Annotated in this window: 55 protein-coding genes, 1 tRNA gene and 1 pseudogene (1 of these 57 running past the window's edge); 29 read left to right on the top strand and 28 right to left on the bottom strand. The window is 63.0% G+C overall.

Going from position 1 to position 54965, the window contains the following annotated elements; translation table 11 throughout:
• Positions 1-719: the 3' portion of a dihydroorotase gene (gene pyrC / locus LQK84_RS16030; RefSeq protein WP_230829734.1), read on the top strand. The gene continues 322 nt to the left of window position 1, outside the view; only the last 719 of its 1041 coding nucleotides appear in the window; the start codon falls outside the window, past its left edge; its stop codon occupies positions 717-719.
• Positions 720-816: 97 nt separating this feature from the next.
• On the opposite strand, the gene LQK84_RS16025 is transcribed toward pyrC, so the two are convergent.
• Positions 817-1374 (bottom strand): c-type cytochrome, encoded by a 558-nt coding sequence (locus LQK84_RS16025; RefSeq protein ID WP_230829733.1) that lies wholly within the window; start codon positions 1372-1374, stop codon positions 817-819.
• 158 nt (positions 1375-1532) lie between these two features.
• Between LQK84_RS16025 and LQK84_RS16020 the strand changes: the two genes are divergently transcribed.
• Together LQK84_RS16020 and LQK84_RS16015 are read left to right on the top strand one after the other, a co-directional pair.
• Positions 1533-2288 carry a 3-deoxy-manno-octulosonate cytidylyltransferase gene (locus LQK84_RS16020; protein WP_230829732.1) on the top strand — a complete coding sequence of 252 codons (756 nt, stop codon included), beginning with the start codon at positions 1533-1535 and terminating at the stop codon, positions 2286-2288.
• Positions 2289-2297: 9 nt separating this feature from the next.
• Complete coding sequence (locus tag LQK84_RS16015; RefSeq protein ID WP_230829731.1) at positions 2298-3152, top strand: prephenate dehydratase; 855 nt, start codon at positions 2298-2300, stop codon at positions 3150-3152.
• A 69-nt stretch (positions 3153-3221) separates the two neighbouring features.
• Here LQK84_RS16015 and LQK84_RS16010 read toward each other — a convergent pair whose 3' ends face one another.
• On the bottom strand, positions 3222-5066 hold the full coding sequence (locus tag LQK84_RS16010) for a hypothetical protein (protein ID WP_230829730.1): 1845 nt from the start codon (positions 5064-5066) through the stop codon (positions 3222-3224).
• A gap of 176 nt (positions 5067-5242) precedes the next feature.
• Here LQK84_RS16010 and LQK84_RS16005 point away from each other — a divergent pair, with 176 nt between their 5' ends.
• The 3 genes from LQK84_RS16005 (at position 5243) to LQK84_RS15995 (ending at position 7857) form a co-directional block, all read left to right on the top strand.
• Positions 5243-6277, top strand: coding sequence for a glycosyltransferase (locus tag LQK84_RS16005; protein WP_230829729.1), 1035 nt, complete (start codon positions 5243-5245; stop codon positions 6275-6277).
• On the top strand, positions 6274-6648 hold the full coding sequence (locus tag LQK84_RS16000; protein WP_230829728.1) for a GtrA family protein: 375 nt from the start codon (positions 6274-6276) through the stop codon (positions 6646-6648). Before LQK84_RS16005 ends, LQK84_RS16000 begins: the two co-directional genes overlap by 4 nt.
• Positions 6649-6777: 129 nt before the next feature.
• The gene (locus LQK84_RS15995; protein ID WP_230829727.1) at positions 6778-7857 is read left to right on the top strand and encodes an OmpA family protein; all 1080 of its coding nucleotides are present in this window, start codon (positions 6778-6780) and stop codon (positions 7855-7857) included.
• A gap of 87 nt (positions 7858-7944) precedes the next feature.
• Here LQK84_RS15995 and LQK84_RS15990 read toward each other — a convergent pair whose 3' ends face one another.
• Genes LQK84_RS15990 through LQK84_RS15980 form a run of 3 tightly spaced genes read right to left on the bottom strand, consistent with a single transcriptional unit; the run spans position 7945 to position 9785 of the window.
• Positions 7945-8463: a GNAT family N-acetyltransferase gene (locus tag LQK84_RS15990; protein WP_230829726.1), complete on the bottom strand. Its 519-nt coding sequence runs from the start codon at positions 8461-8463 to the stop codon at positions 7945-7947.
• Positions 8456-8791: a type II toxin-antitoxin system TacA family antitoxin gene (locus LQK84_RS15985; RefSeq protein WP_230829879.1), complete on the bottom strand. Its 336-nt coding sequence runs from the start codon at positions 8789-8791 to the stop codon at positions 8456-8458. The genes LQK84_RS15990 and LQK84_RS15985 overlap by 8 nt, the downstream gene beginning before the upstream one ends.
• A gap of 7 nt (positions 8792-8798) precedes the next feature.
• A complete protein-coding gene (locus LQK84_RS15980; RefSeq protein ID WP_230829725.1) occupies positions 8799-9785 on the bottom strand; it encodes a Gfo/Idh/MocA family protein in 987 nt (328 codons plus the stop codon).
• Between the two features lie 177 nt (positions 9786-9962).
• Here LQK84_RS15980 and LQK84_RS15975 point away from each other — a divergent pair, with 177 nt between their 5' ends.
• Entirely contained in the window at positions 9963-10913 is a 951-nt protein-coding gene (locus LQK84_RS15975; protein ID WP_230829724.1) for an aldo/keto reductase, read from the top strand.
• Between the two features lie 6 nt (positions 10914-10919).
• Here LQK84_RS15975 and LQK84_RS15970 read toward each other — a convergent pair whose 3' ends face one another.
• Positions 10920-11912 (bottom strand): transporter, encoded by a 993-nt coding sequence (locus LQK84_RS15970; RefSeq protein WP_230829723.1) that lies wholly within the window; start codon positions 11910-11912, stop codon positions 10920-10922.
• Between the two features lie 224 nt (positions 11913-12136).
• Here LQK84_RS15970 and LQK84_RS15965 point away from each other — a divergent pair, with 224 nt between their 5' ends.
• From LQK84_RS15965 to LQK84_RS15950, 4 genes are all read left to right on the top strand, one after another.
• Entirely contained in the window at positions 12137-12703 is a 567-nt protein-coding gene (locus tag LQK84_RS15965) for an isochorismatase family protein (RefSeq protein WP_230829722.1), read from the top strand.
• Positions 12703-13701 (top strand): GlxA family transcriptional regulator, encoded by a 999-nt coding sequence (locus LQK84_RS15960; RefSeq protein ID WP_230829721.1) that lies wholly within the window; start codon positions 12703-12705, stop codon positions 13699-13701. Before LQK84_RS15965 ends, LQK84_RS15960 begins: the two co-directional genes overlap by 1 nt.
• Before the next feature lie 105 nt (positions 13702-13806).
• Positions 13807-15132, top strand: coding sequence for a vanadium-dependent haloperoxidase (locus LQK84_RS15955; RefSeq protein ID WP_230829720.1), 1326 nt, complete (start codon positions 13807-13809; stop codon positions 15130-15132).
• Positions 15133-15140: 8 nt separating this feature from the next.
• Positions 15141-16760 carry a CRTAC1 family protein gene (locus tag LQK84_RS15950; protein ID WP_230829719.1) on the top strand — a complete coding sequence of 540 codons (1620 nt, stop codon included), beginning with the start codon at positions 15141-15143 and terminating at the stop codon, positions 16758-16760.
• Between the two features lie 7 nt (positions 16761-16767).
• Here the strand turns inward: LQK84_RS15950 and LQK84_RS15945 are convergent, their stop codons facing one another.
• From LQK84_RS15945 to LQK84_RS15930, 4 genes are all read right to left on the bottom strand, one after another.
• The gene (locus LQK84_RS15945; protein ID WP_230829718.1) at positions 16768-17730 is read right to left on the bottom strand and encodes an alpha/beta hydrolase family esterase; all 963 of its coding nucleotides are present in this window, start codon (positions 17728-17730) and stop codon (positions 16768-16770) included.
• A 216-nt stretch (positions 17731-17946) separates the two neighbouring features.
• Positions 17947-18023, bottom strand: a tRNA-Arg gene (locus tag LQK84_RS15940).
• A gap of 105 nt (positions 18024-18128) precedes the next feature.
• Positions 18129-19688: a sensor histidine kinase gene (locus LQK84_RS15935; RefSeq protein ID WP_442966970.1), complete on the bottom strand. Its 1560-nt coding sequence runs from the start codon at positions 19686-19688 to the stop codon at positions 18129-18131.
• A gap of 90 nt (positions 19689-19778) precedes the next feature.
• Entirely contained in the window at positions 19779-21791 is a 2013-nt protein-coding gene (locus LQK84_RS15930) for a HAMP domain-containing methyl-accepting chemotaxis protein (protein WP_230829716.1), read from the bottom strand.
• Positions 21792-22118: 327 nt separating this feature from the next.
• Here LQK84_RS15930 and rpmH point away from each other — a divergent pair, with 327 nt between their 5' ends.
• Genes rpmH through yidC form a run of 3 tightly spaced genes read left to right on the top strand, consistent with a single transcriptional unit; the run spans position 22119 to position 24526 of the window.
• Positions 22119-22259, top strand: a complete 141-nt coding sequence (gene rpmH, locus LQK84_RS15925; protein WP_230829715.1) for a 50S ribosomal protein L34 — start codon at positions 22119-22121, stop codon at positions 22257-22259.
• Positions 22260-22275: 16 nt separating this feature from the next.
• Complete coding sequence (gene rnpA / locus LQK84_RS15920) at positions 22276-22692, top strand: ribonuclease P protein component (RefSeq protein ID WP_230829714.1); 417 nt, start codon at positions 22276-22278, stop codon at positions 22690-22692.
• Positions 22682-24526 (top strand): membrane protein insertase YidC, encoded by a 1845-nt coding sequence (gene yidC / locus LQK84_RS15915; protein WP_230829713.1) that lies wholly within the window; start codon positions 22682-22684, stop codon positions 24524-24526. Before rnpA ends, yidC begins: the two co-directional genes overlap by 11 nt.
• A gap of 64 nt (positions 24527-24590) precedes the next feature.
• Here yidC and LQK84_RS15910 read toward each other — a convergent pair whose 3' ends face one another.
• Together LQK84_RS15910 and LQK84_RS15905 are read right to left on the bottom strand one after the other, a co-directional pair.
• Positions 24591-26312, bottom strand: coding sequence for an O-linked N-acetylglucosamine transferase, SPINDLY family protein (locus LQK84_RS15910; RefSeq protein ID WP_230829712.1), 1722 nt, complete (start codon positions 26310-26312; stop codon positions 24591-24593).
• Between the two features lie 197 nt (positions 26313-26509).
• Entirely contained in the window at positions 26510-27400 is an 891-nt protein-coding gene (locus LQK84_RS15905) for an SDR family oxidoreductase (protein WP_230829711.1), read from the bottom strand.
• 180 nt (positions 27401-27580) lie between these two features.
• Between LQK84_RS15905 and LQK84_RS15900 the strand changes: the two genes are divergently transcribed.
• Both LQK84_RS15900 and tal read left to right on the top strand, forming a co-directional pair.
• Positions 27581-27976: a winged helix-turn-helix transcriptional regulator gene (locus LQK84_RS15900; RefSeq protein ID WP_230829710.1), complete on the top strand. Its 396-nt coding sequence runs from the start codon at positions 27581-27583 to the stop codon at positions 27974-27976.
• A gap of 139 nt (positions 27977-28115) precedes the next feature.
• Positions 28116-29069 carry a transaldolase gene (tal, locus tag LQK84_RS15895; protein ID WP_230829709.1) on the top strand — a complete coding sequence of 318 codons (954 nt, stop codon included), beginning with the start codon at positions 28116-28118 and terminating at the stop codon, positions 29067-29069.
• Positions 29070-29160: 91 nt separating this feature from the next.
• Here tal and LQK84_RS15890 read toward each other — a convergent pair whose 3' ends face one another.
• A complete protein-coding gene (locus tag LQK84_RS15890; RefSeq protein ID WP_230829708.1) occupies positions 29161-31656 on the bottom strand; it encodes an EAL domain-containing protein in 2496 nt (831 codons plus the stop codon).
• 200 nt (positions 31657-31856) lie between these two features.
• Between LQK84_RS15890 and yihA the strand changes: the two genes are divergently transcribed.
• Positions 31857-32510, top strand: a complete 654-nt coding sequence (gene yihA / locus LQK84_RS15885) for a ribosome biogenesis GTP-binding protein YihA/YsxC (protein ID WP_230829707.1) — start codon at positions 31857-31859, stop codon at positions 32508-32510.
• A 96-nt stretch (positions 32511-32606) separates the two neighbouring features.
• Here the strand turns inward: yihA and LQK84_RS15880 are convergent, their stop codons facing one another.
• The 3 genes from LQK84_RS15880 to LQK84_RS15870 all read right to left on the bottom strand — a co-directional run bounded on the left by LQK84_RS15880 (position 32607) and on the right by LQK84_RS15870 (position 34738).
• Entirely contained in the window at positions 32607-33158 is a 552-nt protein-coding gene (locus tag LQK84_RS15880; RefSeq protein WP_230829706.1) for a fasciclin domain-containing protein, read from the bottom strand.
• Between the two features lie 312 nt (positions 33159-33470).
• Positions 33471-34184 (bottom strand): anti-sigma factor, encoded by a 714-nt coding sequence (locus tag LQK84_RS15875; protein ID WP_230829705.1) that lies wholly within the window; start codon positions 34182-34184, stop codon positions 33471-33473.
• Positions 34181-34738: a sigma-70 family RNA polymerase sigma factor gene (locus LQK84_RS15870; protein WP_230829704.1), complete on the bottom strand. Its 558-nt coding sequence runs from the start codon at positions 34736-34738 to the stop codon at positions 34181-34183. Before LQK84_RS15870 ends, LQK84_RS15875 begins: the two co-directional genes overlap by 4 nt.
• A 103-nt stretch (positions 34739-34841) precedes the next feature.
• Between LQK84_RS15870 and argB the strand changes: the two genes are divergently transcribed.
• Positions 34842-35729 carry an acetylglutamate kinase gene (gene argB / locus LQK84_RS15865; RefSeq protein WP_230829703.1) on the top strand — a complete coding sequence of 296 codons (888 nt, stop codon included), beginning with the start codon at positions 34842-34844 and terminating at the stop codon, positions 35727-35729.
• 14 nt (positions 35730-35743) lie between these two features.
• Here the strand turns inward: argB and LQK84_RS15860 are convergent, their stop codons facing one another.
• The 4 genes from LQK84_RS15860 to LQK84_RS15845 all read right to left on the bottom strand — a co-directional run bounded on the left by LQK84_RS15860 (position 35744) and on the right by LQK84_RS15845 (position 38681).
• Positions 35744-36241 carry a hypothetical protein gene (locus LQK84_RS15860; RefSeq protein WP_230829702.1) on the bottom strand — a complete coding sequence of 166 codons (498 nt, stop codon included), beginning with the start codon at positions 36239-36241 and terminating at the stop codon, positions 35744-35746.
• A 5-nt stretch (positions 36242-36246) separates the two neighbouring features.
• Positions 36247-36420 carry a hypothetical protein gene (locus LQK84_RS15855; protein WP_230829701.1) on the bottom strand — a complete coding sequence of 58 codons (174 nt, stop codon included), beginning with the start codon at positions 36418-36420 and terminating at the stop codon, positions 36247-36249.
• A 140-nt stretch (positions 36421-36560) separates the two neighbouring features.
• Positions 36561-38054 (bottom strand): MFS transporter, encoded by a 1494-nt coding sequence (locus LQK84_RS15850; protein WP_230829700.1) that lies wholly within the window; start codon positions 38052-38054, stop codon positions 36561-36563.
• A gap of 33 nt (positions 38055-38087) precedes the next feature.
• Positions 38088-38681, bottom strand: a complete 594-nt coding sequence (locus tag LQK84_RS15845) for a TetR/AcrR family transcriptional regulator (RefSeq protein ID WP_230829699.1) — start codon at positions 38679-38681, stop codon at positions 38088-38090.
• A gap of 137 nt (positions 38682-38818) precedes the next feature.
• On the opposite strand from LQK84_RS15845, the gene LQK84_RS15840 reads away from it, so the two are divergent.
• Together LQK84_RS15840 and LQK84_RS15835 are read left to right on the top strand one after the other, a co-directional pair.
• Entirely contained in the window at positions 38819-39232 is a 414-nt protein-coding gene (locus tag LQK84_RS15840) for a MerR family transcriptional regulator (protein ID WP_230829698.1), read from the top strand.
• Positions 39229-39639 carry a carboxymuconolactone decarboxylase family protein gene (locus LQK84_RS15835; RefSeq protein ID WP_230829697.1) on the top strand — a complete coding sequence of 137 codons (411 nt, stop codon included), beginning with the start codon at positions 39229-39231 and terminating at the stop codon, positions 39637-39639. The genes LQK84_RS15840 and LQK84_RS15835 overlap by 4 nt, the downstream gene beginning before the upstream one ends.
• 68 nt (positions 39640-39707) lie before the next feature.
• Here the strand turns inward: LQK84_RS15835 and LQK84_RS15830 are convergent, their stop codons facing one another.
• The gene (locus LQK84_RS15830; RefSeq protein WP_230829696.1) at positions 39708-40115 is read right to left on the bottom strand and encodes a DUF2000 family protein; all 408 of its coding nucleotides are present in this window, start codon (positions 40113-40115) and stop codon (positions 39708-39710) included.
• A 42-nt stretch (positions 40116-40157) separates the two neighbouring features.
• Here LQK84_RS15830 and LQK84_RS15825 point away from each other — a divergent pair, with 42 nt between their 5' ends.
• Complete coding sequence (locus LQK84_RS15825) at positions 40158-41027, top strand: AraC family transcriptional regulator (RefSeq protein WP_230829695.1); 870 nt, start codon at positions 40158-40160, stop codon at positions 41025-41027.
• A gap of 41 nt (positions 41028-41068) precedes the next feature.
• Here the strand turns inward: LQK84_RS15825 and LQK84_RS15820 are convergent, their stop codons facing one another.
• Positions 41069-41977, bottom strand: coding sequence for a LysR family transcriptional regulator (locus LQK84_RS15820; RefSeq protein WP_230829878.1), 909 nt, complete (start codon positions 41975-41977; stop codon positions 41069-41071).
• A gap of 158 nt (positions 41978-42135) precedes the next feature.
• On the opposite strand from LQK84_RS15820, the gene LQK84_RS15815 reads away from it, so the two are divergent.
• From LQK84_RS15815 to LQK84_RS15805, 3 genes are all read left to right on the top strand, one after another.
• Positions 42136-42759 carry an FMN-dependent NADH-azoreductase gene (locus LQK84_RS15815; protein ID WP_230829694.1) on the top strand — a complete coding sequence of 208 codons (624 nt, stop codon included), beginning with the start codon at positions 42136-42138 and terminating at the stop codon, positions 42757-42759.
• The gene (locus LQK84_RS15810) at positions 42759-43631 is read left to right on the top strand and encodes an NAD(P)-dependent oxidoreductase (protein WP_230829693.1); all 873 of its coding nucleotides are present in this window, start codon (positions 42759-42761) and stop codon (positions 43629-43631) included. The genes LQK84_RS15815 and LQK84_RS15810 overlap by 1 nt, the downstream gene beginning before the upstream one ends.
• A gap of 219 nt (positions 43632-43850) precedes the next feature.
• The gene (locus tag LQK84_RS15805) at positions 43851-44564 is read left to right on the top strand and encodes a pyrimidine 5'-nucleotidase (RefSeq protein WP_230829692.1); all 714 of its coding nucleotides are present in this window, start codon (positions 43851-43853) and stop codon (positions 44562-44564) included.
• Positions 44565-44567: 3 nt separating this feature from the next.
• On the opposite strand, the gene LQK84_RS15800 is transcribed toward LQK84_RS15805, so the two are convergent.
• The gene (locus tag LQK84_RS15800; RefSeq protein WP_230829877.1) at positions 44568-45443 is read right to left on the bottom strand and encodes an LOG family protein; all 876 of its coding nucleotides are present in this window, start codon (positions 45441-45443) and stop codon (positions 44568-44570) included.
• Between the two features lie 112 nt (positions 45444-45555).
• On the opposite strand from LQK84_RS15800, the gene dapD reads away from it, so the two are divergent.
• Positions 45556-46413: a 2,3,4,5-tetrahydropyridine-2,6-dicarboxylate N-succinyltransferase gene (dapD, locus tag LQK84_RS15795; protein ID WP_230829691.1), complete on the top strand. Its 858-nt coding sequence runs from the start codon at positions 45556-45558 to the stop codon at positions 46411-46413.
• Between the two features lie 209 nt (positions 46414-46622).
• Here dapD and LQK84_RS15790 read toward each other — a convergent pair whose 3' ends face one another.
• Together LQK84_RS15790 and LQK84_RS15785 are read right to left on the bottom strand one after the other, a co-directional pair.
• The gene (locus LQK84_RS15790) at positions 46623-47516 is read right to left on the bottom strand and encodes a ribokinase (protein ID WP_230829690.1); all 894 of its coding nucleotides are present in this window, start codon (positions 47514-47516) and stop codon (positions 46623-46625) included.
• Between the two features lie 45 nt (positions 47517-47561).
• Complete coding sequence (locus LQK84_RS15785; RefSeq protein ID WP_230829689.1) at positions 47562-48803, bottom strand: DNA recombination protein RmuC; 1242 nt, start codon at positions 48801-48803, stop codon at positions 47562-47564.
• Between the two features lie 205 nt (positions 48804-49008).
• Between LQK84_RS15785 and LQK84_RS15780 the strand changes: the two genes are divergently transcribed.
• From LQK84_RS15780 to truA, 4 genes are read left to right on the top strand one after another with little or no spacing between them, the layout of a single operon-like run.
• A complete protein-coding gene (locus tag LQK84_RS15780) occupies positions 49009-50517 on the top strand; it encodes a methyl-accepting chemotaxis protein (protein ID WP_230829688.1) in 1509 nt (502 codons plus the stop codon).
• Positions 50518-50571: 54 nt separating this feature from the next.
• Positions 50572-51096, top strand: coding sequence for a peptide deformylase (def, locus tag LQK84_RS15775; protein ID WP_230829687.1), 525 nt, complete (start codon positions 50572-50574; stop codon positions 51094-51096).
• A 32-nt stretch (positions 51097-51128) separates the two neighbouring features.
• Positions 51129-52064, top strand: a complete 936-nt coding sequence (fmt, locus tag LQK84_RS15770; protein WP_230829686.1) for a methionyl-tRNA formyltransferase — start codon at positions 51129-51131, stop codon at positions 52062-52064.
• Entirely contained in the window at positions 52064-52843 is a 780-nt protein-coding gene (gene truA, locus LQK84_RS15765; RefSeq protein ID WP_230829685.1) for a tRNA pseudouridine(38-40) synthase TruA, read from the top strand. The genes fmt and truA overlap by 1 nt, the downstream gene beginning before the upstream one ends.
• 141 nt (positions 52844-52984) lie before the next feature.
• On the opposite strand, the gene LQK84_RS15760 is transcribed toward truA, so the two are convergent.
• The 3 genes and pseudogenes from LQK84_RS15760 to LQK84_RS15750 all read right to left on the bottom strand — a co-directional run.
• Complete coding sequence (locus LQK84_RS15760; protein WP_230829684.1) at positions 52985-53578, bottom strand: hypothetical protein; 594 nt, start codon at positions 53576-53578, stop codon at positions 52985-52987.
• Positions 53565-54767 carry a succinyl-diaminopimelate desuccinylase gene (gene dapE, locus LQK84_RS15755; protein WP_230829876.1) on the bottom strand — a complete coding sequence of 401 codons (1203 nt, stop codon included), beginning with the start codon at positions 54765-54767 and terminating at the stop codon, positions 53565-53567. The genes LQK84_RS15760 and dapE overlap by 14 nt, the downstream gene beginning before the upstream one ends.
• A gap of 93 nt (positions 54768-54860) precedes the next feature.
• Positions 54861-54965, bottom strand: a pseudogene (locus tag LQK84_RS15750) (IS110 family transposase); the annotation flags it as partial.

Genomic DNA, 54965 nt, shown 5'->3' with positions numbered 1-54965 from the left:
ATTCGCATGGCGGCGTGCGCAATCTCGACAAGGTCATGCCGGTTCTGGAGCGGATGGCTCAGATCGGGCTGCCGCTTTGCGTCCATGGCGAGGTGACGACGCCGGAGGTCGATATCTTCGACCGCGAGGCCGTCTTCATCGAAACCGTGCTCGATCCGCTGCGCAAGCGGCTGCCGGAGCTGAAGGTGACGATGGAACACGTCACCACGTCTGACGGCATCAACTATATCAAGAGCGCCGCGAAGAACCTCGCCGGCTCGATCACCACGCATCACCTGATTATCAACCGCAATGCGATTCTCGTCGGCGGGATCAGGCCGCATTACTATTGCCTGCCGGTCGCCAAGCGCGAGAGCCATCGCGTGGCCCTCGTCGAGGCCGCCACCTCCGGCGACCGCCGCTTCTTCCTCGGCACCGATTCCGCCCCGCATGTGGATCCGCTGAAGGAATGCGCCTGCGGCTGCGCCGGCTGCTTCACCGCCACCAACACGATGAGCTGCCTTGCCCATGTCTTCGAAAATGCCGGCGCGCTCGACCAGCTCGAAGCCTTCGCCTCGCTGAATGGTCCCGCCTGTTACGGGTTGCCGGCGAATGAGGAGACGATCACGCTGGTCAAGCGCGACACGCCTGTCACGTATCCGTCGAAGATTGAGACGGGGGCCGGGCCGGTCACGGTGTTCGATCCCATGTTCCCGCTGCACTGGGCGGTCGAGGACTGATCCGTCCGCCGTGCTTGCTGCGCCAATCGCATTCCAGACAACAAAAAACCGGACCTGTTGAACAGGCCCGGTTTTTTTCATGTTCGATGCGCCTGACTTACTGAGCCGGCGGGAAAGGAACCTTGGTGTCGGCAAGCGACTGGAGATAGGCCAGAAGGTCGGCGCGCTCGTCTTCCTTGGGAAGACCGGCAAAGCCCATGGCCGTGCCCTTCACGTAATCCTTCGGCTTCTTCAGGAAGTGGTAGAGGTGGTCATAGGTCCACTTTTCCGAACCGCCCTTGGAGAATTCCTTCATGCCGGCCGAATAAGAGAAGCCTTCGTGGCTGGCGACCGGGCGATCAACGATACCAAAGAGGTTCGGGCCAACCTTGTTGGCGCCGCCCTTGTCCCCGGTGTGACAGGCTTCGCATTTCTTGAAAACGGCGGCGCCCTTGGCAGCATCGGCCTTGGCGAGCACGACGCCAACCGGCGTATCGGCCTTAGCAGCTTCAGCCGGCGCGCCACCAGCAGCTTCGCCTTCGGCGGCTGCGATTGCGTAACCAGGCTTCTCGGGCGCTTCCGACTTGAAGATGCCTTCCGACAGGATCGACACCGACATCAGAACGAACACGGTCCCCAAAAGAGCACCTACGCCCATGTTCACATGTGAATTCATCTGCTAACGCTCCCCTTAGCGATGTCCGGGTGATCAGTGCCGGCGCATCTTGAAATCGGGCGGAACGTATGTCTTTTAGCGCGCGAGCGCAACAGTTCTTGTTCCTCCCAGACTGAGACCTTTTGCCACTTTTCACACGCGAAATGAAGGCCCCCTTGATGCAGATCAACCGTTTTGATCAGTCGCTGGTCCTGATCCCCGCCCGCATGGCCTCGACGCGCCTTCCCGGCAAGCCGATGGCCGACATCTGCGGCGCGCCGATGATCGTGCAGGTCGTGCGCCGCGCTGTCGAAGCGAATGTCGGTCGCGTGGTGGCTGCCGTCGATCATCAGGAGACCTTCGACGCGGTGACGGCTGCCGGTTTCGAGGCCGTGATGACCCGCGAGGATCACCAGTCCGGTTCCGACCGCATCTTCGAGGCACTCGAAAAAGCCGATCCGCAGAGCCGCGCGCGCTATGTCATCAACGTTCAGGGCGACCTGCCGACCATCGAGCCCGAAACAGTGCGCGCCGCCCTGGCACCGCTCGAAGACGAGGCCGTCGACATCGCGACGCTGACCGTCGAGATCACCGACGAGGAAGAAAAGACGGCCCCGAGCGTCGTCAAGGTCATCGGCTCGCCGGTCTCAGAAACCCGCCTTCGCGCGCTCTATTTCACGCGGGCAACCGCGCCCTGGGGCGACGGACCGCTCTACCATCACATCGGCCTCTACGCCTATCGCCGCGAATCGCTGAAGCGTTTCGTGTCGCTGACACCCTCCGTCCTTGAAATGCGCGAGAAGCTCGAACAGCTGCGCGCACTGGAAGCCGGCATGCGGATCGACGCGGAAATCGTCAAGGCCATACCGCTGGGCGTCGACACGCCAGCCGATCTCGAAAAGGCGCGCCGCGTTCTTGCCGCGCGCATGAAGTGAGCAGAGACCATGATCGCAAGAACCAACCGCATCTCCTTCCAGGGCGACTTCGGCGCCAATTCAGACATGGCCGCCCGCGACATGTTTCCGGACATGTCACCGCTGCCCTGCCAGACGTTTGAAGACGCGTTCAATGCGGTGGAAAGCGGCGATGCGGATCTCGCCATGATCCCGATCGAGAACACGCTGGCCGGCCGCGTTGCCGACATCCACTACCTGATGCCGCAGTCACGGCTTTACATCGTCGGCGAATATTTCATGCCGATCCGCTTCCAGCTCATGGTCCTGCCGGGCGTTGCGAAGAGCGAGATCAAGACCGTTCACAGCCACATCCATGCGCTCGGCCAGTGCCGCAAGATCGTCCGCTCCAATGGCTGGAAGGCGGTTGTGGCGGGCGACACGGCAGGGGCGGCCAAGCTCGTCTCGGAAACCGGCGACCGCTCGATGGCCGCGCTCGCGCCGCGCCTGGCGGCCGATCTCTACGGCCTTGAGATCCTTGAAGAGAATGTCGAGGATTCGGAGAACAACATCACCCGCTTCGTCGTGCTCTCGCCGAACGAGAAGCATGCCACGCGTGACAGCGCCGATGAGACCATCATCACCACCTTCGTCTTCAATGTCCGCAACATTCCGGCAGCGCTCTACAAGGCGCTCGGCGGCTTTGCGACGAACGGCATCAACATGACGAAGCTCGAAAGCTACCAGATCGGCGGCAAGTTCGTCGCCACGCAGTTCTTCGCCGATATCGAAGGCCATCCGGATGACGAGAACGTCAAGCGGGCGCTCGACGAGCTGAAGTTCTTCTCCGAGAAGGTCCGCATCCTCGGCGTCTACAAGGCGCATCCGATGCGCAAGCAGTTCTGAGACGGCATTTCCGGGCAGGCGCCACGCGGCTCTCCCGGAAATCCATCAGCAGAAGGTCCTGCGCGGTCTTCAGCGAACCAGGCGATAGATCTTGAGGTTCGTCGCGTCTGACGGCGTGACGTCCTTGAGGAAGGCCGGCGGGCGGTCCTTCAGCAAGGCCGCGGCCAGCCCGTCGGGCGCGCGCTGGGCCAATTCCTTCAGCTCCCCATCGCCGGGGCAGAAGACGACATAGTCGGTTCCCACATCGCCAAGGATCGCTTCCGCCTTTTCGGGCGTGGCCAGTCCCGCATGCAAGACGACGAGCATGCCGTTGGGATTGCGGTGATAGGGCGCTGCGAGCACACTGTGACCGGTGAAGCGAAGGATCGGCGAGCCCATGTTGGAGGGCGCTGCAATCATGCCCTTCGGCAGGCGATTGAGGAGATTCAGGTTCGTCTCCTTGACGCAGATCGAGACCTTCTCGCCGGCTGCAGCGGCCTTGTCGGATTTTTCGCTGCCGGTTGCTTCCGAGGCCAGGAAACCGACGACGAACCAGAAGGCCGGGATGCTGGCAAGCGTCATGATCGCAAACGGCAGGCCGGCAATGACCGAGTCCGGGTCGCGGCGGGCAATGGCATGCAGTTCGGCCACCAGAACAGCGAGCGGCAGGATCGACAACATCTGCGGGAAAGTCGTGCCACGCACCTGAATGAGCGAGATGGCCCAGGCGCCACTCAAGAGAACGAAGAGCACGAGGTGCACGGCGGCGCGGTCGCCCATTTTCACCCGCCAGGCGGAAACGACCATGGCGATGAAGCCGACGAAATAGAAGCCCCCCACGGTTTCAGGCCGCAGCTTCGCCTGCATGAAGACCGATTGCGCCTCCGTGACGCGATCGAGCCATATTTCCTTCAGGAGTGGATCAAGGCTTGCAAGCGGGTTTTGCAGGCATTGCGGCATCACGGCAAGCGTCACGCCGGCCGCACCGACGCCTATGCAGGCGAGAATGGCAAGGCGGACCGACATCGGCGCGCGACTGGCAAGGCTGGCCGCCCCGAACAGGGCTGCACCGCCAAAGACCGTCAGCACAAGGAAGCCATAGGAGAGATTGTCGCAGGTCACCGTCGTATAGAGCGCGCGGGGAACCGTCGCGACATAGGCTGCGGCGGTCAGCACGGCAAACGAGAGGCCGAAGCTGCGCGCAGCCGCAGCATAGGGCTGACCGAGGAATGCCCAGCGCAAGGCGATGATCACCGCCGCAACGCCGATCAACGGTGTCGTCTCGGCGCCGACAGCCAGCGCAATTGCCGCGGCAAGCCCGGACAGGGCATAGCTTGACGCCCGGTGAAGCGGGTCGACGAGCCCCGCCGCGACAATGGCGATGAGTGCCATCTGCACATTGTGGTGATCGATGCCGCCCGGCTCGAAGCGATGGACCTGAAGCAGGAACAGCACCGCCATGGGGACCGCGGCAAACATCGCCCGTTCGCCACCGATGCGGCGAGCGCCGAGGCCGATGAAATAAAGAACCGGCAGGGCAAGCGAGACCGGCCAGACGAAGAGTGCCGTCGCCTCCGCCATGCGCGGCGACAGGAACAGACCGAAGAAGGAAATGAGGGCCGCAATGGGCAGATCGACAAAGCGCGACCAGTGCATCAATGTCCCGGGCGCGGGACCCAGGCGATACTGCATCAGATCGAACCAGCCCTGACCGCCCAGAAAATCACGCACCTCGACGAGCCGCATCGCGTCGTCATTGTCGGGCCCGACATAGTCCGTGTAGCTGGTTGCCAGGTTAACGAGATGGAAGAGCAGGATGATGACGAAGGCGATCAGCACGGCTAGGCCGAGGCGGCTCTTGCCGGAGCTGAGCGGGCCTGCGCGCTCGCCCCGCTTTGATTGAGAGAGCGCAGCGGTCGATTCGATACTGGCCATGACCGATCCCGGAATAGCGCATGGTCTGCCAACTCGTGTCTGTTGGCCAAACTTGCGTGGGGTGGATATTTCGCGGCGGAGACGCCCGGAATTCAAGCTAACTTAACCTTCTCAAGAAATAGTAAAGCCAAGGACAACGCGCGCCCGCGAAGGCGCAAACCGCAAGGAACCGGGTCATGGCGGCGCATGGGGCAACGGACGGCATTCTGGACGATCTGGACATCGCCGTGCTGCTGCCGTGCTACAACGAGGCGGCAACGATTGCCGATGTCGTGGCGGGTTTCAAGGCGGCACTGCCGGGCGCGCGCATCCATGTCTACGACAACAATTCGACCGACGGCACGGCGCTGAAGGCAGCCCTTGCCGGTGCGACGGTCACCCGCGAGCGGCGGCAGGGCAAGGGCCATGTCGTGCGCCGCATGTTCTCCGACATCGACGCCGACATCTACATCATGGCCGATGGCGACGGCACCTATGATCCGGAAGAGGCGCAGGACCTGATCCGCACGCTGCTTTCGGAAGGCTCCGACATGGTGGTCGGCACGCGGCGCGGCGTGACGGAAGATGCCGGCCGGCAGGGTCATGCCTTCGGCAACGCGATCTTCAACAGGCTCTACCGGATGATCTTCGGTACCGGCTTTTCGGATATCTTCTCCGGCTACCGCGCCTTCTCGCGCCGCTTTGCCAAGAGCTTCCCGGCCGTTTCCGGCGGGTTCGAGATCGAGACGGAGATGTCCGTCCATGCCTCGCGCCTGAAAATGCCGGTGAGCGAACTGGAGCTTTCCTATGGTCGCCGGCCGGAGGGCTCGCATTCCAAGCTTTCGACCTACAAGGATGGGGCGAAGATCCTCTGGATGTTTGCCATGCTGATGAAGGAGACGCGGCCCTTCGCCTTCTTCGGCCTGATCAGCGGCGGCGTCCTTGCCATGAGCCTCGGCTTCATGACGCCGGTTCTGGCCGAATATATCGCGACCGGCCTCGTGCCGAAGCTGCCGACCTGGGTGCTCTCGATGGCGCTGATGATGATCTCCTTCATGACCTTCACGGCCGGGCTGATCCTCGACAGCGTGGCACGGGCACGCGCCGAGCAGCTGCGCATCCACTATCTGACGCTTTCGTCCGTGCACCAGTCGCGCCATCAGGTGACGCTCGCCCGTGGCGAGGCCGTGAGCCAGACGACAGGCCGTTCGGGCAAGCGCCGCGCCGCATGAAGAAGCTTCTCTGGTTTGCCTTTGCCGGCGGCACCGGCTTTCTCGTCGATGCCGGTTCGCTGTCGCTGATCCTCTGGCTGACGCCGGCCGGGCCCTATATCGCCCGCGTGCTCTCGATCGCCATTGCCATGGCCTATACCTGGACGATCAACCGCACCTTCACCTTCGGCAGTTCGGGCCGCAATGTCGCCTCCGAAGGCGCGCGCTATGGCCTTGTCGGCATTCTCGCCGCCCTGGTGAACTACGGAACCTATTCGCTCTGCCTGATGATCTGGCCGCCGCTCTGGCCCGTGGTGGCCGCGGCCATCGGCTCGGGCGTTGCGATGGTGTTTTCCTATCTCGGCTATTCCCGCTTCGTCTTCGGCAGATAGCACGCGAGGGACGTCTTCCTGTTACCCGGGAAACTGCGCGCCCAGCCCTCGCCATGGAATGTAGCCCCCATTCGTGTCATCGTCTGCGCGGGCGCGATAGCGCCGGGCAGCACAGAATTGGGGGTTCCTATGCTGAAGAAACTGATCCTTATTGCCGGCATGCTCGTCGTTGCCGGCGCATCGTCCGCCATGGCGGACGCCACGATCCCGCAGAAGGACGAAAAGGGCACGAAGGACAACAGGCTTCTGCCACGCTACGAGGGCTCGCTGCTGCTCAGTGCCAAGCAGCAGGCCTATGCCGAGCTGACCCTGCCGCTGTCGCCGCTGGAAAAGAACGACAAGTTGGATTCCGACAACAACACCATCTATGCGCCGAAGCAGTCAAAGACACTCGAGGGGCCTCTCACCCGCCTCGTCTATCTGGAGCCCGACGGTCGCTCGCCACTGGAAATCCTGCGGAATTACCAGGAGGTCGTCACCGCTGCCGGCGGCGAAACCCTGTTCGAATGCAAGGACGAGGCCTGTGGTGGCTCCGCGACACGCGCGGCCTATGGCGGCGGCGGCGACCAGAGCCTGACGATGCAGTTCGTCCGCGAGAAGGATATTGCCGAGCCGGACTTCTCGAACGGCAAATGCGCGCTGACATCCGACATCACCGATCAGCACTATTTCACAGGCCGGCTTCCCGTCGATGGCGGTGACGCCTTCGTTGCGATCCAGACCTTCACGATTGCCGACGGCGGCAACTACTGCAACGCCTTCAACGGCCGCACCATTGCCCTCGTCAACGTGGTCGAGCCAAAGGCGCGCGAACAGAAGATGGTCGTCGTGAAGGCCGCCGACATGGCGAAATCGATCGACGCGTCAGGCAAGATCGCGCTCTACGGGATCTTCTTCGATACCGACAAGGCCGATCTCAAGGCTGAGTCCGACCCGACGCTGCAGGAAATCGCCACGCTGCTCAAGTCGAAGCCCGAGCTCAAGATCGTCGTGGTTGGCCATACCGACAATCAGGGCGGGTTCGACCACAACATGGACCTGTCAAAGCGCCGCGCTGCTTCAGTACAGGCAGCCCTCGTCAAGCGCTTCCAGGTGGATGCCGCAAGGCTCAAAAGCGCCGGCGTCGGCATGGTCGCCCCGGCTGCGTCAAACGAGAGCGAAGACGGCCGCGCCAAGAACCGGCGGGTGGAAATCGTCAATCTGAATTGACGCTCGACGCTGGAAGAAGCCGTTGCAGCCCGCCTCGGGCGCTGTGACGGCTTTTCCCGCTTGAGCGATTCGATGATGCCTCTGACATCAGCCCCCGACCTCACCAGCAAACTTGACGAGATCGAGCGCATAAGTCGGCGTTTCCACCGGGAGCCGAACAAAGCCATGGCGGCGATAGAAGGCTTCCGCTGCCGGCGAGATGGCGTGGACGACGATCAGTCGGGCCGACACCTCATTGATGGCCCTGAGCGAGCGGAGAACGGCATCCTTCAACAAAGCGGTGCCAAGACCGTGACCCTGAAATCGCAGGTCAACGGCAAGCCGTCCGAGTATCACTGCGGGAATGTGTTGCGGCATATTCCGCCGCATCGCGCCGGTGGCATCCCGGTTCAGCACCTGCCCCATCGACAGGGCATAATATCCGGCCACGACAGTTGCACCGCTTGAGAGGCAGACAAAGGTCCGGCTCGCGCCGAGGGCTGCATTCGCGCGGGCGCGCTTGATCAGCCATTCATCCAGGACCGGCTCGCCGGATTGAAAACCATCGAGCATATGAGCTGCCGTCAGCGGCTCGGGGGAACGGAACTGCGCCTGCCGCTCAGTCACGCGACCACGGCAGCTCGGCGGCAAGCAGCCGCTTCATCCCTGCCCTTTCCTCCGCAGACTGTGGTGCATCCAGCCATTCCAGCGTCCGACGGAAGCCAGCGTCATCGACAAGGATCGATGTCTGGTCGAGAAGCACGGCCTTGGCCTCCTTGATCGCGGAGGAGAGCATGAACTGCGACCGGTTCGCACCCACGAGTTCGGCCGCGCTGTCGATCAGCGCGCGGTCTTCTGCGCGGGCGCGCAGGTGGATGTTCACTTCGGCGATGTTGGCGTTTCGGGTCATACGAGAAAGATAGTGCCCTGTGTTGACATCGTCAACACAGGGCATGTTCACCTCACACCGTCTCCCAGCCATCCTTCTCGCTTGCCCGGTAGATCGCATCGATGAAGAGCTGGTTCTTCTTGGAGCTTTCCAGCGTCACGACTTCCGCCTCCTCGCCGCGCGCGGCACGCGCGAAGGCTTCGGCTTCCAGGCGATACTGGCGGGCGTCCTGGAAGCGGTAGTGGCGGGATTCGGCGTGGTTGACGTTGGTCACCTCGATCTCCTCCGCGCCATAACGGTCGGCATTGAAGGGCGACTTCACCTCGATGAAGCCGTCCGTGCCGTGGAAGACCATGATCTGGCGGGCGGCGAGCTGGGTGGAGATGTAGAAGCTGAGTTCGAAATCACCGAAATCGGCGCGCACCGATGAATAGATGTCGGTGCCGAACTGCGGATCGCGCTCGGTGGTCGCCTGCACGCGGATCGGCTCCTTGCCGGTCGAGAAGCGCGTGGAGATGGCCGGATAGACGCCGATGTCGGGCAGGCCGCCGCCGCCGAGTTCCGGGATGTTGCGCATGTTGCCCGGATCGCGGTTGAAGTAGGTGAAGGCGCCCTGCACATGGCGCAGCCGCCCGATCGCGCCTTCGGCGATCAGCATGCGCACGCGCCGCCAGACCGGCGAATAGGTGACCATATAGGCTTCGGAGACGAGAACATTGTTGCGGTCGCGCGCGGCAATGATGGCGTCGATCTCGGCGGCCTTCAGCGCGATCGGCTTTTCGCAGAGCACATGCTTGCCGGCATCCGCCGCCTTGATCGCCCATTCGGCATGCTGCGAGGTCGGCAGCGGAATGTAGACCGCGTCGATGAGGTCGGAGGCCAGCATTTCCTCATGTGAATCGTAGACATGCGGGATCGAGAAGCGGGCGGCCAGTGCCTCGGCCTTCTCCTTGTCGCGGCTCGAAATGCCGGCGACGACGCAGTTTTCCGCATCCTGGATCGCGGGGATGACGAGTTCGCGGCCGATCTTGGCGGTCGATATGATTCCGAAGCGCAGCATGGGGTCTCTCCTCCATTCGTTTTGTCGATTGGTAGAAAATTGAGGCACGTTGCGCAATCGCTTTCATCGGGCGCCATCTGATCGAGACCGCCTTGATCGCGCCGCATGCGGCGTTAAGGTCTCACCCCGATGGAGGCGGATTCGAAAGCGGCCCGCCGAACTGAAAGGACCCATGACATGCAGATGCGCGCCCTCGGCCGGACCGGCCTGACGATTTCTCCCGTTGTCTTCGGCGGCAACGTGTTCGGCTGGACCGTCGACGAGAAGACGTCGTTTGCGCTGCTCGACGCCTGGCTGGACGCCGGCCTCACCACGATCGACACGGCAGACGTCTATTCGTCCTGGGCTCCCGGCAATTCGGGCGGCGAATCGGAGACGATCATCGGCAAATGGCTGAAGCAGAGCGGCCGCAAGCGCGAGGATGTCGTGATCGTCACCAAGGTCGGCTCCGACATGGGCAATGGCCACAAGGGGCTGAAGGCGGGCTGGATCAACCAGGCCGTAGAGGATTCGCTGCGGCGGCTGCAGACGGATTACATCGACCTCTACCTCTCCCACTGGCCGGACCCGGAGACCCCTTACGAGGAAACGCTCGCTGCTTTCGACGCGCTGAAGAAGGCCGGCAAGATCCGGGCGATCGGCTGCTCCAATCTCGATGCCGCGCAACTCGGCCAGTCGCTCAAGGTGGCCAGGGACAAGGGCCTGCCGCGCTATGATGTCCTGCAGCCGGAATATAATCTCTATGCACGCGACACCTTCGAAGGGCCGCTTGCCGATCTCTGCATCGCGGAAGAGATTGGCGTCATCACCTATTTCAGCCTCGCTTCGGGCTTCCTGACCGGCAAATATCGCAGCCTCGAAGACACGAAAGGATCGGCACGCGGCGAGGACATGGGGACCTATCTGAACGAGCGCGGCCTTCGCATTCTCGATGCTTTGCAGGCTGTTGCCGGTCAGACCGGCGCAAAGCCGGCGGAGATCGCGATTTCCTGGCTCCTGAACAAGCCGGGCGTGACGGCGCCGATTGCCAGCGCCACCAGCCTGTCGCAGCTTGAAAGCCTGAGAAAGGCGGCCACGCTGAGCCTTGATGCCAAGGCCATGGCGCTTCTCGACGCAGCCGGAGCCTGAAGGGTCTTAGAAAATCCCGGCGCGGCGCAGGAGCCACCAGGCCAAGAGCACCGACACGCCGATCGCGCCAAAGGCAGAGAGCGTACCGGCGTCGTCGTGCTGGAAGGGAAGCCCGCCGGTATTCATGCCGAAGAAGCCGGTGACCAGCGTCGGCGGCATGATCAGCACCGTCATGACGGACATGATGAAGAGGTGGCGGTTGGTCTCGATCGAGGTGAGGGAATTCACCTCTTCGTGGAGCAGCCGCGCGCGTTCCTGCAGCGCATCCACTTCGTGGCCGGCGGCCTCAAGCCGGCTGGTGCTGCGCGCCGAAACATCCGCAAAACCCTCCGGCATTTCCTCTTCTTCAGCCGCCGCGGCATGGCGCATGGCGGTGAGCAAGGTCCGCATGTGCCGATGCAGGCGGACGATGGAGCGGCGCAGCGGCTGCAATTCCTTCTGGTGCTTCAGAGGTTCCCGGTTGGAATAGACGGCGTCCTCGATGACGTTGAGGTCAGCCGTGATCTCCTTGACGAGGCCGAAGAGCGAGCGCTGGAAATTGGCGACGATCTGCTCGAAGATGTCGATCGGATTGTCGAACTTGCCGGGCGATTTCTCGACCGCGAAGCGCACGCTGTCGACGCTGGCCAGCGGATGCAGCCGGGTCGTGACGATGAAGCGGCCGAAGACGGCATAATGCAGGAAGCCGATTTCGCGCGTGCTCTGGTCGAAATCGCGCTGGTAATCCACCAGCGTGCCATAGAGATAGCCTTCGTCGACATTCACCGACGGGTGCGTCTCATGCGTCGTCAGCGCGAAAAGCGCTGCTTCCGGCAAAACGCCGAGGCTTTCGAGGAAAGCCGGCAGGCGGGCGTCCGCCAGCGAGAAGTGGAACCAGAAGAAGCCCTCCTCCGGCAGCGCCTTCACCTCGGCATCCGGCAACGGACGCGCCGGCGCCGGGCCCTCATGAAGATGATAGGCCCAGACGAGGCCGGGGATTTGCGAGGCGGGAAGATGCATGTCGGATATCCGTTCAGTGATCAGGTGAACGCGGGGCGGTTGGGTGCTGTGTAAGCGAGGTTTGGGCCGGGAGTCGAGAGCGCCGCATGTGAAGGTTTCTTGACAGGCCACCAAATGCCTCTTCAACGATGGCCGGATTTGTCCTCTTTTCGTCCTCTGCCTGTCTTTTTTGCTTTGATCGCTGCCCTAGAATGCGGCTATCAACTGCAATGAAGGAGCAGAAAATGTCCCATGTCGACACCGCCCTGATCGTTATCGATGTCCAGGAATCGTTCCGCCACATGCCCTACTGGAACGCCGAAGGGCTGGAGGTCTATCTCGCGCAGCAGCAGCGGCTGATCGACGGCGCAATGGCGGCCGGCATTCCTGTCATCCAGATCTTCCACACGCGGGCCGGCTCGCCGTTTGACCGCGAGGGCGGGCTGGTGCGGACGCTCGACGGCCTGTCGATCAAGCCGGATGCGGTGTTCTACAAGGAGCGGCATTCGGCGCTCGCCGGCACCGGGCTCGACATCTGGCTGACGCGCAACGGCATCAACCGGCTGATCATCTCAGGCATCCGCACCGAACAGTGCTGCGAGACGACGACGCGGCATGCTTCCGACCTCGGCTGGAGCGTCGATTTCGTCAGCGAGGCGACCTTTACCTTCCCGATGCAGCATGCCGACGGCACGGTTTTCAGCCAGGCCGACATCGTCAAGCGGACCGAACTGGTGCTCGCCACCCGTTTTGCCCGCATCGTGACCGTCGATGAGGCGCTGGCCGGGCTCACCGTAAGGAAGGCCGCCTGATGAGCACGCTTTCCGGCGGTGAAATGCGACGCATTCCGATGTTCGTGGTTCTGCCGCCGGACACGCTAATGCTCGACGTTGCCGGCCCGATGGAAGTGTTCCGCCGGGCCAATCTCGAACAGGCGGCAGTGCAGTTCGACTATGTTTATGTCGCCGCAGCGCCGGAACAGACGACGTCGATCGGTCTCACCGTTTCCGGCCTCATGGCCTTGCCGGAGAACCTGCCCGACAATGCATGGATCGTCATCTCCGGCAGCCTCACGGCGCCCGAGGTGAGGGAACGGAATCGCGACGCGCTTGCCCGGATCGTCCGTTGGCTCAGCCAGAGCTTCCGGCCCGGCATGACGCTGGTGACGATCTGTTCCGGCGCGCTGCTGGCCGGAGAGGCCGGTCTCTTCGACGGCTTTCGCTGCACCACGCATGCCGCCTGCATGGCGGAACTCACCGCACGTGCACCGCTTTCGCAGCCGCTCGACAACCGGCTGTTTGTCGAGGACCGGGACCGCCTCTCCAGCGCCGGCATTTCGACCGGGATCGATCTCGCGCTGCATATCGTCAGCCAGCTGATCTCGCCGGCGACTGCGCTGGCGATCGCAAGGCAGATGGTCGTCTACATGCGCCGCAGCGGCAGCGATCCGCAGCTGTCGCCGTGGCTGACCGGGCGCAACCATGTTCATCCCGGCATTCATCGGGCGCAGGACGCGATCATGGCGGAGCCGGCCGCCGAGTGGTCGCTGGCGCGGCTGGGGCGGATCGCCCATCTGAGCGAGCGGCATCTGTCGCGGCTCTTTCGCGAGCATGCCGGCATGGCGGCGACCGACTATGTCAACATGATCCGGGTCAATCTGGCCGCCGAGATGCTCAGCGGATCTGACCTCGCGGTGGAGGACATTGCCGCCCGCACGGGCTTCTCCTCGGCACGCCACATGCGCCGCGTCTGGAACGGCTTCCACACCGAGCCGCCGGCCCGCTTCAGGAGCCGCGCCGGCGGGCTCTAGACGCCTCAACGCCATCTTCGCGTGTATGCTCAAGCCCTTATGGACATCGGGGCGATGTTGAACGATAGTGCCGCCGGGACCAGGCATCGGGCTTGGGGAGGAAAAATGTCTGTCGTGATCAGAAGGGCCGTTATCGGCCTCGTTTTTGCGTGTTCGTGTCTCTTGTCCCTGGCCGCTGCGCCCGCGCAGGCCGCCGCAACCCCGCCGCAGGAGGTGGTGACGGGCTGGTACAAGCTGATCCTGGAGCTTGTCCGCCATACGTCCAACTACTCCCCGCCGGTCGCTGCCCGCTCCTTCGGCTATATCGGTGTGAGCGCCTATGAGGCGGTCGCCAGCGGATCTGACAACCTGCAGAGCCTTGCCGGCCAGCTGAACGGTCTCAAGGCGCTGCCCGCGCGCGAAAAGGGCGCGACCTATGATGACGCGGTGATCCTCAACACCGTGATGGAAATGTCCGTCACGCACTTCTTCGACCGCACCGGCCCGACCGGCCAGCATGTGATGAAGAAGATGGCCGCGAAGATGGATGAGAAGGTTTCGGCCGGCCTTACGCCCGATGTGATCGCCCGCAGCCGCGACTACGGCCAGAAGCTCTCGCAGGCGGTCTTCGACTGGTCCGCGACCGATGGCGGCGCGAGCGTCGAGAACATGGGCTTTCCGCTCGAATACAAGCTTTCCGACAAACCGGGCCATTGGGTGCCGACAAGCCTGATACGCCAGCAGCAGGCGCCGCTCCTGCCCGACTGGGGCAAGGTGCGCCCCTTTGCCATGCCAACGGGCTCGTCCTGCCGCCTGCCCGAGCCGCCGGACTATAGCGAAAAGCCGGAATCGGCCTTCTACAAGGATGCCAACGAGGTCTACACGACGGTGAAGACGCTGACGGATGAGCAGCGGACGATTGCGCGCTTCTGGTCGGACGATCCGATGCTGTCGCCGACGCCGCCCGGCCACTGGATCAATATCGCGCTCATCGTGCTTGACCAGGAGAAGGCCGATCTGCCGACGACCGTGGATACGCTGGCGCGGCTCGGCGTGGCGCTTTCGGATGCCTTCATCGGCTGCTGGGATACGAAATTCGTCTTCGACCTCATCCGCCCGATCACCTACATCAAGAAGGTGATCGATCCGAAATGGGATGCCCTGCTGATCACCCCGCCATTTCCGGAATATCCGAGCGGCCACAGCACGCAATCGGGGGCGGCCGCCGCCACGATGACGCATATCTTTGGCGACAAGCTCGCCTTTGACGATTCCACCCATGCCGCCGACGGGATCAAGCCGCGCCACTTCGCCAACTTCCGCGCGGCGGCGGAAGAGGCTGCGATCTCACGTCTCTATGGCGGCATTCATTTCCGCCCGGCGATCGAACGCGGGCTCACCCAGGGCGACTGCATAGCCAACTATGTCAACGCCTTGAAGACGAAGAAGTGAGGCCGGTGATGCAGAAGGCAATCCGGTCCGGCGGGCTTTGTCTCGCCCTTCTCCTCTCGCCCACGGCGGTCCTTTCGGAGGATGCGCCGGTGCCGCGCCCTCTCACGCCGATCTTTCAGGAGGAGCAGGCGGCCGAGAGCGGCGTCGATACCGTCTATAATGGCGATTGGGAATTCATGGTCGGCGGCGGCGTCTCCACCTTCGACTGTGACGATGACCGATTCCCCGACATGCTGCTGCCGGGCGGATCGGGCAAGTCGGTCTTCTATCACAACGAGAGCAAGAAGGGCGGCGCGATCCGCTTCAAGGCGAAGACGTCCGGGCTCGAGATCGACAAGCTGCTTGGCTCCTATGCCATCGATATCGACGGCGACGGAATCAAGGATATCATCCTGCTCCGCCTCGGCGAGAACATCGTCATGCGCGGCAAGGGCAAATGCCAGTTCGAGCGCGCCAACGAGACCTGGAATTTCGATGGCGGCAAAGCCTGGTCTGCCGCGATGGCCGCGACCTGGGAGCGCGGCAACACCTGGCCGACGATCGCCATCGGCAATTATATCGACCCGGAGGCCGACATGGAGCCCTGGGGCTCCTGCACCGACAACTGGCTGCATCGGCCGGAGACTGCGACGCCGCAGCGCAAATTCGCCAATCCGCTGCCGCTGACGCCGAGCTATTGCGCGCTGTCCATGCTCTTCACCGACTGGAACCGTTCCGGCACGCCGTCGCTGCGCGTTTCCAACGACCGCGAATATTACAAGGGCGGGCGCGAGCAGATGTGGCATGTCGATCCCGGCAAGGCGCCGGTGCTCTACAGCGAGGAGGAAGGCTGGAAATACCTGCGCATCTGGGGCATGGGCATTGCCAGCTACGACCTCGATTTCGACGGCTATCCGGAATATTTCCTCACCAGCATGGCCGACAACAAGCTGCAGACGCTTCAGACCATCCCGAAGGACGGCAAGGCGCCGGCGGCCTACAAGGACATTGCCTTTGCCAAGGGGGTGACCGCGCACCGGCCCTATACCGGCGGCGACTGGCATCCTTCTACCGCCTGGCACACGGATTTCCAGGACGTCAACAATGACGGGCTGGTCGACCTCTTCATCGCCAAGGGCAATGTCGCCGAAATGCCGGACTTCGCCAAGCTCGACCCCAACAACCTGCTCGTCCAGAATGCCAGGGGCAATTTCGTCGAAATGGGGCTTGAGGCTGGCGTTGCCAGCATGAATGTCTCGCGCGGGGCAGCCCTCGTCGACTTCAACCTCGACGGTCTCGTCGATCTCGTCGTCACCAACCGCTGGAAGCCCGCGCAGGTCTGGCGCAACGTCACCCCCGATGCCGGACATTTCATCGAGATCGGCCTGAAGGGCGACGGCGGAAACCGCGACGGCATCGGCGCGTGGATCGAGGTGAAGCACGACGAACATATCCTGCGCCGCGAGGTCACCATCGGCGGCGGACATGCCGGCGGCTCGCTCGGCTGGCACCATTTCGGCGTCGGCAAGGACACCGATGTCGCATTCCGCGTCATCTGGCCGAATGGCGAGGCCGACGACTGGCAGAAGGTGCCCGCCAACGGGTTCTACTGGGTGAGCCCGAAGAAGGCGGCGGCGAAGTGGGAGTAGCGTCCGGTTACAGCGAATGGGCCTTGAAGAAATTCCAGATGACGCTGGTCGCATCGATGGGGTCGGCGCTGCCGGCGTCGTGGGTGACGTTCGCGCCCGGCCAGCTGTGGCCGCCCTGCCTGAGGTCGTAAAGGACAACGTCGGCATTGCCCTTGCAGATGCTTTTCTCGATCGACACGTCCGGTCGCCGCGTGATGTCGGCGGGTTGCCCGCAGCCATTGGCCTTGCGCCAGAAGTCGACAGCGTAGCGCACAGACTGGAACGGCAGTGCCTGCGCTCTGGCGACGAAGCGCGTGCCGCTCACGCCTCCGTTGAAGCCGACAACCGGGTCCTGTTCGCCATGGATGATCAGCATCGGCACGGGCGCGCGGGGTGCCGCCTCGTTGCCGAAGAGCGCGCCTGAGACGACCGCAGCCGCCGCAATCCGATTGCCAAGCGCGATGGCGACGCGATGTGTGAGCATGCCGCCGTTGGAAAATCCGGTGACGTAGATCCGTTTCGGATCGATCGCGGTCCGTTTCGTCGCATCATCGATGACGGCAGCGACAAAGGCGACATCGTCCACGCCTTGCGCGGACGCCTCGCCGCAGCAGCCTCCGGCGTTCCAGGTGCCCGAGCGGGCGTTGCGGCCGATGCCCTTTGGCGCGGCAATGACGATCCCGGCTGCTCGTGCCTGCGCTTCCCAGCGCGGAACGATTGTGCGAGGGCCGCCGCCGCCGCCATGCAACACGATCAGCAGCGGCACAGGCCCCTTGCCGCGGCTATCATCCAGCAGCAGATACTCGCGCTCCAGCCCGCCGACTCGCAGGGTCTGCGTCGTCGCGCCGGCAGTCTTTTCCTGCATGCGCTCTGCCCGCGCCTCGCGCAGGCGCTCAAGGAGACCGCGACGTTCAGCCGATATCGAAGGAAGGGGCGTCACCAGAGATGCTGCAAGAAGGCCAAGAACCAGACGTTTCCCTCTCTTGCTCATATCAAACTCTCCTGCGCCCATTTTTGCCGGTCGAGAATCCGACCAGGGCATAGTTGGCAACAGCATGGAGCATCAGGCAAGAGAAATGAGCGGGAACGTGCACAGGAGAGGCAGCAGACAGGGAAGCGCCGAGCTTCAGGCAGAAACACAAATCGTCTGCAGCGCAATGTCGACCAAAGCGCTTCTTCTTACATCATAAGAGATTTGGAAAAATAATGGCGCACCCGAAGAGATTCGAACTCCTGACCCCCAGATTCGTAGTCTGGTGCTCTATCCAGCTGAGCTACGGGTGCGTGTCCCGGCGGGGCTTCTGTAGAAGCGCCGGTGTGGGGCTCTCCTAAAGGGTTGCTTTCCGGAATGCAAGCGGGATTCGGAAAAAAATTTGTGTCGCGGACGATTTACGATCCGGAGGACGGATTGGGCGAGGTCTGCGACGGCTGGCGGCGGAAGCCGTCGATGGCAATCGGGCGGTCCGGGATCTCGATGCGGAACTGTGTGCCGGGCTGGGCCTTTTCAACGAGCGCAATGGTGCCGCCATGGGCGAGAACCAGCTCGCGGGCGATCGCCAGCCCAAGCCCCGTGCCGCCGGAGCGGACCGAGCCACGGAAGGCCTTGAAGAGGTTTTCGCGCGCCTTCTGCGGCATGCCGGGGCCGGTATCGTCCACCGAGATCGAAACGACGCTGCCGGTGCGATAGGCCGACACCGTCACCCGCCTGATCACGGCTTCATCTTCCGGCTCGTTCATCAGCGCCTGGACGGCGTTGCGCGTCAGATTGTGGATGACGCGGAAGAGCTGGTCCGGGTCGGCATCGACCGTCAGGTCGTCGGGAACGCGGATGTCGAATTCGATGCCGCTTTCCGCACCGACGCCGGTCAGGACATCGCAGACATCCTGCACCACCGCCTTCAGGCGCAGCAGACGGCGCTTGGGCTCGGCCTCGCTCGCCTTGCCGAAGGAGAGCACGCTGTCCGAATAGCTCACCGCCCGGTCGATGGTGCGAACCAGCTTGGGCGCCAGACGCTTGACCATCGGGTCTTCCGTATCGCCGAGGCGGTCGGAGATCAGCTGGGCGGAGGCGAGGATATTGCGCATGTCGTGGTTGATCTTGGAGACGGCAAGGCCCAGCTCGGCGAGGTTCTTCTGCTGGCGGAGCGTCTTTTGCAGTTCCTTCTGCATCTTCTGCAGATGGCGGCCGGCCACGGCAAGCTCGTCGCCCCCCTTGCCCGGCTCGAAAATGCTGTCTGCGGCCTCAGGCTGCTCGGAGAAGCGCTCGATGCTGTTGGTCAGCCGGCGGATCGGGCGAATCATGATGCGGTTGATCGCCATGAAGATGAGGCCGGCGGAAATCAGCGAGATCACCAGCGAGATCAGGAGCACATTCTGGGAATAGGTGATCATGGCGGCGCGCAGGCTGCGATCGGCCATCACCACTTCGATCTTCATCGTGCTCTTGTTGACCGGACAGAAGACGCGAATGACCCGATCACCCCCGAAGAGCAGTTCGTCAAAGGCGTCATAGATGGCGCGCGGCAGCGAGACCTTGTCGAGATCGTATTGATAATCCACCGTCGGCGGCATGTCGGCGACGGCGATGAGATGGCGCATGCCGTCCTTGGTCAGCACGATCGCCTTGGTGTCGGTGGCCATCAACGTGTCGTCGCGCACCGGCTTTGGCAGGACGACGTCCTTCAGCCCGTCCACCACCACGGATGCGGCCGCCGCCGTGTTCAGCCGGTCGGACAGCCAGTTGAGGCGCATGTTGGCGATTGCCGGCAGGAAGATCAGGATTTCGGCCAGTGTGACGAAAACGAAGGTGAGCAGAAGCAGCCGGCCCGACAGCCCGCGCCAGAGACGAACCTTCGCCTCGTGAGCCGCAGCCGCTGTCGTGTCCTGCCTGCCGTCCCGCACGTTTGCCCGCCTCTTCCTCGGGCAGCGCCAGGCCCGGCTCTTGCGCATTATAGCGGCTTGTTTTTCTTACGCCACTGCAATTGAAAACGCCCGGCAAACGGGCCGGGCGTCTTCCATGTCCGCTTGGGAGGCGGTGGTTCAGAATTCTTCCCAGCCCTGGCTGCTGCCACCACCGGCGACCTTGAGCGGGCGTGGCGCATGCGTGGCGGCCGGCTGGCTGCGCGTCACCGGAGCTGCCGGGCGGGCAGCGGCGGCAGGACGCGCGACTGGCTTGCGGTCGGCGAGAGCGGCCTGTTCCGAAAGCCGGAACCAGGAGATCATGTCGGCAAGGCTTGCGGCATCCTGCGACAGCTTGTGGGTGGCGGCCGAGGTCTCTTCGACCATCGCGGCATTCTTCTGCGTCACCTGGTCCATCTGGTTGACGGCGGTGTTGACCTCAGCGAGGCCGGCAGACTGTTCCTGCGCGGCGGTCGCGATCGACTGGATGTGGGCGTTGATGTCGCTGACCTGGCGCTCGATCTTTTCCAGCGCCTCGCCGGTCTTGTGGACGAGCTTGACACCGGCGCCGACTTCTTCGCCCGACTTGGTGATCAGGGCCTTGATGTCCTTGGCGGCATGCGCCGAGCGCTGCGCCAGTTCGCGCACTTCCTGTGCGACGACGGCGAAGCCCTTGCCGGCATCGCCGGCGCGTGCGGCCTCGACGCCGGCATTCAGCGCCAGAAGGTTGGTCTGGAAGGCGATCTCGTCGATCACGTTGATGATCTGGCTGATCTCGCTCGAGGCCTGCTCGATGCGGCCCATGGCATCGACGGCGTCGCGAACGATGACGGCGGAATGGGCGGCGTCGGACGTCGCTTCGCCAACCATGCGGCTTGCTTCCTGGGCACGCTGCGACGACTGCTTGACCACGGCGGTGATCTCGTCCAGCGCGGCGGATGTTTCTTCCAGCGCGGCGGCCTGCTGCTCGGTGCGGCGCGACAGGTCGTCGGTGGCCGAGCGCAGTTCGCGGGTGCTGTCATCCATGCTGACGGAGCTGCCGCGCACATTGCCGATCATGCCGGAGAGCGCATCGAAGGTGGCGTTGACGTTCCTTTGCAGCGCTGCGAAGGCGCCTTCGAACTGACCGGACATGCGACGGGTCAGGTCGCCTTCGGCGAGAAGGGCCACGGCCCCACCCGCTTCGCTGAGACCGCGATCGACGTTTTCGACGAGGCGATTGACGTTTTCGGCAAGACGGTTGAGTTCCGGGTGGCCGAAATCGCCCGAGATGCGGCCGCTGAAGTCACCGGCTGCGGCCTGCGCCGTGGCTTCGGTGATGGCTGCCTGCAGGCGCGAGACGTTGACGCGCTCTTCTTCCTTGGAGAAGTTGAGCTCGCGCATGGAGAGGCCGTTCTGGCGGAAGACCTCGACGGCGCGGGCCATGTCGCCAATTTCATCGGCGCGGCACACGAAGGCGACGTTGCGGTCGTAGTTGCCGGCCGCCATGTCGGTCATCTGCTCCGTCAGCGTCAGGATCGGATCTGCCAGCGAGCGCTTTGCGATGACGAAGGCGATCACGAGACCGACGGAAATGCCGCCGACCGCCATTGCCGCCACGATGGTCAGCATGAGCGTGCGGAAGCTCGCGACCTGATCGGTAATGTCGTCGAGCACCGCGCGGTCGACACCGACGATCTTGTCGATCTCGGCCTGGAATGCCTTGCGGTTGGCGCGGTTGGCGTCGTTGTTGCCCTGCTTGTTGGCCTCGGCCGGAGATACCTCCACGCCAAGGCGTGCAGTCTCGGCACGGAACTGATGGAATTCCTTGGCGCGTGCCGCCATCGCCTCGAAGACCTGGGTCTGCTCAACCGAGACCAGCGGCCGCCACTCGACGATCACGGTGTCGATCTCGGCGAGACGCTTGGTCAGGCCGTCTGCAAACTGCTTGGCCTTTTCGGTGTCCGGCGCTGCGTAAATGCCGCGCGCCTCCATGACGACAGCGGTGACGAGACGGTTCAGCTTTTCGCCGAGATAGGCGCGTTCGGAGACATTCTGGAATTCGGAGAGCCGATCATTGTATTTCTCGACGACGAAAATGCCGACGCCGCCCAGCATGAACGCAACAACGCTCATGATCGCCACCAGCGACAGGATTCTAACCTTGATCTTCACCTTGCTCTCTCCACCTAAGAAGCCCAGATTACGCGCGGGCCATCAATATCGCGCGAGATTATGCGTCTCTCGGTTAGTAAATACTTAATTTGCTATCCTTAGGATTACCCCCAAAAGGCAGGGGATATCGACGCCATTTGCAATATGGCTCTGTCAGGCCCACAATTTGCGGCGGAATGCCTGCGGGAATTGACTTTCGGGCGGATTTATATCAATAAGCCGCCACGTCGATGGAAGAATGGCGCTTGACGCCCTCTTTCCAGGCGAAACGCTCCTTGCAAACACTTGCAAATTCAAGAAGGGCCGCACACCGCGGTATTAAAATAAATGTCTACGAAGCGTACATTCCAACCGTCCAAGCTTGTTCGCAAGCGTCGTCACGGCTTCCGTTCCCGCATGGCTACCGCCGGCGGTCAGAAGGTTCTTGCAGCTCGCCGCAACCGCGGCCGCAAGCGCCTGTCGGCCTGACAAGCGGTCCCGCCCGATGGAAAAGCACGGGCAGGACGCCTCAATTCAAGTCAAAAAACCTGCGGGGCGGCTGAAAAGCCGGCCCCAGTTTTTGCGTGTCCGCGAGGGCGAGCGTCGCAAGGGCCAGTTCTTCATCGTCGAGGTTCTGGATCGCAACGCGCCTGAAGAGCCGCCGCGCGTGGGCTTCACGGTGACGACCCGGCAGGGTAACGCCGTCGAACGCAACCGCATGCGCCGCAGGCTCAAAGAGGTTGTTCGGCTCTCCGCACAATTTGCAATGAAACCCGGGCACGACTATGTCATCGTCGCGCATCGGGATATGCTTTCCGCTCCTTTCGAGCGGCTGACCCAGGCCATGTCGGCGCGCATCGCCGGCACTGACATCAAGAAGCGGCCGCGACCGGCCAGCTCGGGAAAATCTGATGGAAAATAACCGCAACTATATCGTCGCGATCGTGCTTTCGGTCCTGATCCTGTTCGGCTGGCAGTATTTCTACATGGGTCCGCGCATGGAAGCCCAGCGCCAGGCCGATCTCGCCAAGCAGACCGCCCAGGACGTCGCGAACCAGCCGGCCGCCGGCACCAACGGGGCAGCGCCTGCCGCCACGCCGAGCGGCGCCGTGCCCCCGGCCGGCACGACCGCCGGTGCGGTCAGCCGCGATGCAGCGCTTGCCACAAGCGGCCGCGTCGCCATCGACACGCCCGACATGTCAGGCTCGATCAATCTGCGCGGCGCCCGCTTCGACGACCTCAAGCTGAAGAAGTATCGTGAGACGGTCGCCAAGGACAGCCCGAACATCACGCTGCTCAACCCGGCCGAAACGGCTGACGGCTACTTCGTCGAGCTTGGCTATATTGGCGGCACGGCGCTTCCCGGCCCTGCCACCGAATGGAAGGCCGATGCGAATGCCAAGCTGACGCCGGCGACACCCGTGACGCTGACCTACACGAGCCCCGAAGGCCTGACCTTTGCCCGCACCATCTCGGTCGACCAGAACTACATGTTCACGATCACCGACAAGGTGACGAACGGCGGCCAGCAGGCTGCGTCGATTGCCGGCTATGGCCGCGTGACGCGCTACAAGGAACCACTCGAGCCCTCGACCTATGTCCTGCATGAAGGCTTCATCGGCTGGCTCGGCTCGAACGGTCTGGTGGAAGAAAAGTACAAGGCCTCCAAGGACAAGCCGCTGACCTATGACCGGACCTCGACCGGCTGGCTCGGCATGACCGACAAGTACTGGGCCACCACGATCATCCCGCCGCAGTCCCTCGAATACGAACCCCGCTTCACGCATTTCGAAGACGGCACGCCGCGCTTCCAGGCGGACTACAAGGGTACGGGCGTTTCGCTGGCGCCGGGTGAGACGAAGGAACTGAAGAACCTCGTCTTCGCAGGCGCCAAGGAAGTTCCGGTCGTCGACGGCTATGCCAAGGACGATTCCTGGTTCGGCAAGCTGACGAACGGCCTGATCGGCACCAAGACGGTGGAAAAGGGCTATGACGTCCCGCGCTTCGACCTTCTGATCGACTGGGGCTGGTTCTACTTCTTCACCAAGCCGATGTTCGCGCTGATGGACTTCTTCTTCCGCTATTTCGGCAATTTCGGCCTGGCAATCCTTGCGACGACCATCGTCATCAAGGCGCTCTTCTTCCCGCTCGCCTCGAAGCAATATGCCTCGATGGCCAACATGAAGAAGATCCAGCCGAAGATGGAAGAGCTGAAGGCCAAGCATGGCGAGGACCGCATGGCCCTCCAGCAGGCCACCATGCAGCTCTACAAGGAAGAAAAGATCAATCCGGTGGCGGGCTGCTGGCCGGTCCTGCTGCAGATCCCGGTCTTCTTCTCGCTCTACAAGGTGATCTACGTCACGATCGAAATGCGCCAGGCGCCATTCTTCGGCTGGATCAAGGACCTGTCCGCGCCGGACCCGACCTCGATCGTCAACCTGTTCGGCCTGCTGCCGTTCGATGCGCCGACCATCGTGCATCTTGGCGTCTGGCCGCTGATCATGGGCGTCACCATGTTCCTGCAGATGCGCATGAACCCGACCCCGCCGGACCCGGCGCAGGCGATGATCTTCACCTGGATGCCGGTGGTCTTCACCTTCATGCTCGCATCCTTCCCGGCCGGTCTTGTGATTTACTGGGCATGGAACAACACGCTGTCGATCATCCAGCAGGCGATCATCATGAAACGCCATGGCGTGAAGGTCGAGCTGTTCGACAATCTGAAGGGCCTGTTCAAGAAACGAACGAAAGCCTGACGGCAGGACATGTCCTGAAATTCAAAACCCCGGTGCCCATGGCGCCGGGGTTTTTCTTTGTCCCTCAGGCAAACGGTCCCGTGCGCGGCGGCAGGGCCGGAACGTCGAAGGCTTTCGGCGGCAAGCCCCTCGCGGCGCGCTCCACCATCATCTCGAAGGCCGTTTCCAGATGGCGCGTGAAGCGCTCCGTGTCGAAGAGCGGCATGCGCAATCGGTTCTGCTCGATCCGGGCGTTGAGCGCACGCCGGCGCAGCGGGCTGCGGGCCATCATGACGGCCATGTCGACAAAGGCGTGTTCGTCGCCCGCCACCAGTTCGGCAAGACCGAGAGCGGAGAGCAGGCTTTCCGACACCCGCGAGGCGAAGTTCGTCCCCTTGAGCGCCACGACCGGCACGCCCGCCCAGAGACAGTCCGATGTCGTCGTGTGGCCGCTATAGGGGAAGGTGTCGAGCGCGATATCGGCCGCCGCCATGCGCGCCATGTGCTCGGCATAGTCGGCGCGGGGCATGTAGATGATGCGCGAGGCTTCGATGCCGAGGCCCTGCATGTGGCTGGTGAAATTCTCCCGCGCCGGTCCCGGCGGGCACAGCATCCAGAGCACGGAACCCGGCACGGCCGAGAGCACCCTCGCCCACAGGGTTGCGACAGTCGCGGTGATCTTGGCGGGCTTGTTGAACGAGCCGAAGACCACCCCCTCCTCCGGCAGACCAAGCGAGGATCGTGGCGGCGGCGCGGGCCGCGGCCGCCCTGTGCCATCATTGCACTGGTAGGTCTCGGGCAGGCGGCAGAAGAGCTCGTGAAAATGCGGCTCGGACCCATCAGACAGGACGACGGGGTCCCCGATGATGTAGTCGCAGTCGATGCCGTAGCAGGTACCGGGAAAGCCGAGCCAGGCGACCTGAACGGGTGCGAGCCCCCTGTTGACGAGATCGATCCGGGAGCCGCGCGTATGGCCCTTCATGTCAACGAGGATGTCGATGCCGCGGGCGCGGATCAGCTCGGCCGCCGCGTCATCGTCGAGATCGCGGATGACGACGAGATTGGGGTAGCGCTGACGAAACTCGAGATCGGTCTCCGTCAGGTCTTCGTCCGTGTAGCAGAAGAGCGTGATCTCGAAGCGCTCCGGATCGTGCGCGGCAAGCACGCCCTGAAAGAGGATCATCGTCGGGTGCTGGTCGGACACGTCGTTGGTGAGATAGCCGATGCGAATCTTCTCGCCGAAGCGATGCGGGCGGGCGCGGCGGGCGGCGCGGCTCTCCGGCGTAAAGGGCCGCCCGGTCGGCATATGACGCACCAGACCGTTGAGCCGCTCGTCGCCGCACCACATGAGATGGAAAAGCGGATCTTCATTGTTGAAGGCCCAGGCCTCGCCGTCCAGCATGGCGCGATGAACCTGCGCGTCGAGCCGGGCCAGTTCCGAGAGCGCCAGACGCGGCCGCAGGATCTTGCGCAGCGTCGACAGCGCCTCGACATTGAGGGGGCCGAGTGCCTGCACCCGGCGGATCAGCGACAGGGCCTTGCTTTCCTCGAAGAGCTGAAGGCGAATGCGGGCGGCGAGCGTCAGCAGAAGCGGCGCCTCCGCCGACATCAGCTCTGCCGCCATTTCATAGAAATAGGCGGCCTCCGGCATGTGACCGAGGCGGGAATAGGACTGCGCGGCGGCAAGAAGGACGGGTGCCGGCGCGTCGCCGGATGTCAGAAAGGGCGCGGCACGGGTCAGACACAGTCGCCAGTCACCCGCGCTGAAGGCCTGAAGGACCTCTCCGACTTCATCTTCCGTGTTCATGCCACCCATCCGCTGTCCCTCACTCTTAGGAACAGCGGCTTGCGTGAGACTGAAACCGGCCGATGGGGCGATCCCGCCCCATCGTTTCATGTTAGCGCAATTCCGGAAGGAAAACCGCTTCGCACTTTTCCTGGAATTGCTTCCTGGCTTGCGCAATTCCGGACGGAAAACCGTTTCACACTTTTCCTGGAATTGCTTCAGGCCGCCAGGAACGCGTCCTTGGTGGCTTCGAAGAAGGCCTTGAGCGTGATCGGGGCCTTGCCGGTCAGCTTCTCGATATCGCCCGTCACCGTTGCCAGCTTGCCGGCGCGGGTGTTGGTGTCGAAGGAGAGGTAGGTCGGAGCGACGAATTCCGGCACGCCGGCGGCGATCATGCCCTGCAGCAGGCCTTCGTCCGGAACATGGACGACCTGGATCGGCTTGCCGATGATCTCGGACGCGAGCTTTGCGATCTCCTCGTTGGTCAGCGCCTCGACGCCGGTCAGCGTGTAGGTGTTGCTGGACGTGTCGGAGGAAGCAAGGGCGGCAGCCGCCGTGCGTGCGAGGTCTTCGCGCGTCACATAGGCCGTCTTGCCCTGGCCGGCAGCGGTGTACCACTGGCCGGACTTCAGCGCGTTCGGGATCGAGGCGAAGAGGTTTTCCATGTACCAGCTGTTGCGCAGGATCGTGAAGCTCAGGCCCGAGGCCTTGATGGCGTTTTCGGTGCCGAGGTGGTCGGGGGCGAACGTGACCAGCGATTCTTCCGGCAGCGGCATCGACGTGTAGACGACGTGGGCAACGCCGGCGGCCTTGGCGGCGGCAACGGCGGCCGTGTGCTGGCGCAGGCGACGATCGGTGCCGTCCAGCGCATCGGTCGAAACGATGAGAACGCGGTTGACGCCGGCAAAGGCCTTTTCAAGCGAAGCGGCATCGTCGAAATCGGCGGCGACCGTCTTCACGCCCTTGGCGGCAATGTCGGCGAGCTTGGACGGATCGCGGCTGGCGGCGATGATGGAACCCGGGGCAACCTTCTGGGTTTCGAGAAGGTGCTTGATGACGAGGCGGCCGAACTGGCCGGAAGCGCCGGTAACGAGAAGCGTGTCGGACATGGTTTCATCCTTTCCTGGACGTGTGGCATGGTCTGCTGGCGAAGGGTGGTCTACCCCACGAAGATGACAACAGATGCATTCGCGACCTATTGTCTCTTTCAGTAACCAGGGCTACAATGTGCATGTTAGCCTGTAAAGTAGGCAGTATTCAGCCCCCTAGGCACAGAAAGGTAACCACCGATGAGTGAAGCGCAGAAGGTGGGCGACATCCGGTCGCGGTTCGAGGAATTCGACGCCGGCAATTGCCCGGTGCGCGATGTGCTCGGCCAGCTCGGCGACAAATGGAGCACGCTGATCATCGGGCTTCTCGGCGACAAGCCGCACCGGTTCGGCGAGCTCAGGCGCTCGATCCCCGACATCTCGCAGCGCATGCTGACACAGACGCTGAAGGATTTGCAGCGCGACGGGCTTGTTGACCGGACCGTGTTTGCGACGGTGCCGCCGAGCGTCGAATACAAGCTGACGCCGCTTGGCCGGTCGCTGCTCAGCCCGCTCGGCATCCTCATCGAATGGGCCGAAACGCATCACGGCGCCATCCGCATGGCAAGGCAGGCCTACGAGGCCGGCAACGCCTGAAGCATCAGCCGAATTTGGCATTCAATCGATATAAATCGATTGACATGAGCGCGGCATTGTTGGGAATAAGGTCTCAAAGCGTACCGGTCCGCGACCGGTGCAAAGGCCGGGTCAAACCGGCAGATGACGGGAGAACAACGTGACATCCAAGCTGGAACAATTGCGCGCAATGACCACGGTTGTTGCTGATACGGGCGACATCGAGGCCGTGGCACGGCTGAAGCCGGTCGACTGCACGACCAATCCTTCGATCGTCCTGAAGGCGCTCGGCACCGACATGTTCAAGGACGTGTTTGCCGAAGCGATTGCCTGGGGCAAGGCCTCCGGCCTGTCCTCCGACAAGGCTGTCGCTGCCGTGTCCGACCGTCTCGCCGTATCCGTCGGCGCCGAACTCACCAAGCTGGTCCCGGGCCGCGTTTCGACCGAGGTCAATGCCGACCTTTCCTTCGACATCGAGGGTTCGATTGCCAAGGCCCGCGAAATCGTTGCCGACTACAAGGCACGCGGCATCGAGAAGGATCGCATCCTGATCAAGCTCGCCTCGACCTGGGAAGGCATTCGCGCTGCGGAAGTGCTGGAAAAGGAAGGCATCAACTGCAACCTGACGCTTCTCTTCTCGATGGCCCAGGCCATTGCCTGCGCTGACGCCGGCGTATTCCTGATCTCGCCCTTCGTCGGCCGCATCCTCGACTGGTACAAGAAGGCAACCGGCGAGAACTACACGTCGGAGACCGATCCGGGCGTCGTTTCGGTTCGTGCGATCTACAATTACTACAAGGCGCATGGCATCAAGACCGTCGTCATGGGCGCGTCCTTCCGCAATATCGGCGAAATCGAAGCGCTGGCCGGTTGCGACCGCCTGACGATCTCGCCCCAGCTGATGGACGAGCTGGATGCGGACAAGGGCACGCTGACGCGCGTTCTTTCGGAAGACAAGATCACGCCGGTCGACAAGGTCGCGATGGACGAGAAGACCTTCCGCTGGATGCTGAACGAGGACGCAATGGCGACCGAGAAGCTTGCAGAAGGCATTCGCGCCTTCGCCAAGGATCTCGGCAAGCTGCGCGAGATCGTCGCCAAGGCCATGGCCTGATCGGCACCCGGTCGCCGGCGCCGATGGCCCGGCCATCCTGCAATTTGTGAAACTGGGCCGCCTTCGGGTGGCCCTTTCCTTTTGGAGCTGACTATCCGGCTATCGCCGCAGGCTCGTGTTGCGCATGCTGGCTGCGGATGACAGCCAGCATCGTTTCGGCCGGCTGCGGGCGGCTCCAGAGATAGCCCTGCCCCGTCTGGCAGCCGAGCCTCCGGAGGCGCGCGGCGATTTCCGCGGTCTCGATGCCTTCCGCCACCGTCTTCAGCCCGAGACCCTGCGCCATGGAGATGATGGCGCGGCAGAGCACGGCGTTCTTGTCGTTGGTTTCCAGATCGTGGACGAAGGTCCTGTCGATCTTCAGCGTGGTGATCGGGAAGCGGGCGAGATAGCTCAGCGACGAAAAGCCGGTGCCGAAGTCGTCGATCGTCAGCGACACGCCGAGGCCGACGATGGCGTCCAGCGTCTCGCTGATCGTGCTGTCATCGCCAAGCAGCAGGCTTTCGGTGATTTCAAGTTCAAGCCAGCGGCTGTCGCAGCCGGTTTCCTCAAGGCAGGTACCAAGTGCGCCGATGAAGCCGCCGAACAGCAACTGCCGCGGCGAGACGTTGACCGAAACGGGAATGGGCTGGCTGCGGCCCGCATTGACCCTCACCGCAAAGCGGCAGGCTTCGAGAAGCACGCGCCGCCCGATCTCGATGATCTGGCCGGTCTCTTCCGCCATGGGGATGAATTCAAAGGGCGATATGAAGAGGCCGCCCGGGCGGAGCCAGCGGCAGAGCGCTTCGACGCCGTTGATGGCGCCGGTTTCCAGATCGACCTTCGCCTGGAAATGGGCATGGAACTCGTCGTTGCGCAGGCCTTCGCCGATCTGCACTTCCAGCTCGAAGCGGCGTTCCGCCTGGGCAGCCATGCTGCTGTTGTAGATCGTCGTGCGGGCCCGCCCGCCGGACTTGGCCGCATAGAGCGCCATGTCGGCAAAGCGGAAGAGCTCGTTCTGGTCCGACGTGTCGCCAAGGCCGAAGGCGATGCCGATGCTGGTGGTGATGGAGATGCTGTCGACACTCACGCTGACGGGCGTGTTGAGGACATTGTGAACGCGCCGGGCGAGATCATCCGCCTCTGACTGATCGGCGAGGACCGGCATGATGATCGCGAATTCGTCGCCGCCAAGTCTGCAGACATAGCCCTCATCCCCGACCGCGCCGACGAGTCGCAGCGCGAACTGGATGATCAGCTCGTCGCCGACGGCGTGGCCGAGCGTGTCGTTTACTAATTTGAACCTGTCGATGTCGAGCAGCAGCAGCGCGCATTGCAGTTTCGACTTTTTCGCAGCCTCAAGGACCTGCTGCAGAAGGTCCTGGAACGCGCGGCGATTGTGCAGCCCGGTCAGGCTGTCGCGGAAGGCCAGGGCATGGAGTTCAGCCTCGCTGCGAGCGAGCCGCTTTTCCATCTCCTTGCGTTCCGTGACGTCGCGGCCGATGGCAAGAACGCTGTCGACGGCACCGTCAGGGCCGAATTCGGGAAAGAACCGGATCTCGTGCACCAGCGGCTGCCCTTCACGACCATCGAGAGCCACTTCGCGGGTGACCGCCTTTGCCTTCGCGAACACCTCGGTCACCGCACCCTGGATTTCCAGCGAGGCCACGCCATTGCGGACAGTGCGCGGGTCCCTGTCGCCGATCTGCTCGGGGGTGAAGAATTCGATCGTCTCGAAAAACTCCCGCATCGAGCGGTTGGTGTGGAGATACTGACCGCCGGGGCCGAAACGGATCAGCCGGTCCGGAATATTGTCGGCAAGCGATCTGTAGGCCAGCTCGCCCTGCCGCAGCTCGTTGACGAGGCGGCGCCATTCCGTCGTTTCCCGCGCCGTGCCGAGGATGGCAATCGGGTTGCCCTCGTCATCCCTGAGCGCCAGCTTGCGTACATCGAAGGAGCGTGGCGAGCCGTCCCTGCCGGTGACGTTCGTTTCGAACGTGACGATCTCGCTGGAGCCAAGCGCCAGCATGTCGGTCCTGTCGTGAACCGAATCCGTGCGGCCCTGCTCGGTTTCCCGCGCGGTCTTGCCGATCAGCTCAGCGCTCGGAACGCTGTTGAAGCGATCGAACATCTCGTTGCACAGGACATAGCGGCCTTCCTCGTCCTTGAGCCAGACCATGTCCGGGAACAGGCGCACGGTGGCGCTCAGCACCGCCTCGGCCTTGCGCTGGGCGCCAAGGCGTTCGGCTTCCGCGCAGTCGCGGACAAAGCCCGCCAGATAGAGACCGGCAGCGCCTTCCGCCACCTCGCCCCGCATCTCGATATTGAGAACGACGTCACCCAGAACCATTTCGAGGAACTCGTTGACCGGGCCGCGGCACTCGAAGATGTCGCGCAACTTGCTCATAAACACGAGCCGTCTCTGAGCGGGCATGGAGGCGATGGCCGCCTCGTACGTCGCCTGAAGGGAGACCGGATCGTCAAAGGTCAGCGGGCCGATCGCACCATGGGCCTCCTCAAGGACATAGCCATCCTCGCACTCCCTTCGAAGCACGAAAATCATGCCGTCCAGATATCGCGCAGCCTCCGTAAGCCGCGATACGGTGTCCATGAATACCCCTCAAATCACGTGGCGCTATTATTCACGCAAATATTTAGCAATTCCTAAACTCTCGCTTCACCGTAGCGTACGATTGAGGAAGCCGGCATTGCAACTTCGACGATGCAGATGCCCACAGGATCGGTTTTGCTTGACATTGTCGGTCAAAACATCAATTCCGGCGTGACATGCCATTGCCGCTGGAGAAGAACATGGAAGCGCAAGCCAATGCTGGAGATGCCGTTCTCTTCGGCAAGCCCTGGGTTTTCATCCGCGGCGTGCCGTCGCTGCAATTCCTGCCGCCCGAAGGTCCGGCGGAAATCGCCTTTGCGGGTCGCTCGAATGTCGGCAAGTCGTCGCTCATCAACGCGCTGACCGGCGTCAAGGGTCTGGCGCGTACGTCGAACACGCCAGGCCGCACGCAGGAACTCAACTATTTCGTGCCCGAAGGCTATTCCGGTCAGGACGGCGACCTGCCGCCGGCCGCGATGGTCGACATGCCCGGCTACGGCTATGCGCAGGCGCCGAAGGAGACGGTCGACAACTGGACGAAGCTGGTTTTCGACTATCTGCGCGGCCGCGCCACGCTGAAGCGCGTTTATGTGCTGATCGACAGCCGCCACGGCATCAAGAAGAATGACGACGAGGTTCTCGACCTGCTCGACAAGGCGGCCGTCTCCTATCAGGTCGTGCTGACCAAATCCGACAAGATCAAGCCGCCGGCGGTGACGAAACTGCTTGCCGAAACCGCCGAAAAGATCCGCAAGCGCGCGGCCGCCTATCCGGTCGTGCTGTCGACCTCTTCGGAAAAGGGCGACGGGATGCAGGAATTGCGCGCCGCCATCGAAACGGCGCTGCGCACCTGATCCGACCGGTCCATCCGGAATACGCCAGACACGGATGAGCCCGCCGCAGGGATTGCGGCGGGCTCATTCATTTCGGAGACATCACCCGGGTGCGGCTTACTTCGGCAGCAGGACGTGGTCGATGACGTGGATCACGCCGTTCGACTGCTTGACGTCGGCGATCGTGACATTGGCGACACCGCCCGTCTCGTCGGTCAGCGTGATCTTGCCGCCCTTTTCCTTGGCCTTCAGGATGCAGCCGCCGACGGTCTTGACGTCATGGGTGCCGCCGTCATCCTTGATCATCTTGTCGATGGCCGAGGACATCGCGTCAGCTGCGACCACGTGGCAGGTGAGGATCTTGGCGAGCTTTTCCTTGTTTTCCGGCTTCAGCAGCGTTTCGACCGTGCCCTTGGGCAGCTTTTCGAACGCTTCGTTGGTCGGCGCGAAGACGGTGAAGGGGCCCTTGCCCTGCAGCGTCTCGACCAGGCCGGCAGCCTTGACGGCGGCGACGAGCGTGGTGTGATCCTTCGAGTTGACGGCGTTCTCGACGATGTTCTTTTCGGGATACATCGCGGCTCCGCCGACCATCGGATTGGCGGCAAGTGCGATGGCCGGAACGGCGGCGATGCTGGTCACGGTGAGAATGCGGATCAGTTTCTGCAACATTGTCGACTCCTGTTTGACGGGACGCAAAGTCCTGCGCCTCATTTTGCTTCCTCCCCCACCGCAAATTCACAATTTCGCCATATTGATCGAAATCAGCAGCAGTACTTCCTAGTAATACAGATCCAACTCGCTCAGGTCTTCTAACTTGAGCGCTCTCTGCACTGGGGTTACGGAAACATCTACGCAGCGACCGCGCGACAAGTTTCAAAAATATTCGGAATATATTTTTTTAATGAAAATGATCCACTGGAACGCGTCATCGTAGTCACGCGCCCAAATCTTTTCAGGTCTTCCCGCCGCGCGGAAAGACCCTCACGCGCCGATCTTGCCGCTCGCGACGACCGGACCGGTCGGCTTGCCGGTCGGGGACCCGCCGAAGGGCTCCAGCGAGACGGCAAGCGTCACGCCATCCTTCAGACGGTTGCGCATGTCGGGCGGAATGACAATGGAGCCATCGCCGGCGTCAGGGAAGACGCCGAGCGGCACGGGGGCGCTGTCGCCCTCGATCAGCCAGAGTTCGAGCGACTTCGACTTTTCCGCCCCTGCAGCCACCGGCGTCACCTTGAGGCGGCCGGTCTGGCGGTCGAAGAGGGTCACGAGGCTGATCGACGAGTTTGCCGAGCCCATGGTTGCCACCAAGGGCGCGGTGGCGGCAGGCTTGTGGAACAGACCGCCAGCACTTGCGGCAAAGAAGATGGCGGCCGACATCGTGACCAGCGTGAGCCCGCGCCAGAAGGCGAGCGAACTCCAGATCAGTCCCTTCGGCTGGTCGGCTGCGGCCGTGTTGAAGAGCTTCTTTTCGACCGAGGCGTAGAGCCAGGAGGGCGGCGCTTCGGCGGCATAGTCGTCGTTGAAGCTTGCCAGATTTTCCTGCCAGCGGGCGACGATCTCCTGAAAGGCCTTGTCGGTGCGCAGCCGGTGTTCGACGCGCAGGCGGTCGGGTAGCGGCAGGACGCCGAGGACATATTCGCCGGCCAGCACTTCGTCGCGGCTGCGGTCGCTCCTCTTGTTTTCCGGCGTCGTCATCGGTCCATGCACTCTCTCAGTTTGATCAGGCTGCGCCTGAGCCAGGTTCGCATCGTGTTCAGCGGAACCCCGTGCAGCCCGGCCAGTTCCAGATAGCTCAATCCCTCGACATAGGCGCTGCGGACGGCGTCGGCGCGGTCCTTTTCGAGTTGTTGCATGCAATCCTCGATCCGGCGGCCTTCCGAGGTCATCACGGCCGTCTCCTCAGGCCCGGCCTGCGGATCGGCGATTTCGCCGGCCTCATCCAGTTCGACAGATGCCTGCCGCCGGCGGCGGCGCATATCCAGCGCATGGTTGCGCGCAATCGCGAACAGCCATGTCATCGGCCGTCCCATGTCGGCACGATAGGCGCCGGCATTGTTCCAGACCTTGATAAAGATCTCCTGCACCGCCTCTTCGGCATCTGCCCTGTCCTGCAACATACGCAGGCAGACCCCGAATAGTTTCCGGCTCGTGCGCTGATAGAGCGCCGCGAACGCTTTTCGGTCTGCCAGCGCCACCCGGGCAATCAGCCGGGCGACCTCTGCCTCATCCCTGTCATCGTTCGCCGCCAAGAATACCTCTTCCCGATCCTCTGAGAATATTCCGCGCGGGATTATTCACATCGCTGTCGAAACACACTAAACAATCGCCGACCAATTCCCAAGAGGCCATTTGATGTCCGAAACAGAAAGCGAAATGCAAGCCAGGCTTCTGGCGCAGGCCCTGCCCTTCATGCAGCGCTACGAGAACAAGACGATCGTCGTGAAATATGGCGGTCACGCCATGGGCAATGCCGAGCTCGGCAAGGCTTTCGCGGCGGACATCGCGCTGCTCAAGCAGTCGGGCGTCAACCCGATCGTCGTCCATGGCGGCGGCCCGCAGATCGGCGCGATGCTGACCAAGATGGGCATCGAGAGCCGCTTCGAAGGCGGGCTTCGCGTCACCGACCAGAGGACGGTCGAGATCGTCGAGATGGTTCTGGCGGGCTCGATCAACAAGGAGATCGTCGCGCTCATCAACCAGACGGGCGAATGGGCGATCGGTCTTTGCGGCAAGGACGGCAACATGGTCTTCGCCGAGAAGGCCAAGAAGACCATGATCGACCCGGATTCGAACATCGAGAAGGTCCTCGATCTCGGCTTCGTCGGCGAAGTGGTGGAAGTCGACCGCACGCTGATCGACCTGCTCGCCAAGTCGGAAATGATCCCGGTGATCGCCCCCGTGGCTCCCGGCCGCGACGGCCACACCTACAATATCAACGCCGACACCTTTGCCGGGGCGATTGCCGGTGCGCTGAACGCCTCGCGCCTGCTCTTCCTCACCGATGTTCCGGGCGTTCTCGACAAGGACAAGCAGCTGATCAAGGAACTCTCGGTCCCCGAAGCCCGTGCGCTCATCAAGGACGGCACGATTTCCGGCGGCATGATCCCGAAGGTCGAGACCTGCATCGAGGCGATCGAGGCGGGCGTCCAGGGCGTGGTCATCCTCAACGGCAAGACCAGCCACTCGGTTCTTCTCGAACTCTTCAGCGAACAGGGCGCCGGCACGCTGATCGTGCCCTGATCCAAGCGATCGGCTTACTGGCTCCGATCCTTCGGAGCCAGTATTTTCCGGATATGGCTTTTAAGCGTCTCGCTGCGCTGTCGCGCCACCGCTTCGGCAGCCTCTTGTTCCAGACGCAGCGTCTCGTTGATCTCCTCCACCTTCCGCTCGTGCAGTCTCCGCAGCAGCGTGCCGGGCGGATCGGTTTCAAAATGACGGTGTGAGGCGATTTCCAGAAATATCACATGCTCCTCATACTGCATAAGAAACAGCAGTTCGGCGGAACTCTGCGAACCGAGATGCAGATGCATGACGCCCAGCCGCTCCAGAAGGTCGTCATCAGTCGTATCGATATCCCTGCGATAGGCCCAGGGCGGAAGCGGCTCTCCTTTCGAGATCGCGATATAGATATCGGCCAGATGCGCCGCCAGATGCGGCTTGCCCCTGAAATATGAGGGGCTGTCGAAATGTGGAGATTCAAGTACTTTCTTCGGCTTCCGCTCAATACGCGAGAGCTTCAGAAGTCGCGCCATATAGGCTAGTCGCGAAGAAGACGGGCGAGATATTCCTCACGGGTCATGCCCGAAACATCCTTGCCACCCTGCTCCTCGGCCTCCGCGACGATCCGCTCCAGTCGCTCGATATGCGACTCCTGCCGCTCGCTTGCGCGAGACGCCTTTTGCGGCTGATCTTTGGTCTTCAATACAACCATACGGACAGGCTCCTGACGCTTTGAATTCTATAGGAGCAGCGGGTTCAGCACCAGCGGATTCTTCACCGCCCGCGGCCTGCCTTTATGCAGTGCCGCCCGGGCCGTTTGCAGGTCCGGGCGCTTGAGCGGTCTACCCTAGGTCAATCCACCATCACCGGTGCGGCAGGCGCAGCACCCGGATGCTGGATGCGCGGCGGGTTCTTCAGGACGAGAACGCCGAGGATCACCAGGACATAGGCGACGAGGTTGTAGATGACGGCCGTCATCAGCGACGCGCTGTAGGCTGCGACCGGCTGTGCGCCGGAAGCGAGCTGCGCCGTCAGCGCGCGGAAGAAGATCTCGCTGACGATGGCGACGCCGAGTGCACCACCTGCCTGCTGGATCGCCTGGAGCGCGCCGGAGCCAGAGCCCGCATCCTTGACCGGCACGCCAGCGAGAATGGTCTGGAAGAGCGAGGAGATCGAGATCCCAAGACCAATGCCGGCAGCCAGCAGCGGCGCGACGAAGACGCCATAATGCAGGCTCTCGCCAAGGCTACCGACCAGCATGCGCAGGGCGAAGATGCCGACGAACATCAGTGCAACGCCCCCGGCAATGCGCTGGCGCTGCCAGCGGAAGCCGAGGCGGCCGGAGATGGCGGAGGCGACCAGAACGCCGACCGAGAAGGGCAGCGTGGTCATGCCCGACCAGAGCGGCGACAGGCCGTAACCCGACTGCAGATAGAGCGCGAAGATCAGGAAGAAGGGCGGCATGGCCGAGAAGAAGACGAGCGACATGAACGCGCCGATCATGAAGTTTCGGTTCTTCATCAGGTCGACGGGCAGAAGCTGCGGCGCGCCGGTGCGGCTCTGGCGTTGCTCCCAGAGGACGAAGGCGACGAAGAGCACGGCGGCGGCGGCGAGCATGGCGAAGCACCATGTGGCCCAATGATAGTTGCGGCCTTCGATCAGCGGGAAGACCAGCAGGAACATCGCCGCGGAGACGATGAGAATGCCGCCGAAGTCGTTCTTCATGCCCGGATTGCCGGGGATTTTCGGAATGAACTTGGCGCCGAGGATCAGGGCGAGAAGCCCGATCGGCACGTTCATGAGGAAGATCGGACGCCAGGCAAGGCCGCCGAGATCGGCGCCGATGATGAGGCCGCCCAGAACCGGGCCGATGACCGAGGCGAGGCCCGCCGTCAGGCCGAAGAGCGAAAACGCCGTGGCGCGCTCATGCGGCGGGAAGATCGTCTGCGCAATCGAGAGAACCTGCGGCGTCATCACCGCGCCGCCCATGCCCTGCAGCAGGCGGGCGATCACCAGGAACTCGATGTTCGGCGCAAGACCGCACATGATCGAGGCTGCCGTGAAGCACCCGACGCCGATCAGGAACATCTTCTTCTTGCCGACGATGTCGCCATAACGCCCGAAGGGCAGAAGGCCGAGCGCGAAGGTGAGGATGAAGCCGGCCACGACCCATTCGATGTCGGAGGAGCTGGCGCCCATGTCATGCTGCAGCGTCGGCAACGAGACATTGACGATGGTGACGTCGAGCAGGTTCATGAAGCTCGCCATCAGGATGATGAACATGGCTGTCCAGCGTTTCTCGTAGGTCGGGTAAGGCTGGTGGTCATTCGGGGGTGAAGCAGTCATCGGGGTCTTTCCTGTGAAAGGGCGTATCGGCAATTACGTGGCAATAACGGAACGGATGATTTCGTCTGCCACGCTGTCAAAAATTGGCAGCAGGTGGCGTGGCTTGTATTGAAAGGCGACGAGCGCGCCGACGATCATATGCGCGCCGGCTTCGGCATCGAGCGTCGCGCGGAACTGGCCGTTTGCCTTGCCCTCATCGAGAAGGCCAACAAAGCGACGATGCCAGCCGATCCGTATTTCGCGCACGATCGGCTCGAGGACTGGATCGGTACGCGCCCGTTTGCCAAGCTCCTCGAACAGGGGCAGGAGATCGGGCTTGTGCACGATCAGCTCCTTGTATTCCCCGATCTCCAGCTTGAGCTTGGCCAGCGGATCGAGCGCCTGCGCATCAATGTACCTGCCCTGCTCGACGAACTCCTCGCGCATGGCCTCGATCACGAGGCGCAGCAGGTCTTCCTTGCTGTGTACGTGATAATGCAGGGTCGCAATGTTGATGCCGACGCGGGCGGCGACCTCGCGGGTGCGCAACCCGTCAATGCCTTTTTCAACGATCACGGCGCGCGCGGCAGCGGCAATTTCGCGGCGGCGCGTGTCGGAACTCGCGTATTTCTGATTCTGTTCACTCATCAATCAATCAGTTGATTGAATTCAACTCGGGAGTCAAACAAAGTTTTTATGACCGACCGCAAATTTCCGCTTGATCTGGAGCGCACTCCAGAAACTATCAAACACGGGTCTCAACGCTTGAAGGGTCAGAAACAGCCATGAAGATCGGCGAACTTGCAGAACGGACCGGGCTCAGCATCGATACGATCCGCTACTATGAGAAGCTTGGCCTGATCGCCGCGCCCTGGCGCAATGCCGGGGGAACGCGGGTCTATGATCCCGACATTCTGGGCTGGATCGATTTCCTGAAAGCGTTGAAGGCGACGGGAATGCCACTTGCCGACATGCAGGCCTATGCCGGCATGCGGGCACGCGGCAATGCCACCGCCGCACCACGACGTCTCATGCTGGAAAGACAGCGTGCGATCGTCGAGGCGCGGATCGAGGAGCTGTCAGCCTGCCTGACGCTGCTCGATTACAAGATCGCCAATTATCACGACATCGAACGCGCCCATGACCTTGCCGATGAGGCCAAGGCCACGCGCACCGGCCGAAGGAGCCAGACCCGATGACCCAGACCCAAACCACCAAGCCCCAAGCCACCCCGACCGCGCTCGCACTGGGCGAGGCGCTGAGCCACGGCCTCAACCCCGACCTCCGTGCCGCGCTGGAAGCCCGTTACGACGGCCTCGTGCCCGGCTTTACCGACACGCTGATCGAATTCGCCTATGGCCGTCTCTATGCCCGCGACGGCCTCGATCTCAAGACCCGCCAGATAGCAACCGTCGCGGCGCTGACCGCGCTCGGCGGCCAGACCGGGCCGCAGCTGAAGATCAATATCGAACACGCGCTCGCCGCCGGCGCGTCCGAGAAGGAGATCACGGAAGTCATCTTCCAGATGTCCGTCTATGGCGGCATGCCGGCGGCGATCAACGGACTGAATGCGGCGATGGAGGTTTTCGAAGCACGCGCGGCGTGAGCCTTTACCGATTTTCGGTCGGGCGCGCCTCCCGCGCCCGACCGGCCCCTTCGCTTGCAAACCGATCGTCACGGATGCATGCGGGCCCCCTTGGTGATCTTGTCGGCAATCTTCTTGTCCGCACGGAAGGCGAGGCCGACAAGATTCGCATCGTCCGGCGCGAAATTGGCGAAGACGGCACGGTTGGCCGCGTCATGACCGGTTGCGAACATTTCCTCGACATAAGCTGCCGCGGCCACGTTGCGCTCCAGCGCGCGCCGATGGATGGTTCGCATCAATTCGGCACCTGCCGCAAGCACGATCATCGGCTGGACGGACATGGGATGATAGCGGTTGCCGTCGCGATCCACATAAGTCTCGCCGATGACATCGGGCATAGCGGCGGCAAGCCCGGTGGCAAGGAACGCGGTGACGTTGAGCGCCTGCCAGGCGACGAGATCATCCCTAAGAACAATCGCGATTTTGGTATCGAACATCTTGGCTCCGTGTTGGCGCTTGCGTAATCTGGCGCGATGGGAATGCTTCTAGACGAGCGCATGCTGGATGGTCTTGGACGTTTGTGCGACGGCGCGGACGATGTCGGGATCGACGTCGCACCGCCCTCCTCCGGCCTGCAGCGCATCGGCGCGCGCTTCTTCGGCACGGGCTATGCGCCGCATCGCCATGACACCTATTCCCTCGGCATCACGCTCAGCGGCGTCCAGAAATTCACCTATCGCGGCGCAAGGCGGGCCTCGATGCCCGGCCAGATCATCGTGCTGCATCCCGACGAAGTTCACGACGGGGCTGCGGGAACCGAGGACGGTCTGAGCTACCGCATGCTTTATCTGGAGCCGGCTCTGCTGCACGCGGCTTTGCCGCAGGGCGCCGCCTACCTGCCCTTTGTGCACGAACCCGTGTTGAACGACCCGGATTTCCGCCAGACGCTGGCGCTGCTGCTGAACGACCTTGACAGCGAGGTCGAGGCGCTGCAACGCGATGCCTTCATCGCGGCGACCGCTGATGCGCTTTGCCGCCATTCGGGTTTGCCCGCCCCTCGACGGACCACGCTCGACATGGCAGCGCTCAATCGCGTTCGCGACCATATCCGCGAGAACGCCGCTTCATTCGTAAGCTCCGACGAACTTGAGACGCTGTGCGGCCTCGATCGTTTCAGCCTGGCACGCCAGTTCCGCGCGCTTTGCGGGACAAGCCCGCACCGCTATCTCACCATGCGGCGTCTCGACCTTGCCCGCAGCTTCATCGGCGCCGGCCTGCCGCTGGCACAGGTCGCAGCGGCTTCAGGTTTCTCCGATCAGAGCCACCTCAACCGCCAGTTCAAGAAGGCCTTCGGCATGCCCCCCGGCGCCTGGAGCCAGTTGATCGGCGCCAAAACCGGCTCAAGGTGATATCCCTTTCACGGCAGTTCCCTTGAATCAGCTCCATCGAGTCAGGTCCATTGCCGCCAGTTTGCTGCCGCTTCGGCCTTCAGGAAATCGATCATCGCCCGAACCTTCTTCGGCAGGAATGAACGGCTCGGATAAAGCATCCAGATCGCGGTTTCGAAGCAGGTTGCGGTGACGCGCCAGTCCGGAAACAGATCGACCAGACGCCCCGCCGCAATGTCGTCGTCCACAAGCCAGTTTGCCAGCAGGGCGGGTCCCATTCCGGCAAGGGTCAGCGCATGCAACGCAAGCGCGCCCGATGCCATCACGCCGCCCTTCATCTCGACCTTCTCGATCCCTCCAGCCGGATCGCGAAACAGCCAGAGACTGCGAAATCCCGGCAGGAGAAAACGCAGGCAGTCGCGTTGCGAGAGATCGGAGGGGTGCTGGGGCCGGCCGTGCTTGTCGATATATTCCGGGCTGGCGCAAACCCGATAGCGCGTATCCTGCAGCTTCGCCGCAACGACATCGCCGAAGACCGCCGGCCCCAATCGGATGGCCAGATCGATCCGCTCGGATACGAGGTCAAGGTTGACGTCGCTCAGGACCAGCTCGATATCGACGTTCGGAAAATCCTGCCTGAACCGCGGGAGCAAGGGAACGATGACCTTTTGGCCAAAGGCGACGGTGGAGGTCATCCTCAGAGTGCCAAGCGGTCCCCTGGTGAGAGACAAGGCGTCGTCGCGCGCACGATCAAGTGCCGCGATGGAGGACTGAACCTGTCGCAAATAAACGTCGCCGGCCTCGGTCAGGGCGACGCGCCTTGTCGAGCGCTGGAATATCCGGAAGCCCAGCTCTTCCTCGATCGCAGCGACCGTCCGCGACACCCATGAGGGGTCGACCCCTCGATCGCGGGCGACCTCTGCGAAAGAACCGCATCGCGCAATTTCGATCAGGAGGGAGGCGTGGCGCATATCCATTGATGTAAAATACGCATCAGTATGCTTCCCATCAAGCCATTTAATGTCGGTGGCATTGCGATCAGATTGGGGTTGTTCAACAGGGCGCCCGCGAGCTGGACCGGCTTTTCAGAGCGGCGCGCTTCTCATCTCATCTTGAAGGAAACGCCCCAATGACCAAGATCCTCCGCATCGATTCCAGCGCCCGCGACAGCGGCTCCATCTCCCGTCTCGTCGGCGATCACCTGGAAGCCAGGCTTGTCGCAGCGCTGCCCGATCCGCGCATCGCCCGCCGCGATCTCGCCTCGGCGCCGCTCCCGCATATCTCCAACCTGACGATCTCCGGCTATTACACACCGGCCGACCGGATGACCGCCGAACTGTACAATGCGACGGCCCTTTCCGATGAACTCATTCACGAGTTGCGCTCGGCCGAGATTCTGATCCTCACCGCACCCATGTACAATTTCTCCATTCCCTCGGCGCTGAAGGCCTGGATCGATCAGGTCGTGCGGATCGGGCACACATTTTCCTATGACGGTGCCAGTTTCTCCGGGCTGCTGACCGGGAAGCGGGCCTATGTCGTCTGCGCCTATGGCGCGTCGGGTTATGCGGCTGGCGGCCCGTTCAGCGCGGCGAATTTCGTCGATCCCTATCTGCGCTTTCTCCTCAACTTTCTCGGTATCGAGGATGTGACCTTCGTCGCCGTCGAAGCCACCACCGCGGGCGAGGCGACGCTTGCAGCCAACGTCGATGCCGCGAAACTGGCGGTCGATTCCATCCTGGAGGCCGCGTGATGGCGAAAATCGCTTTTCTCGGGCTTGGAGCCATGGGCTCCCGGATGGCGCGCAGCCTGTTGGCGGCGGGACACGAGCTCACGGTCTGGAACCGCGATCCGCAGAAGGCGGAGGCACTGCGCGATGCGGGGGCGGACGTAGCGCTCACACCGCGCGATGCCGTTGCGGACCGCGACTTCGTCTTCTGCATGCTGCGTGATGACATAGCGTCGCGTCAGGTCTGGCTGGATGCAGAGGACGGCGCGCTCGGCGGCTTGCCCGAAGGGACTGTCGCCGTGGAATGTTCGACGCTGAGCGTGGACTGGGTCGAGGAGCTTGCCGAACTGTGCAGAAGGCGGAACACCATCTTCCTTGATGCGCCCGTCGTCGGATCGCGTCCCCAGGCCGAAGCCCGGCAGCTCATTTTCCTCGCCGGGGGAGCGGTCGAGGCGGTGTCGCGGGCGGAGGCGGTCCTGTTGCACATGGGAGCCTCGGTCCACCATGCGGGGCCGAATGGCGCGGTTGCTGCCGCCAAGCTCGCCGTCAATACGCTGTTCGGGATACAGGTGGCGGTGCTGGCCGAACTGATCGAGGCCGTGCGCTATCGGGGTTTCGATCCGGCGCACTTGGTCGAACTCATCTCGGCCACACCCGTCTGCAGTCCCGCAGCGAAAGCGGCCGCAGGGGCGATGCTTCTCGATGCATTCCCCCCGCTGTTTCCGATCCAGATCGTCGAGAAGGATCTGGGTTACGCTCTGTCGATTGCCGGTTTGGGGGAAAGCACGCCCCTGGCTTCAGCCGCGCGAAACGTCTTTGCGCGCGCCGTCAACGAAGGCCATGGCACGGACAACATCACCGGTATCGTCCAGCTCTACCGGCAGCCGGGATTCTGACCGGGCCAAACGGGAAACGGCGGCGCTTTCGGCCCTCCGCCGCTCCTGTCTGGCGCGGCAGTTCCGCACACCCTGCGGCATAAGCCCGCACAGCTACCCGATGATGCGGCGGCTGGAGGGTGCGCGTGACGGGCCGGGATGCCGCGTGCCGGTTTCAAAACCGGTCGATGAGCGCATTTCGCTGATGCGCCGGGCTCCGCATCGTGGCATAAGGCGACCATGACCGCGACGCTTCCCAGACCTTCCCTGCCGAACCCTGCCGATTTCGCTCATGTGCGCGAATGGGTGTTCGATCTCGACAACACGCTTTATCCGCACCGGATCAATCTCTTCGCGCAGATCGACCGCAACATGACGGCGTTCGTTGCCGATATGCTCGGCATGGAACCGGCGGAAGCCAAGAAGCTGCAGAAGCAATATTATCACGACCACGGCACGACGCTGAAGGGTCTGATGCTGCATCACAATGCCGATCCGAATGCGTTTCTGGAAGCCGCCCACGCCATCGACTATTCGGTCGTGCCGGCCGATCCGGAGCTGGGCGACATGCTGAAGGCGCTGCCGGGGCGCAGGTTCATCCTGACGAACGGCACCGTGGCGCATGCTGAGGACACCGCCCGGGCGCTCGGCATTCTCGATCATTTCGACGATATTTTCGACATTGTCGCCGCCGACTACGTGCCGAAGCCGGCGGGCGAGACCTATGACAAGTTCATGTCCATGCACCGCATCGACACGACCCGCGCCGCCATGTTCGAGGACCTGCCGCGCAATCTCCTCGTGCCGCATGCGCTCGGCATGAAGACGGTCCTGCTCGTGCCGGAAGTCTTCGAGACCGGCTTCGTCGAGGCCTGGGAGAAGGCCGGCGAGGACGACGCCCATATCGGCTACATGACCCACGACCTCAAGGGCTTCCTCAAGGCGCTGCTCTAGGCATCACGCCCCGCCATTGCCGGGCTGGCGGTAGTGCCGTTCGACGATCGACCACGCTTGTTCAGCCGTCTCGACGAAATGCAGAAGCTTGATGTCGTCGGGGGCGATCGTGCCGAAATCCGCGAGCGCGTCGAAATTGATCATGGTGCGCCAGAATTTTTCGCCGAACAGGATGAGCGGGATCTTTTCCATGCGGCCGGTCTGGATCAGCGTCAGCGTCTCGAACAGCTCGTCCATCGTGCCGAAGCCGCCAGGGAAGACGGCGACGGCCTTGGCCCGCATCATGAAATGCATCTTGCGGATGGCGAAATAGTGGAAGTTGAGGCTGAGCTCCGGCGTGACATAGGGGTTCGGCGCCTGTTCATGCGGTAGCACGATGTTGAGGCCGACGCTGGGGGCGTGAACGTCATGGGCGCCGCGATTGCCCGCTTCCATCACGCCCGGCCCGCCGCCGGTGACGACGACGAATTCGCGATGGCCGTAATCGGCGGAATATTCCGAGCAGAGACGCGCGAACTTGCGTGCCTCGTCATAATAGACCGAGGCGGCTTCGAGGTTCTGCCGCTGCGTGTCGTTCTTCGCCGCCCAGGCGGGGCGGCCCGGCTCAGGGATACGCGCGCCGCCGAAGAGGACGACGGTGGAGCGGATGCCGGCCTCGTCGAGGATCATGCCGGCTTTCAGCAACTCCAGCTGAAGCCGCACGGGGCGCAGCTCGCGGCGGCAGAGGAAGTCGTCGTCCGCATAGGCCAGACGATAGGAGGGCGAGGCGGATTGCGCGGTCAGCGGCACGGCTTCGGTATGGGCGAGGTCGGACCGGTTGTCGCGCAACGGCTCCCATTCGCCCTGCTTCACCTTGCTGTTCCTGCCGCCATTCGCCATGTCTTCACTCTCTTCAAGATTGACGGGCAAGCCCCCGTCGCATAGGACTGACGCCCGATATTCCCGGACGCGATCCGGTCGATGATAGACAGCGAAGTTTAAGGAATTTCCCATGCACGCAGCCGATCTTGCCGGTCTCGAAAAGACGATCGAAGCCGCCTTTGACAACCGCGACAGCGTCAACACGTCGACACGCGGCGAAGTGCGCGATGCCGTCAACGAGGCGCTGAACCTGCTCGACAGCGGCAAGGTCCGCGTCGCCACGCGCGGCGAAGACGGCACATGGACTGTGCATCAGTGGCTCAAGAAGGCCGTTCTGCTCTCCTTCCGCCTGAATGCGATGGAAATCATCAAGGGCGGCCCGGGCGAGTCTGCCTGGTGGGACAAGGTGCCCTCCAAGTTCGACGGCTGGACCGCCCTGGAATTCGAGCGCGCCGGCTTCCGTTCCGTGCCGAACTGCATCGTCCGCCGGTCTGCCTTCATCGCCCCCGGCGCGATCCTGATGCCGTCTTTCGTCAATCTCGGCGCCTATGTCGGAGAAGGCACGATGGTCGACACCTGGGCAACGGTCGGTTCCTGCGCCCAGATCGGCAAGCATGTGCATCTCTCCGGCGGCGTCGGCATTGGCGGCGTTCTGGAACCGCTCCAGGCCGGCCCGACGATCATCGAAGACAATTGCTTCATCGGTGCCCGTTCGGAAGTCGTTGAGGGCTGCATCATCCGCGAGGGCTCGGTGCTGGGCATGGGCGTCTTCATCGGCAAGTCGACCAGGATCGTCAACCGCGCCACGGGTGAGATCAGCTATGGCGAAGTCCCGCCCTATTCCGTCGTCGTCGCCGGCTCCATGCCGGGTAACTCCCTGATGGGCAACGGCCAGGCTGCGCCGAACCTCTACTGCGCCGTCATCGTCAAGACCGTTGACGAGCAGACCCGCTCGAAGACCGGCATCAACGAGCTGCTGCGCGATTGATTGTGTTTCTCCTCTCCCTTCGTGGGAGAGGAGCGATTTCAATATCTTAACCGAAGGCTAATTGTTAGAAATCGCAGGTGAGGGGTCACGATTTACCCTCCGCATCTGACGCAATTCACCCCTCTACCCAAGCCTGCCACGCCAATCGGCTTCGGCTCTCGGGTAGCAGGCTATCCTCTCCCGCAAGGGGGAGAGGATAGGCGGATGCCTCAGCCATCCACCTCGGCGGCCGTAGGAATGGCAGGCTGCGCGCCGGGCTTGAGGCAGGCGAGTGAGCCGGCCTTGGCGGCGCGGGTGAGGGCAACATCGAAATCGAGGCCGGCGTCGAGGCTGGCGACGAGGTAGCCGCAGAATGTGTCCCCTGCCCCGACCGTGTCGACCGGGGTGATCTTGAGGCTTTGGGCCTTGTGGAGCTTGCCGTCGCGGACAGCAACGACGCCGTCAGCCCCCAGCGTGACGATGAGGGTCTGGCCCGTCTTGGTGGCAAGCGCCTGCATGGCCTCGATGCGGGCATCGGCGGAGAGGCCGCTTTTGCCGATCAGCAATTCGAATTCGGTTTCGTTGGAAATGACGATATCGGCCAGTGCCGAGAGGCGCGCGGCGTCCGCCGTCAGCGGCGCGGTGTTGATGACCGTCGTCACGCCCTTGGCCTTGGCCAGCGTCAGCGCCTTTTCCACCGAGGCCGGCGGGACTTCGAGCTGGAGCATGAGATAGCCGCCCTTCTCCGTCGCAGCGACGGCCTTTTCAGCATCGGCTTCCGAGACTTCGCCATTGGCGCCCGGCACCACGACGATGACGTTTTCACCATCGCCGCAGACGAGAATATGCGCCGTACCGGTCGGAACGGCCGCCGTCTTGGTGAGCGACAGGTCGGCACCGCCGGCCTTCAGAAGCGCCAGGGCGTCGGTCGCAAAGGCGTCGTCGCCGACGGCGCCGGCCATCTTGACGGCAGCGCCCGCGCGCGTGGCGGCGAGGGCCTGATTGGCCCCCTTGCCGCCCGCGGCGGTGGCAAACGAACGGCCGGCGACGGTTTCGCCCGGCTTCGGCAGGCGATCGGTGGTGGCGATGAGGTCCATGTTGATGGAGCCGAAAACAGTAATCATGCGCTTACTCTTTTATGATGATTGCGCGGCAGATTGCATTTCGACCTAGTCCTCGTCAACCACGCGGAATTTCAGCAGGCCGGTCCGGCTTTCCACCTGCCGGGCGGGCGCGCGCTCTTCTGCCGGGGCCTGCCCGTCTGACAGCGTTTCGAACTCCATTTCCTCGATCTTGGCGCCGCGCTTCATCAGCTTGGTGGTCGAGGTGGCGATCAGTTCGACATCCTTCTGCGTCTGCGAAAAATGCGTCTGCAGTTTCTGCACGCGATCGTCGAGGCGGCTCAGGTCCTCCATCAGCCGGATGACTTCGCCCTGGATCAGATGGGCCTGTTCGCGCATGCGCTGATCCTTCAGCACCGACTGGATGACCTGGATGGAGAGCATCAGCAGCGACGGCGAGACGATGATGACGCGGGCCTTGTGGGCCTTCTGCACCACGGCCTCGAAATTCTCGTGGATCTCGGCGAAGATCGATTCCGATGGCACGAACATGAAGGCGATGTCCTGCGTCTCGCCCCTGATCAGGTATTTGCGGGCGATATCGGCGATGTGAACATCCAGATCGCGGCGGAAATTCTGCGCGGCGAGCTTGGCCGCCTCCGGCGAACCGGCGTCGCGGATGGCGTTATAGGCTTCCAGCGGAAACTTGGCATCGACCACCAGCGAGGGCTGACCGTTGGGCATGCGGATCAGGCAATCCGGGCGCGAGCCATCGGAGAGCGTCGCCTGGAATTCATAGGCGCCCATGGGCAGGCCATCGGCGATGATGGTTTCCATGCGCGACTGGCCGAAGGCGCCGCGCGTCTGCTTGTTGGAAAGGATCGCCTGCAGGCCGACCACGTCCTTGGCAAGCGACTGGATATTGTTCTGCGCCGTATCGATGACGGCCAGACGCTCCTGCAGCCGGCGAAGGTTTTCATGCGTCGCCTTGGTCTGCTCGGTCATCGAGGTTCCGAGCCGGTGCGTCATGCCGTCGAGCCTGTCGCCGATCGCCTTGTTGAGCTCCGCCTGCCGCGTGCCGAAGATTTCGGCCATGGAGGACATGCGCCCCTGCATTTCCGATTGTGCGCGCACGATTTCGGCAAGGCGGGCTTCAGCCGCCTGCGACTGGGCGGCGAGCAGCGCGCTCAGGTCTTCGGCGGCGCGGCGGCTACGCGCGCCGTTGACCATGAAAGCCAGGACCGTCAGGACGAAAAGCAGGGCAGCCGCGCCCAGCAAAAGGACGGGGCTGACGGAGACACCGGAAACGGTGAAGAGCGGCATGGTCCAGGGCGAAAGGTCTCTTTGCATGCCACAAGCTTAGCAGATTCGGACCGATGTTCCACCTCTGTTCTGGTCGCGCCGACCGATTCTTCGACGCCGCAATCCTACTATCGGATTACAGGAATTCTCCTGCATTACCGCATCAGTCGCCAAATCTTACATCGAATTTTAGATATTTTTTAATTACCAAGTGACATTTCTCCCCAGTACTCTGACAATCGGGATGGAAAAGATGAGCGACGTGAATTCGACAGCCGAGCTTCGCGAACGCCTTGCGTTTCTCGGCATGGATGAGGCCGCGCTCGCCCGGCTGCGGTCAATGGAAAGCGACATCGTCGCCTCGCTTGCGCCCGGGCTTGAACGCTTCTACGGCCTGATGGTGCAGCATCCGCAAATGGCCGCCTTTTTCCGTGACGCCCGGCACATCGAATTCGCCAAGAGCCGGCAGAAGCAGCATTGGGGCAAGGTTGCCGCCGGTGCCTTCGACGCTTCCTATGTGGAAGGCGTGACGGCTGTGGGCCATGCGCATGCGCGCATCGGGCTGGAACCGCGCTGGTATATCGCCGGCTATGCATTGCTGCTGGAAAGCATGATCGGCCATGTCGTGAAGGCGCGCTGGCCCTCGCGCTTCGGCAAGGGCGGCGCCGAGCAGATCGGTTCCGAGATCGCCGTGATGGTGAAATCGGCCCTTCTGGACATGGACTATGCCATCTCGGTCTATCTCGAGGAACTCGAAAAGCGCCGCGAGGCCGCAGAAGCGGAGCGCCGCCGCAACGAGGAAGCGCAGGATATCGCGATTGCCGCGCTGAACCACGCGCTCGAGGCGATGTCGAGCGGCGATCTCGAATACCGGATGGACGAGAACGGCGACGGCCTGTTTTCCCGGATGGCGCAGAGCTTCAACATGAGCGCCGAACGGCTGCGCGGAACGCTGGGCCTTGCCCAGACGATCGCCGACGAAGCCAGCAGCTCGATTGCCGGTATCGAGGTCTCCGCGGACCAGCTGGCCGAACGCACCGAGCAGCAGGCCGCCGGCATCGAGGAAAGCTCGGCCGCGCTGCACGAGCTGACGCAGAGCGTCGCCACCAGCGCCAGCGGCGCGCAATCGGCCGCCAGCGTCGCCTCCGACGCGCTGAATGTGGCGCAGGAGTCCGGCCGCGTGGTGGCGGAAGCCGTCTCGGCGATGGACGAGATCGAGCAGTCCTCGCAGAACATTTCGAAGATCATCGGCGTCATCGACGAGATCGCCTTCCAGACCAACCTGCTGGCGCTGAATGCCGGTGTCGAGGCAGCACGCGCCGGCGACGCGGGACGCGGCTTTGCCGTCGTGGCCCAGGAAGTGCGCGAGCTCGCGCAGCGCTCGGCGTCTGCCGCCAAGGAAATCAAGACGATCATTTCGGCAAGCTCCAACCAGGTGCGCACCGGCGTGGCACTCGTCAACAAGTCGGGCTCGGCGCTGGAAAACATCACCGCGCGGATCTCGGAGCTCAACCGGATCATCTCCGGCATCTCGGTTGCCGCCGCCGAACAGTCGAGCGGGCTGCAGGAGATCAACCAGGCGATCGCCTCCATGGACGGGATCACGCAGAAGAACGCCCACATGGTGGAGAGCACCTCCAACAGCACGCATCAGCTGAGCGAACTCATCGACAAGCTGGCGCAATCGCTGCATGGACTGAAGACACGCGACCCGCGTGAGCTGGCACACGGAAAATCCGCGCCGCTTCGCCGCGCGAGCTGAGGATTTGCAGGCGCTCCAGTTGAAAGCCTGCGTTTCATGGGCTAATTGAGGCCCATGACGATCAAGCCTCTTATCATTCTGCCCGATCCGGTTCTCCGACAGGTCTCCAAACCGCTGGAGAGCGTGGATTCCCGCGTCCTGAAACTTGCCGACGACATGCTCGAAACCATGTATGACGCGCCCGGCATCGGGCTTGCCGCCATTCAGGTCGGCGAACCGCTGCGCCTCCTGGTGATCGACGTCGCCAAGGAAGAGGAAGGCCGCAAGCCGCTCGTCTTCATCAATCCCGAGATCATCGGCTCCTCAGATGCGCGCTCGACCTATGAAGAAGGTTGCCTTTCGATCCCCGGCTATTATGCCGAAGTGGAACGCCCGGCCGAAATCACGGTCAAGTACGTCGACCGCGACGGCAAGCAGCAGGAACTCGCCGCCGAAGGCCTGCTCGCCACCTGCCTGCAACACGAGATCGACCATCTCGACGGTGTGCTCTTCATCGACCACATCTCGCGCCTGAAGCGCGACATGGTGGTGAAGAAATTCACCAAGGCCAGCAAGACCGGCGGGCTGCCGAAGTTTTAAAAGCCTGCGGGCCAAGCGACAGGAGCTGAGCCATGCCGCTTCGCATCATCTTCATGGGCACGCCCGATTTTTCCGTTCCGGTGCTCAACGCGTTGCACGCGGCGGGGCATGAGATCGTGGCGGTATATTCGCAGCCGCCGCGGCCGGCGGGGCGGCGGGGGCTGGAGCTGAAGGCTTCGCCCGTGCATGACGCGGCTGATGCGCTCAGGCTCGAGGTGCGCACGCCGGTCAATTTCAAGGCAGAGGAAGATCGCGAGGCGTTCAGGGCGCTGAATGCCGATGTGGCCGTCGTCGTGGCTTATGGATTGCTGCTGCCGAAGGCGATCCTCGAAGGCACGCGGCTGGGCTGCTACAACGGTCATGCCTCGCTTCTGCCGCGCTGGCGCGGTGCGGCCCCCATCCAGCGGGCGATCATGGCGGGGGATGCCGAGACCGGCATGATGGTGATGAAGATGGATGTCGGGCTCGATACGGGTCCGGTGGCGCTGACCGCGCGCGTGACGATCGGCGAGACGATGACGGCGGGCGAGCTGCATGATGCGCTTTCGCAAGCCGGTGCCGCCCTGATGGTCGAGGCGATGGGCAAGCTGGAGGCGGGCGACCTTCCGCTCACGCCGCAGCCGGAAGAGGGCGTGCTTTATGCCGCCAAGATCTCCAAGGAAGAAACGCATATCGATTTCGCAAAGCCCGCGCGCGATGTGCATAACCACATTCGCGGCCTCTCGCCCTTTCCGGGCGCCTGGTTCGAGGCGGAGATCGGCGGCAAGCTGGAACGGATCAAGGTTCTGGCGTCTGACATGGCCGATGGCTCCGGCGCGGCCGGCACGGTGATCGGTGAGGATGGCGTGATTGCCTGCGGGACAGGTGCCGTGCGGCTTGTGCGGCTGCAGAAGGCCGGCGGCAAGCCGCTGGAGGCGCGGGAGTTTCTGCGCGGCACGCCGCTGCCGCCGGGCTTGAGGCTCAGCTGATGCCGCGTTATTTCCTCACGGTCGAATATGACGGCACGCCCTATGTCGGCTGGCAGCGGCAGGACAATGGCAAGTCGGTTCAAGGGGTTATCGAGAAGGCTATCCTCGCCGCGACCGGCGAAGTGGTGACGCTGGGCGGTGCGGGGCGCACGGATTCCGGCGTGCATGGGCTGGGGCAGGTTTCGCATTGCGATCTGACAAAATCCTGGCGGCCCTATGTGTTGCGCAATGCGCTGAATGCGCATCTGCAGCTGGCCGAAGAGCGCGTCTCGATCCTTGAGGCGACGGAAGTGGCGGACACCTATGACTCGCGCTTTTCCGCCAGCAAGCGGCATTATCTCTACCGCATCATCAACCGCCCTGCCCCTCTGGCCGTCGAGGCGAACCGGGCATGGTGGGTGAAGAAGCCGCTCGACCACGAGGCGATGCATGCGGCCGCCCAGCGCCTTGTCGGGCATCACGACTTCACAACCTTCCGCTCGGCGCACTGCCAGGCGAAGAACCCGGAACGGACGATGGAATTCCTTGACGTGCAGCGCCACGGCGAGGTGATCGAAATCCGCGCCTCGGCGCAGAGCTTCCTGCATAACCAGATCCGCTCCTTTGCCGGCACGCTGAAACTTGCCGGCGAGGGCAAATGGACGCCGGACGATGTGACGGCGGCACTGGAAGCCCGCGACCGGACACGCTGCGGGCCGGTGGCGCCGCCATGGGGGCTTTATTTCCTGAAGGTGGATTATCGGGACGCGCTGGATTTGCGGACGCCGGATTTGCGGTGAGCGGCTTGCGCTGCCCTCATCCTGAGGTGCCGCCCGCAGGGCGGCCTCGAAGGATCGAGCGTGTGGCATGGGGCCCTTCGAGGCCTGCGCTTTGCGCAGGCGCCTCAGGGTGAGGGCATCAAGGGCGGCCACGCATCCTGCCTAAAGCGAAACGCCCAGAAAATCATTGAGCCACACCGAAGCCAGCATGGACGGGATGACCGAGGCGGCCGTCAGGATGGCGGCTTCGGCCCATTGGCGCTTGGCCAGCATGAAGAAGATGGCAAACTGCGCGGCGACGATGCCCATCAGCTGCATCTGCAGGACATAATACCAGAAGCTGATCGGCAGCGGCAGGATGAGTTCCAGAATGGCGACGCCGCCGGTGACGAGATAGATCGGCACGTTGAGCCAGTTCATCGCCACGACCATGGGGTCGAAGAGCCGGCTTGTGCCGCGCAGCCACAGGACAAGGCCGACCGTCAGATAGGGCAGGAACCAGAGGCTGAGTTCGATCAGCGCCATGCGCAGATAAAACAGGCTGCCGGGGACCGCGCCGGGCGCCGTGTAGTCCACGAAAATGCCGTGCCACCAGACCCAGTTGGGGATCATCAGCGGAAAGCACCATAGGATGGCCCAGAAGGAGCGGCGCACGCCGCGCTCGCTCATGTCCAGCCATTGAAAGCCCTGCGGCTTCAGGCTGACGAGCAGCCGGATGCCCTTGAGATAATGCAGGACTTCCTCAAGCGGCGGCATGCGCGGCAAACCATTCGCGGATGAAGGTTTCGTAGATCTGCGTCAGCGTTTCGAGATCGGCAAGCGCCACGCGTTCATCGACCATATGCATGGTCTGGCCGACAAGGCCGAATTCCACCACCGGGCAGTAATCCTTGATGAAGCGGGCATCCGAGGTGCCGCCGGTCGTCGAAAGGGCCGGCTTGCGGCCGGTCACGGTCTCCACCGCTGCCGAGAGCGAGGCGATCAGCGGCTCGTTGCGGGTCAGAAACACGTGGCTCGGCCGCTCCGACCAGGTGATGTCGAAGCGCACGGGCGGGCGGCCTTCGCGAAGCGCGCCTTGCGCTGCCGCCTTGTTAAGCCGGCGAAGGATTTCGTCCTTCACGCTGTCGGCGGTCCAGGTGTCGTTGAAGCGGATGTTGAAGATGGCGCTGGCGCGCGCCGGGATGACATTGGTGGCGGAATTGCCGACATCGATGCTGGTCACTTCCAGATTGGTCGGCGGGAAGGCGTCGGTCCCGACATCAAACGGCGGGTCCATCAGCGCCTGAGTCAGCTGGAGAATGCCGCGCACGGGATTGTCGGCGAGATGCTGATAGGCCGCATGGCCCTGCACGCCATGCACGGTGAGATAGCCCGAGACGGAGCCGCGCCGGCCGATCTTGATCATGTCGCCCAGCACATCCGGATTGGTCGGCTCGCCGACAAGGCAGGCATCCCAGCGCTCGCCGGCGGCGGCCATGCGCTGCAGAAGCTTGACCGTGCCATTGACCGCGGGCCCCTCCTCGTCGCCGGTGATGAGAAACGAGACGGAGCCTTTCAGCGCGCCATCCTTCTCGATCACGCGGGCAAGGGCCGCGACGAAACAGGCCACGCCCCCCTTCATGTCGACCGCGCCGCGGCCATACATCATGCCATCGGCAATCTCGGCGGCAAAAGGCGGATGCGTCCAGGCCTTCTCGTCGCCCACAGGCACGACATCTGTATGCCCCGCAAACATCAGATGCGGCCCATCCGCGCCCAGCCGCGCATAAAGATTCTCGATATCCGGCGTCCCGGCTTCAGTCTCCACCGCCCGCGTCACCTTGAAGCCCAAGGGCTCCAGCATGGCCGCCAACGCCGTCAAAGCCCCGCCTTCGGCAGGCGTGACGGACGGGCAGCGAATGAGCGAGCTTAAGTTTTCGGCGGGATCGGTAACGCGGTTCTTCATGGTGAGAGGGTTAGCCGATTGGGGCGGGAGTGTCATCAGGGATTTTTTTTCGAGGGGGTGGAAGCAATCGCCATGCTAGAGTATCCGTGTTGATCAAGCGGTTTTTTGTGTCCATTTGCGGTTGCTTTTGAGCAGTGCGTTTGCGAGGACGACGAGCTTTCGCATGATGGCGGTGATGGCGACCTTTGGTGCTTTTCC

Source organism: Rhizobium sp. C4 (genome assembly GCF_021026315.1).
GTDB lineage: Bacteria > Pseudomonadota > Alphaproteobacteria > Rhizobiales > Rhizobiaceae > Ensifer_A.
This window is presented reverse-complemented; position numbering and strand designations above follow the sequence as displayed.

What these genes read in the sequence shown, in the direction of transcription:
- fmt (WP_230829686.1), top strand. Translation starts at nt 51,129, where the DNA reads ATGCCGCTTCGCATCATCTTCATGGGCACGCCCGATTTTTCCGTTCCG.
- LQK84_RS15905 (WP_230829711.1), bottom strand. Translation starts at nt 27,400, where the DNA reads ATGTCCGACACGCTTCTCGTTACCGGCGCTTCCGGCCAGTTCGGCCGC.
- LQK84_RS15800 (WP_230829877.1), bottom strand. Translation starts at nt 45,443, where the DNA reads ATGGCGAATGGCGGCAGGAACAGCAAGGTGAAGCAGGGCGAATGGGAG.
- LQK84_RS16015 (WP_230829731.1), top strand. Translation starts at nt 2,298, where the DNA reads ATGATCGCAAGAACCAACCGCATCTCCTTCCAGGGCGACTTCGGCGCC.
- LQK84_RS15970 (WP_230829723.1), bottom strand. Translation starts at nt 11,912, where the DNA reads ATGCATCTTCCCGCCTCGCAAATCCCCGGCCTCGTCTGGGCCTATCAT.
- LQK84_RS15890 (WP_230829708.1), bottom strand. Translation starts at nt 31,656, where the DNA reads ATGGACACCGTATCGCGGCTTACGGAGGCTGCGCGATATCTGGACGGC.
- LQK84_RS15945 (WP_230829718.1), bottom strand. Translation starts at nt 17,730, where the DNA reads ATGAGCAAGAGAGGGAAACGTCTGGTTCTTGGCCTTCTTGCAGCATCT.
- yidC (WP_230829713.1), top strand. Translation starts at nt 22,682, where the DNA reads ATGGAAAATAACCGCAACTATATCGTCGCGATCGTGCTTTCGGTCCTG.
- LQK84_RS15880 (WP_230829706.1), bottom strand. Translation starts at nt 33,158, where the DNA reads ATGTTGCAGAAACTGATCCGCATTCTCACCGTGACCAGCATCGCCGCC.
- LQK84_RS15780 (WP_230829688.1), top strand. Translation starts at nt 49,009, where the DNA reads ATGAGCGACGTGAATTCGACAGCCGAGCTTCGCGAACGCCTTGCGTTT.
- LQK84_RS15785 (WP_230829689.1), bottom strand. Translation starts at nt 48,803, where the DNA reads ATGCAAAGAGACCTTTCGCCCTGGACCATGCCGCTCTTCACCGTTTCC.
- def (WP_230829687.1), top strand. Translation starts at nt 50,572, where the DNA reads ATGACGATCAAGCCTCTTATCATTCTGCCCGATCCGGTTCTCCGACAG.
- rpmH (WP_230829715.1), top strand. Translation starts at nt 22,119, where the DNA reads ATGTCTACGAAGCGTACATTCCAACCGTCCAAGCTTGTTCGCAAGCGT.
- LQK84_RS15980 (WP_230829725.1), bottom strand. Translation starts at nt 9,785, where the DNA reads ATGCTGCGCTTCGGAATCATATCGACCGCCAAGATCGGCCGCGAACTC.
- LQK84_RS15860 (WP_230829702.1), bottom strand. Translation starts at nt 36,241, where the DNA reads ATGGCGCGACTTCTGAAGCTCTCGCGTATTGAGCGGAAGCCGAAGAAA.
- dapE (WP_230829876.1), bottom strand. Translation starts at nt 54,767, where the DNA reads ATGAAGAACCGCGTTACCGATCCCGCCGAAAACTTAAGCTCGCTCATT.
- LQK84_RS15820 (WP_230829878.1), bottom strand. Translation starts at nt 41,977, where the DNA reads ATGCGCCACGCCTCCCTCCTGATCGAAATTGCGCGATGCGGTTCTTTC.
- LQK84_RS16020 (WP_230829732.1), top strand. Translation starts at nt 1,533, where the DNA reads ATGCAGATCAACCGTTTTGATCAGTCGCTGGTCCTGATCCCCGCCCGC.
- LQK84_RS15955 (WP_230829720.1), top strand. Translation starts at nt 13,807, where the DNA reads ATGTCTGTCGTGATCAGAAGGGCCGTTATCGGCCTCGTTTTTGCGTGT.
- LQK84_RS15910 (WP_230829712.1), bottom strand. Translation starts at nt 26,312, where the DNA reads ATGAACACGGAAGATGAAGTCGGAGAGGTCCTTCAGGCCTTCAGCGCG.
- LQK84_RS15900 (WP_230829710.1), top strand. Translation starts at nt 27,581, where the DNA reads ATGAGTGAAGCGCAGAAGGTGGGCGACATCCGGTCGCGGTTCGAGGAA.
- LQK84_RS16010 (WP_230829730.1), bottom strand. Translation starts at nt 5,066, where the DNA reads ATGGCCAGTATCGAATCGACCGCTGCGCTCTCTCAATCAAAGCGGGGC.
- LQK84_RS15845 (WP_230829699.1), bottom strand. Translation starts at nt 38,681, where the DNA reads ATGAGTGAACAGAATCAGAAATACGCGAGTTCCGACACGCGCCGCCGC.
- dapD (WP_230829691.1), top strand. Translation starts at nt 45,556, where the DNA reads ATGCACGCAGCCGATCTTGCCGGTCTCGAAAAGACGATCGAAGCCGCC.
- LQK84_RS15965 (WP_230829722.1), top strand. Translation starts at nt 12,137, where the DNA reads ATGTCCCATGTCGACACCGCCCTGATCGTTATCGATGTCCAGGAATCG.
- LQK84_RS15840 (WP_230829698.1), top strand. Translation starts at nt 38,819, where the DNA reads ATGAAGATCGGCGAACTTGCAGAACGGACCGGGCTCAGCATCGATACG.
- LQK84_RS15950 (WP_230829719.1), top strand. Translation starts at nt 15,141, where the DNA reads ATGCAGAAGGCAATCCGGTCCGGCGGGCTTTGTCTCGCCCTTCTCCTC.
- LQK84_RS15825 (WP_230829695.1), top strand. Translation starts at nt 40,158, where the DNA reads ATGCTTCTAGACGAGCGCATGCTGGATGGTCTTGGACGTTTGTGCGAC.
- yihA (WP_230829707.1), top strand. Translation starts at nt 31,857, where the DNA reads ATGGAAGCGCAAGCCAATGCTGGAGATGCCGTTCTCTTCGGCAAGCCC.
- LQK84_RS15935 (WP_442966970.1), bottom strand. Translation starts at nt 19,688, where the DNA reads ATGCGCAAGAGCCGGGCCTGGCGCTGCCCGAGGAAGAGGCGGGCAAAC.
- LQK84_RS16000 (WP_230829728.1), top strand. Translation starts at nt 6,274, where the DNA reads ATGAAGAAGCTTCTCTGGTTTGCCTTTGCCGGCGGCACCGGCTTTCTC.
- rnpA (WP_230829714.1), top strand. Translation starts at nt 22,276, where the DNA reads ATGGAAAAGCACGGGCAGGACGCCTCAATTCAAGTCAAAAAACCTGCG.
- truA (WP_230829685.1), top strand. Translation starts at nt 52,064, where the DNA reads ATGCCGCGTTATTTCCTCACGGTCGAATATGACGGCACGCCCTATGTC.
- LQK84_RS15975 (WP_230829724.1), top strand. Translation starts at nt 9,963, where the DNA reads ATGCAGATGCGCGCCCTCGGCCGGACCGGCCTGACGATTTCTCCCGTT.
- LQK84_RS15855 (WP_230829701.1), bottom strand. Translation starts at nt 36,420, where the DNA reads ATGGTTGTATTGAAGACCAAAGATCAGCCGCAAAAGGCGTCTCGCGCA.
- LQK84_RS15960 (WP_230829721.1), top strand. Translation starts at nt 12,703, where the DNA reads ATGAGCACGCTTTCCGGCGGTGAAATGCGACGCATTCCGATGTTCGTG.
- LQK84_RS15790 (WP_230829690.1), bottom strand. Translation starts at nt 47,516, where the DNA reads ATGATTACTGTTTTCGGCTCCATCAACATGGACCTCATCGCCACCACC.
- LQK84_RS16005 (WP_230829729.1), top strand. Translation starts at nt 5,243, where the DNA reads ATGGCGGCGCATGGGGCAACGGACGGCATTCTGGACGATCTGGACATC.
- LQK84_RS15995 (WP_230829727.1), top strand. Translation starts at nt 6,778, where the DNA reads ATGCTGAAGAAACTGATCCTTATTGCCGGCATGCTCGTCGTTGCCGGC.
- LQK84_RS15850 (WP_230829700.1), bottom strand. Translation starts at nt 38,054, where the DNA reads ATGACTGCTTCACCCCCGAATGACCACCAGCCTTACCCGACCTACGAG.
- LQK84_RS15830 (WP_230829696.1), bottom strand. Translation starts at nt 40,115, where the DNA reads ATGTTCGATACCAAAATCGCGATTGTTCTTAGGGATGATCTCGTCGCC.
- LQK84_RS15815 (WP_230829694.1), top strand. Translation starts at nt 42,136, where the DNA reads ATGACCAAGATCCTCCGCATCGATTCCAGCGCCCGCGACAGCGGCTCC.
- LQK84_RS15760 (WP_230829684.1), bottom strand. Translation starts at nt 53,578, where the DNA reads ATGCCGCCGCTTGAGGAAGTCCTGCATTATCTCAAGGGCATCCGGCTG.
- argB (WP_230829703.1), top strand. Translation starts at nt 34,842, where the DNA reads ATGTCCGAAACAGAAAGCGAAATGCAAGCCAGGCTTCTGGCGCAGGCC.
- LQK84_RS15985 (WP_230829879.1), bottom strand. Translation starts at nt 8,791, where the DNA reads ATGCCCTGTGTTGACGATGTCAACACAGGGCACTATCTTTCTCGTATG.
- LQK84_RS15810 (WP_230829693.1), top strand. Translation starts at nt 42,759, where the DNA reads ATGGCGAAAATCGCTTTTCTCGGGCTTGGAGCCATGGGCTCCCGGATG.
- LQK84_RS16025 (WP_230829733.1), bottom strand. Translation starts at nt 1,374, where the DNA reads ATGAATTCACATGTGAACATGGGCGTAGGTGCTCTTTTGGGGACCGTG.
- LQK84_RS15835 (WP_230829697.1), top strand. Translation starts at nt 39,229, where the DNA reads ATGACCCAGACCCAAACCACCAAGCCCCAAGCCACCCCGACCGCGCTC.
- LQK84_RS15805 (WP_230829692.1), top strand. Translation starts at nt 43,851, where the DNA reads ATGACCGCGACGCTTCCCAGACCTTCCCTGCCGAACCCTGCCGATTTC.
- LQK84_RS15875 (WP_230829705.1), bottom strand. Translation starts at nt 34,184, where the DNA reads ATGACGACGCCGGAAAACAAGAGGAGCGACCGCAGCCGCGACGAAGTG.